53 protein-coding genes, 2 tRNA genes and 1 pseudogene (2 of these 56 running past the window's edge) are annotated in these 57,671 nt (G+C 44.1%); 20 read left to right on the forward strand and 36 right to left on the reverse strand.

Features of this window, described 5'->3' with window-relative positions:
- Positions 1-494 carry the 3' portion of a glycoside hydrolase family 108 protein gene (locus tag HW45_RS06885; RefSeq protein ID WP_051867856.1) on the forward strand. Its footprint begins 64 nt before the window's first position, so the window shows 494 of its 558 coding nt (coding positions 65-558); the start codon falls outside the window, past its left edge; its stop codon occupies positions 492-494.
- A gap of 168 nt (positions 495-662) precedes the next feature.
- Here the strand turns inward: HW45_RS06885 and HW45_RS06890 are convergent.
- The 3 genes from HW45_RS06890 to HW45_RS06900 form a co-directional block, all read right to left on the reverse strand.
- A tRNA-Val gene (locus HW45_RS06890) sits at positions 663-739 on the reverse strand.
- A 37-nt stretch (positions 740-776) separates the two neighbouring features.
- Positions 777-853, reverse strand: a tRNA-Val gene (locus tag HW45_RS06895).
- Between the two features lie 171 nt (positions 854-1,024).
- Positions 1,025-1,684, reverse strand: coding sequence for a DUF2726 domain-containing protein (locus HW45_RS06900; protein WP_038225778.1), 660 nt, complete (start codon positions 1,682-1,684; stop codon positions 1,025-1,027).
- A 147-nt stretch (positions 1,685-1,831) separates the two neighbouring features.
- On the opposite strand from HW45_RS06900, the gene HW45_RS06905 reads away from it, so the two are divergent.
- Positions 1,832-2,371: a lipocalin family protein gene (locus HW45_RS06905; RefSeq protein WP_038225781.1), complete on the forward strand. Its 540-nt coding sequence runs from the start codon at positions 1,832-1,834 to the stop codon at positions 2,369-2,371.
- Here HW45_RS06905 and HW45_RS06910 read toward each other — a convergent pair.
- The gene (locus tag HW45_RS06910; protein ID WP_038225783.1) at positions 2,368-3,129 is read right to left on the reverse strand and encodes an MBL fold metallo-hydrolase; all 762 of its coding nucleotides are present in this window, start codon (positions 3,127-3,129) and stop codon (positions 2,368-2,370) included. The genes HW45_RS06905 and HW45_RS06910 overlap by 4 nt on opposite strands.
- Positions 3,130-3,238: 109 nt before the next feature.
- Here HW45_RS06910 and HW45_RS06915 point away from each other — a divergent pair, with 109 nt between their 5' ends.
- On the forward strand, positions 3,239-3,955 hold the full coding sequence (locus HW45_RS06915; RefSeq protein ID WP_038225784.1) for a glycerophosphodiester phosphodiesterase family protein: 717 nt from the start codon (positions 3,239-3,241) through the stop codon (positions 3,953-3,955).
- On the opposite strand, the gene HW45_RS06920 is transcribed toward HW45_RS06915, so the two are convergent.
- Positions 3,939-4,865, reverse strand: a complete 927-nt coding sequence (locus tag HW45_RS06920; RefSeq protein ID WP_038225787.1) for a LysR family transcriptional regulator — start codon at positions 4,863-4,865, stop codon at positions 3,939-3,941. The genes HW45_RS06915 and HW45_RS06920 overlap by 17 nt on opposite strands.
- 102 nt (positions 4,866-4,967) lie before the next feature.
- Between HW45_RS06920 and HW45_RS06925 the strand changes: the two genes are divergently transcribed.
- Both HW45_RS06925 and HW45_RS06930 read left to right on the forward strand, forming a co-directional pair.
- Complete coding sequence (locus HW45_RS06925; protein ID WP_038225788.1) at positions 4,968-5,900, forward strand: DMT family transporter; 933 nt, start codon at positions 4,968-4,970, stop codon at positions 5,898-5,900.
- 110 nt (positions 5,901-6,010) lie between these two features.
- The gene (locus HW45_RS06930; protein WP_038225790.1) at positions 6,011-7,117 is read left to right on the forward strand and encodes a M20/M25/M40 family metallo-hydrolase; all 1,107 of its coding nucleotides are present in this window, start codon (positions 6,011-6,013) and stop codon (positions 7,115-7,117) included.
- Positions 7,118-7,170: 53 nt separating this feature from the next.
- Here HW45_RS06930 and HW45_RS06935 read toward each other — a convergent pair whose 3' ends face one another.
- The 3 genes from HW45_RS06935 to HW45_RS06945 all read right to left on the reverse strand — a co-directional run bounded on the left by HW45_RS06935 (position 7,171) and on the right by HW45_RS06945 (position 8,385).
- Positions 7,171-7,524, reverse strand: a complete 354-nt coding sequence (locus tag HW45_RS06935) for a ribosome recycling factor family protein (RefSeq protein WP_038225792.1) — start codon at positions 7,522-7,524, stop codon at positions 7,171-7,173.
- The gene (locus HW45_RS06940; RefSeq protein WP_006073772.1) at positions 7,503-7,940 is read right to left on the reverse strand and encodes a DUF3859 domain-containing protein; all 438 of its coding nucleotides are present in this window, start codon (positions 7,938-7,940) and stop codon (positions 7,503-7,505) included. Before HW45_RS06940 ends, HW45_RS06935 begins: the two co-directional genes overlap by 22 nt.
- Before the next feature lie 76 nt (positions 7,941-8,016).
- Positions 8,017-8,385, reverse strand: coding sequence for an ATP-binding protein (locus HW45_RS06945; RefSeq protein ID WP_006073774.1), 369 nt, complete (start codon positions 8,383-8,385; stop codon positions 8,017-8,019).
- A 182-nt stretch (positions 8,386-8,567) separates the two neighbouring features.
- Between HW45_RS06945 and metA the strand changes: the two genes are divergently transcribed.
- Complete coding sequence (metA, locus tag HW45_RS06950; RefSeq protein ID WP_038225793.1) at positions 8,568-9,509, forward strand: homoserine O-acetyltransferase MetA; 942 nt, start codon at positions 8,568-8,570, stop codon at positions 9,507-9,509.
- Between the two features lie 93 nt (positions 9,510-9,602).
- On the opposite strand, the gene HW45_RS06955 is transcribed toward metA, so the two are convergent.
- Both HW45_RS06955 and HW45_RS06960 read right to left on the reverse strand, forming a co-directional pair.
- Positions 9,603-9,854 carry a DUF3081 domain-containing protein gene (locus HW45_RS06955; protein ID WP_006073778.1) on the reverse strand — a complete coding sequence of 84 codons (252 nt, stop codon included), beginning with the start codon at positions 9,852-9,854 and terminating at the stop codon, positions 9,603-9,605.
- A 94-nt stretch (positions 9,855-9,948) separates the two neighbouring features.
- Positions 9,949-11,616, reverse strand: coding sequence for an AMP-binding protein (locus HW45_RS06960; protein WP_038225794.1), 1,668 nt, complete (start codon positions 11,614-11,616; stop codon positions 9,949-9,951).
- A 250-nt stretch (positions 11,617-11,866) separates the two neighbouring features.
- Here HW45_RS06960 and pilW point away from each other — a divergent pair, with 250 nt between their 5' ends.
- Positions 11,867-12,592 carry a type IV pilus biogenesis/stability protein PilW gene (pilW, locus tag HW45_RS06965; RefSeq protein WP_038225795.1) on the forward strand — a complete coding sequence of 242 codons (726 nt, stop codon included), beginning with the start codon at positions 11,867-11,869 and terminating at the stop codon, positions 12,590-12,592.
- On the opposite strand, the gene rlmF is transcribed toward pilW, so the two are convergent.
- Together rlmF and HW45_RS06975 are read right to left on the reverse strand one after the other, a co-directional pair.
- Entirely contained in the window at positions 12,584-13,642 is a 1,059-nt protein-coding gene (gene rlmF, locus HW45_RS06970; protein ID WP_038225796.1) for a 23S rRNA (adenine(1618)-N(6))-methyltransferase RlmF, read from the reverse strand. The two genes, pilW and rlmF, sit on opposite strands and share 9 nt — an antisense overlap.
- On the reverse strand, positions 13,623-14,135 hold the full coding sequence (locus HW45_RS06975; RefSeq protein WP_031495766.1) for a M48 metallopeptidase family protein: 513 nt from the start codon (positions 14,133-14,135) through the stop codon (positions 13,623-13,625). Before HW45_RS06975 ends, rlmF begins: the two co-directional genes overlap by 20 nt.
- 110 nt (positions 14,136-14,245) lie before the next feature.
- On the opposite strand from HW45_RS06975, the pseudogene HW45_RS28765 reads away from it, so the two are divergent.
- Positions 14,246-14,386 (forward strand): annotated as a pseudogene (locus HW45_RS28765) (sugar-binding domain-containing protein); the annotation flags it as partial.
- Between the two features lie 190 nt (positions 14,387-14,576).
- On the opposite strand, the gene HW45_RS06980 reads toward HW45_RS28765, so the two are convergent.
- Positions 14,577-15,761 (reverse strand): D-alanyl-D-alanine carboxypeptidase family protein, encoded by a 1,185-nt coding sequence (locus HW45_RS06980; RefSeq protein ID WP_038225797.1) that lies wholly within the window; start codon positions 15,759-15,761, stop codon positions 14,577-14,579.
- 394 nt (positions 15,762-16,155) lie between these two features.
- A complete protein-coding gene (locus tag HW45_RS06985) occupies positions 16,156-17,433 on the reverse strand; it encodes a sensor domain-containing diguanylate cyclase (protein ID WP_038225798.1) in 1,278 nt (425 codons plus the stop codon).
- A gap of 273 nt (positions 17,434-17,706) precedes the next feature.
- Here HW45_RS06985 and HW45_RS06990 point away from each other — a divergent pair, with 273 nt between their 5' ends.
- From HW45_RS06990 to HW45_RS07015, 6 genes are all read left to right on the forward strand, one after another.
- On the forward strand, positions 17,707-17,991 hold the full coding sequence (locus HW45_RS06990) for a hypothetical protein (protein WP_038225800.1): 285 nt from the start codon (positions 17,707-17,709) through the stop codon (positions 17,989-17,991).
- A gap of 551 nt (positions 17,992-18,542) precedes the next feature.
- Positions 18,543-19,721 (forward strand): ABC transporter substrate-binding protein, encoded by a 1,179-nt coding sequence (locus tag HW45_RS06995; protein WP_038225803.1) that lies wholly within the window; start codon positions 18,543-18,545, stop codon positions 19,719-19,721.
- A 22-nt stretch (positions 19,722-19,743) separates the two neighbouring features.
- Positions 19,744-21,450, forward strand: coding sequence for an ABC transporter permease (locus HW45_RS07000; protein ID WP_038225805.1), 1,707 nt, complete (start codon positions 19,744-19,746; stop codon positions 21,448-21,450).
- Positions 21,416-22,063 carry an ATP-binding cassette domain-containing protein gene (locus HW45_RS07005; protein WP_038225808.1) on the forward strand — a complete coding sequence of 216 codons (648 nt, stop codon included), beginning with the start codon at positions 21,416-21,418 and terminating at the stop codon, positions 22,061-22,063. The genes HW45_RS07000 and HW45_RS07005 overlap by 35 nt, the downstream gene beginning before the upstream one ends.
- A complete protein-coding gene (locus HW45_RS07010) occupies positions 22,057-22,662 on the forward strand; it encodes a CDP-alcohol phosphatidyltransferase family protein (RefSeq protein WP_038225811.1) in 606 nt (201 codons plus the stop codon). The genes HW45_RS07005 and HW45_RS07010 overlap by 7 nt, the downstream gene beginning before the upstream one ends.
- Positions 22,663-22,747: 85 nt before the next feature.
- Complete coding sequence (locus tag HW45_RS07015; protein WP_038225812.1) at positions 22,748-23,095, forward strand: YajD family HNH nuclease; 348 nt, start codon at positions 22,748-22,750, stop codon at positions 23,093-23,095.
- A gap of 59 nt (positions 23,096-23,154) precedes the next feature.
- Here the strand turns inward: HW45_RS07015 and dkgB are convergent, their stop codons facing one another.
- The 7 genes from dkgB to HW45_RS07050 form a co-directional block, all read right to left on the reverse strand.
- Complete coding sequence (gene dkgB, locus HW45_RS07020; RefSeq protein WP_038225814.1) at positions 23,155-23,961, reverse strand: 2,5-didehydrogluconate reductase DkgB; 807 nt, start codon at positions 23,959-23,961, stop codon at positions 23,155-23,157.
- A 179-nt stretch (positions 23,962-24,140) separates the two neighbouring features.
- A complete protein-coding gene (gnd, locus tag HW45_RS07025) occupies positions 24,141-25,589 on the reverse strand; it encodes a decarboxylating NADP(+)-dependent phosphogluconate dehydrogenase (protein WP_038225817.1) in 1,449 nt (482 codons plus the stop codon).
- Positions 25,590-25,684: 95 nt separating this feature from the next.
- Entirely contained in the window at positions 25,685-27,187 is a 1,503-nt protein-coding gene (gene zwf / locus HW45_RS07030) for a glucose-6-phosphate dehydrogenase (protein ID WP_006073838.1), read from the reverse strand.
- 161 nt (positions 27,188-27,348) lie between these two features.
- A complete protein-coding gene (locus tag HW45_RS07035; protein WP_038225819.1) occupies positions 27,349-28,353 on the reverse strand; it encodes a LacI family DNA-binding transcriptional regulator in 1,005 nt (334 codons plus the stop codon).
- A 190-nt stretch (positions 28,354-28,543) separates the two neighbouring features.
- A complete protein-coding gene (locus HW45_RS07040; RefSeq protein WP_038225822.1) occupies positions 28,544-29,647 on the reverse strand; it encodes a porin in 1,104 nt (367 codons plus the stop codon).
- A 145-nt stretch (positions 29,648-29,792) separates the two neighbouring features.
- Positions 29,793-30,809 (reverse strand): nuclear transport factor 2 family protein, encoded by a 1,017-nt coding sequence (locus tag HW45_RS07045; RefSeq protein ID WP_038225825.1) that lies wholly within the window; start codon positions 30,807-30,809, stop codon positions 29,793-29,795.
- A 167-nt stretch (positions 30,810-30,976) separates the two neighbouring features.
- Positions 30,977-32,281, reverse strand: a complete 1,305-nt coding sequence (locus HW45_RS07050; RefSeq protein ID WP_038225827.1) for an MFS transporter — start codon at positions 32,279-32,281, stop codon at positions 30,977-30,979.
- Positions 32,282-32,618: 337 nt separating this feature from the next.
- Here HW45_RS07050 and HW45_RS07055 point away from each other — a divergent pair, with 337 nt between their 5' ends.
- Positions 32,619-34,160 (forward strand): sodium:solute symporter family transporter, encoded by a 1,542-nt coding sequence (locus tag HW45_RS07055; protein WP_038225830.1) that lies wholly within the window; start codon positions 32,619-32,621, stop codon positions 34,158-34,160.
- A 14-nt stretch (positions 34,161-34,174) separates the two neighbouring features.
- Positions 34,175-35,545: an L-serine ammonia-lyase gene (locus tag HW45_RS07060; RefSeq protein ID WP_038225832.1), complete on the forward strand. Its 1,371-nt coding sequence runs from the start codon at positions 34,175-34,177 to the stop codon at positions 35,543-35,545.
- Between the two features lie 63 nt (positions 35,546-35,608).
- On the opposite strand, the gene HW45_RS07065 is transcribed toward HW45_RS07060, so the two are convergent.
- From HW45_RS07065 to HW45_RS07090, 6 genes are all read right to left on the reverse strand, one after another.
- Positions 35,609-37,327, reverse strand: coding sequence for an ABC transporter substrate-binding protein (locus HW45_RS07065; protein ID WP_038225834.1), 1,719 nt, complete (start codon positions 37,325-37,327; stop codon positions 35,609-35,611).
- Positions 37,328-37,455: 128 nt separating this feature from the next.
- Positions 37,456-37,728 carry a DUF2160 domain-containing protein gene (locus HW45_RS07070; protein WP_006073669.1) on the reverse strand — a complete coding sequence of 91 codons (273 nt, stop codon included), beginning with the start codon at positions 37,726-37,728 and terminating at the stop codon, positions 37,456-37,458.
- A gap of 11 nt (positions 37,729-37,739) precedes the next feature.
- Positions 37,740-38,558 carry a carbohydrate ABC transporter permease gene (locus tag HW45_RS07075; protein WP_006073671.1) on the reverse strand — a complete coding sequence of 273 codons (819 nt, stop codon included), beginning with the start codon at positions 38,556-38,558 and terminating at the stop codon, positions 37,740-37,742.
- Positions 38,559-38,570: 12 nt separating this feature from the next.
- Positions 38,571-39,434, reverse strand: coding sequence for a carbohydrate ABC transporter permease (locus HW45_RS07080; protein WP_006073672.1), 864 nt, complete (start codon positions 39,432-39,434; stop codon positions 38,571-38,573).
- Positions 39,434-40,534 (reverse strand): ABC transporter ATP-binding protein, encoded by a 1,101-nt coding sequence (locus HW45_RS07085; protein ID WP_038225835.1) that lies wholly within the window; start codon positions 40,532-40,534, stop codon positions 39,434-39,436. The genes HW45_RS07080 and HW45_RS07085 overlap by 1 nt, the downstream gene beginning before the upstream one ends.
- A 6-nt stretch (positions 40,535-40,540) precedes the next feature.
- The gene (locus tag HW45_RS07090; protein ID WP_038225836.1) at positions 40,541-41,629 is read right to left on the reverse strand and encodes an ABC transporter ATP-binding protein; all 1,089 of its coding nucleotides are present in this window, start codon (positions 41,627-41,629) and stop codon (positions 40,541-40,543) included.
- Between the two features lie 316 nt (positions 41,630-41,945).
- Here HW45_RS07090 and HW45_RS07095 point away from each other — a divergent pair, with 316 nt between their 5' ends.
- A complete protein-coding gene (locus HW45_RS07095; protein WP_038225837.1) occupies positions 41,946-43,841 on the forward strand; it encodes a sigma-54-dependent Fis family transcriptional regulator in 1,896 nt (631 codons plus the stop codon).
- A 31-nt stretch (positions 43,842-43,872) separates the two neighbouring features.
- Here HW45_RS07095 and HW45_RS07100 read toward each other — a convergent pair whose 3' ends face one another.
- On the reverse strand, positions 43,873-44,829 hold the full coding sequence (locus HW45_RS07100; RefSeq protein WP_038225839.1) for an NAD(P)H-dependent oxidoreductase: 957 nt from the start codon (positions 44,827-44,829) through the stop codon (positions 43,873-43,875).
- A gap of 126 nt (positions 44,830-44,955) precedes the next feature.
- Between HW45_RS07100 and HW45_RS07105 the strand changes: the two genes are divergently transcribed.
- A complete protein-coding gene (locus tag HW45_RS07105) occupies positions 44,956-45,858 on the forward strand; it encodes a LysR family transcriptional regulator (RefSeq protein ID WP_038225842.1) in 903 nt (300 codons plus the stop codon).
- Between the two features lie 52 nt (positions 45,859-45,910).
- Positions 45,911-46,531 (forward strand): HAD family hydrolase, encoded by a 621-nt coding sequence (locus HW45_RS07110; RefSeq protein ID WP_038226050.1) that lies wholly within the window; start codon positions 45,911-45,913, stop codon positions 46,529-46,531.
- Positions 46,532-46,600: 69 nt separating this feature from the next.
- Here the strand turns inward: HW45_RS07110 and HW45_RS07115 are convergent, their stop codons facing one another.
- From HW45_RS07115 to HW45_RS07130, 4 genes are all read right to left on the reverse strand, one after another.
- Positions 46,601-47,620, reverse strand: coding sequence for a YcjF family protein (locus tag HW45_RS07115; protein WP_006073684.1), 1,020 nt, complete (start codon positions 47,618-47,620; stop codon positions 46,601-46,603).
- Positions 47,617-48,990: a YcjX family protein gene (locus HW45_RS07120; RefSeq protein ID WP_038225843.1), complete on the reverse strand. Its 1,374-nt coding sequence runs from the start codon at positions 48,988-48,990 to the stop codon at positions 47,617-47,619. Before HW45_RS07120 ends, HW45_RS07115 begins: the two co-directional genes overlap by 4 nt.
- A gap of 114 nt (positions 48,991-49,104) precedes the next feature.
- A complete protein-coding gene (locus HW45_RS07125; RefSeq protein ID WP_006073687.1) occupies positions 49,105-49,290 on the reverse strand; it encodes a hypothetical protein in 186 nt (61 codons plus the stop codon).
- 107 nt (positions 49,291-49,397) lie between these two features.
- Positions 49,398-50,918 carry a fumarate hydratase gene (locus HW45_RS07130; RefSeq protein WP_038225844.1) on the reverse strand — a complete coding sequence of 507 codons (1,521 nt, stop codon included), beginning with the start codon at positions 50,916-50,918 and terminating at the stop codon, positions 49,398-49,400.
- Between the two features lie 178 nt (positions 50,919-51,096).
- On the opposite strand from HW45_RS07130, the gene pabB reads away from it, so the two are divergent.
- On the forward strand, positions 51,097-52,467 hold the full coding sequence (pabB, locus tag HW45_RS07135) for an aminodeoxychorismate synthase component I (protein ID WP_038226052.1): 1,371 nt from the start codon (positions 51,097-51,099) through the stop codon (positions 52,465-52,467).
- On the opposite strand, the gene HW45_RS07140 is transcribed toward pabB, so the two are convergent.
- The 4 genes from HW45_RS07140 to HW45_RS07155 all read right to left on the reverse strand — a co-directional run.
- Positions 52,468-54,174 (reverse strand): ATP-binding protein, encoded by a 1,707-nt coding sequence (locus HW45_RS07140; protein WP_038225845.1) that lies wholly within the window; start codon positions 54,172-54,174, stop codon positions 52,468-52,470. It abuts the gene before it with no gap.
- A gap of 7 nt (positions 54,175-54,181) precedes the next feature.
- Positions 54,182-54,721 carry a heme NO-binding domain-containing protein gene (locus tag HW45_RS07145; RefSeq protein ID WP_038225847.1) on the reverse strand — a complete coding sequence of 180 codons (540 nt, stop codon included), beginning with the start codon at positions 54,719-54,721 and terminating at the stop codon, positions 54,182-54,184.
- Positions 54,722-54,876: 155 nt separating this feature from the next.
- Positions 54,877-56,310, reverse strand: coding sequence for a hypothetical protein (locus HW45_RS07150; RefSeq protein WP_038225848.1), 1,434 nt, complete (start codon positions 56,308-56,310; stop codon positions 54,877-54,879).
- Positions 56,311-56,337: 27 nt separating this feature from the next.
- On the reverse strand, positions 56,338-57,671 hold the 3' portion of the coding sequence (locus tag HW45_RS07155; protein ID WP_038225851.1) for an EAL domain-containing protein. Its footprint extends 640 nt past the window's final position; only the last 1,334 of its 1,974 coding nucleotides appear in the window; its start codon lies beyond the right edge, outside the window; it ends in the stop codon at positions 56,338-56,340.

A 57,671-nucleotide genomic window follows, 5' to 3' on the forward strand; every position in this document is an offset into this window, starting at 1 on the left:
GTCATCGTTCAAACAATGCCGACGACTTAGGCGGCGACACCACTTACGGCATCACAGAGGCCGTTGCTCGTAAATATGGCTATCAAGGCTCTATGGACGATCTGACAAGCAAGCTGGCATTTGAGATCTATATGGAACGTTACGTTTTCGCTCCAAGATTCGACCTTATCCACGATGTAAGCGCTATGGTAGGTGAGGAAGTCATCGATACTGGTATCAACATGGGCAAGCCTGTTGCTGCTAAGTTTTTGCAGCGCTGGCTTAACGCCTACAACAATAAACAAGCATATTACGCTGATTTAGTTGTTGATGGCCAAGTTGGCCCTGCAACTATCACAGCATTAAAAGCGTTCCTGGCTAAACGTGGAAAAGAAGGCGAACTCGTCCTCTGGAAATCGCTAAATTGCAGTCAGGGCGCACGATATTTACATATCTCAGAGAAGCGTGAACAGAACGAAACCTTTACCTATGGATGGATGTTGCATCGAGTCTAATTTTACAGGAGTTTTGGAACCGTTTTGGAACCATTTTGGAACCGCCTAATTTTTAGACTTACCACTCTATTCAGAAATGCGAATACTGATTCATTTTCGCAGTTCAATGATCACATACCTTCCAGATACAAGAAAGCCCGCTATAAAAGCGGGCTAACCTATTGAATTTGGTGGGCGTAGGCAGATTCGAACTGCCGACCTCTTGCATGTCAAGCAAGCGCTCTAACCAACTGAGCTATACTCCCAAATTCGTTCCATTCTGAATAAGCATTCAGAGAAGGATGGTGGGTCCGGGCGAACTCGAATCGCCGACCCCTACCATGTCAAGGTAGTACTCTAACCAACTGAGCTACGGACCCATCGTCTTTGGAACGAGATGGATATTAACGAGAGATACCAAGCTGTGCAAGTAGATTTTTGTGTTTTTGGTATCGTTTGGCTTAGAAGCCATCAATTCGACTCTTTTTTATGCTTTTAACCAGTAAAAATGTGAATTACATCAGTTTGTTGAACCTAATGGTACTACGTATTTATTCCTCATCATCGAAAACGACATTGTAGTTTTCGGTGTATTGACATAATGGTTGGCGACTACAAGTGAAGAAGCGTCGTCCTTTGAAATCGCCCTGCGTTGCCGTCTTTATCGTCATAGGGCTACCACAACGTTTACAGAAACGGACTTCTTTTTCGGGTTCAATAAGATCAATATGTGCAGCAAGCAAACGTCTTATCTTACTGACTTGGTAGCTCAACTTAACAGATGCACCTATTAGTGGGATATTTGCAGATTTACACACTTGCATAATCAGCTTTTGACGTTCAACTTTGCCTTTATCCAACTTTTGACCGTTGTCGTACTCGATCACGACTCTGGGTTGCATCGTTCTCGGATCGCAAATAACAAAATCGAAGTAGCTTTTGGCAATCACGTTGTTAGCAATGAACCATTGCTTCTTATTACTAATGTTCTGAGGAGTCACTACATTAGCCATGCTGACCTTAGTTAAGATGACACCATGCTCCCCTACAGCTTCTTTTAATGCATTATAGAAAGCTGTTTGTGCCGAAGAGAGAATTGGTCCCTTCACTTTGTACTGATACGATCTTGTGTCTTCCTGCTTTACAAAGTATTTCTGAGCAACAAGGAACAACCCCACCAGTAAGGCTAATACAATGAATATCTCAAACATTGACGCAGTAATACCTAGAATTAATGAACATGTTCGTTTCCAGAGTATTCGCAATAGGATATAGATGCAATCATTGTAAGCTGAACTCTGATTTTTGTCGTATATTCTATTTAGAAAGAGTCAGTTAGGTATTAAAAGGAGTCTACCTTGATAAAAACAATTCTTCGCTATTTTGTGGTGAGCTTACCACTGTTGTTACTCGGTTGTACTGGCATTCCCGACAAAGTACAGCCCGTTACAGGTTTCGATCTCGACCGCTATCTTGGTAAATGGTACGAAGTGGCTCGACTGGACCATAGTTTCGAACGAGGTCTAGATAATGTGACAGCTACCTATTCAATAAATGATGATGGCTCTGTAAAAGTACTGAATCGCGGTTGGGACACAAAAGATCAGGAATGGTCGGAAGCGGAAGGCAAAGCAAAATTTGTTTCGTCACCTGATATAGCTCATCTTAAAGTGTCTTTCTTCGGACCTTTTTACGGCAGCTATGTGGTCTATTACTTAGAGTCAGATTACTCTGCGGCACTAATTAGTGGCTACAATTCCGATTACTTTTGGATTTTGTCGAGAACACCGACCATACAGGAAGCAAAGCTAGACCAATATTTGAAAGTCGCTTTTGAAGCTGGATTCGACACATCTGCACTTATCTTCCCTAAACATGATAGGTCTGAGCAACATTAACGCGCAGTCAGTACGGACCTAAATACCCCTTTAAGTTTAATTTTCGTTACCCGCCAATGAGTCACTGGTCTCATTGGCGCGGTGTCAAGAATATGTTCTTTTGCTTGCTCGTCAAAAACCACAGGGCCTCGGTGCGCCAACAGAATCTGCTCGGCGTTTAAGTTGTACACTTTCTCCACTGATCTTCGATACTGATTGGGATGAAATATAGGAAATGGTGCGATGAGATGCTGCTTTACTTGCACCATTAAGTCCGCAACATAGACAATCGACTCATTGGGGTTATAGACCGAGATATCTCGGTCTGTGTGACCCGGCGTGTCAAGTATTTGCCAATCATCAAATAGCGGTACAGTATCACCATCAATCAGTTGGTAATCCGCATTTAATGCCTTCTTGTACCATAGGTTTTTTCTAGGTTGCCCTAGGCGCTTGGCCATATACCACGCCAACACTAAGTCTGTAACATGCATCAGAAAGCCATCGATCCCAGAATACCAATCACGCTCTTTGGCCGCAGAGACAATTTTAGCCCCTGTGATGGCTTTAAGCCGATGGGCAGCTCCAGCATGATCTGGATGCATATGGGTCACGACGATAACTTTTAAATCAGAAACTTGCCTCTGTAAATCATTGGTGATAAAACGCAGAATTGTACCCACGTCAGCACGGCTTGCACCGTCTAACAAGAGCAATTTATCTGGGTACTCAACCAAATAGATTTGTTGTATATATCCTTTGATATGATGAATCTTCATCTTTTACTGACTGGTCTGATGTCTTTTCACCAAGATAGCCTTCAGGTAACATTTTTGCAACATAAACATCATTCATCTATGTTGAATTGATAAGTGTCTAGGAATATATATGAGCACATTAATTGCAGGTCATCGCGGTGTTGCTGGAACCCATCCGGAAAACACCTTAGTGAGTATTCAAGCAGCAAAAAAAGCGGGCCTAACTTGGGTAGAAGTAGATATTCAACCGACTAGAGATGACATTCTAGTAGTTTGTCACGACCATACTATTAACCGATGCAGTAATGGCACTGGCAGAATAGATGAATTAACATTCGAGCAACTTAGTCAGTTCGACTTTGGGTCATGGAAAGCGCCACAGTTTGCTGGTGAGCGACTAATGGCGTTCGATGAATTACTCAATTACTGCCAAACTAACCAACTAAGCATCAATATTGAGGTCAAGGTCGATAAACATGATGCAGAGCACGTCGTTGCTCTACTTGCAGAACGGCTCAATGCCAGTGAGATAGACCGACATCAGTTGCTTATCTCAAGTTTTAGTCGTGAGGTCATGCTTGCACTGTATGAAGCAAAACTTGGCGTGCGCCTAGGCGTGCTGGGTAACAGACTTAATAACCGTCTTTTAAAAACAATTGATGAGGTCGAAGCATTCAGCTGCCATCTCAACTATCGTTGGCTTACTCAAAAGCACATTAGAACGTTGCGAGAACATGGCTTGCAGATCTGGTGCTATACCGTTAATAACCCGAAATCTTTTAAGCATTTACAGCAAGTTGATGCAATCTTCAGTGATTATCCGCAGCGATTTATGAACTTACTTTAGTGGGCTTCATTGACGCAACCATATAATCAATAAATGCTCGTCTTCGAGTGGGCATGAACTTTGACTGGGGAAATTGCATCACGATTTCCCCTTGATACCGAGAGTTAATATGCCATTCTGGTAACACCTGTAAGACCTCGCCTGCTCTCAAAGCTTTTTCCACCACAAACTCTGGGAAGATACCAATACCAACTCCACTTTTGACTGCATTTAACCGCATCTCGGAGTGGTTAACTGAGTAGCGACCGTCAACTTGAACTTTGACGTTTTCTCCATCCTTGTTGAAAAGCCATACGTTATCGTTTGGTTGCTCATTGAGAAATAAGCAATTGTGATTCAATAAGTTATTTGGATGGAACGGAATACCATGCTCTTGAAGGTACGATTTGCTTGCACACAGCACGGCTTTGATTTCACCAAGCGTTTTTGCCACCAAGTTTTCTCTTGGGAAATGCGTCAGCTCGAAAACGATATCTAGGTTGTGACCAAAAGGATCAACGAACTCATCACTAACCAGTAAGCGAAGTTTTACCTTCGGGTACAAATCGAGAAACGGCAGCATTAGTGGTTCTAAAATATGGCGGCTGAAAGCTTTGGGTGCCGATATTCTCAGTTCTCCTAAAGCTTCTCCTCCTTCCTGACTGGCGATATTAGCGATATCAGAAGCAGACTCCATAATTTTCTTACTGAACTCGTACACCACCTTGCCAGTGTCCGTTGTTACCTGTTTTCTCGTTGTTCGTTCAAGCAGATCGGTATTAAGAGCAGCCTCAAGTCGACTGATTTGGCGACTTACTCCTGATGGCGTCATCCCTAACCTCTGAGAGGCGGCGGTGAAGCTCCCAGCTTCAACAACTGTCACAAACGCTGCAATGTCTGGCAGAAGTGCCATGAGTTTATTTGTGTCCATCAGTCATAAGTCCTATGCATTTCGGAAGTATTATCACCTTGTTATTCATAAGTTAGCATATCGATACAATTATTCACAAAAAATATTTAAGAGCAATTACAGATGGATAGGAATTACGCACAAAGTTTCACAGCAAATTGGGCTATCATAGGGCTACTCGCGGTATCAATCGTCTGGGGAACTAGTTATGGAACGTCAAAGCAGGTTCTTCAAACACTTACTGTCCCACAATTATTGTTCGCTCGTTTCGCTTTAAGTTGTGCCGTACTAGTCGTAATCCTCTATAAGAAAAAGCTCTTCATTGAATTTACTAGCAACACAATTGGCTATTTAAAGGTAGGCTTACTTACCGGCGCTATCTTGAGCTGCATATTCATTACCGAAACATGGGCTGTAATGCTCGCTCAAGCAGGACAAGTCGCTGTCCTCATCAGTCTCTGTATCCTGTTCACTCCATTCTTGGAAAAGGTATGGCTTAAGGTTTCATTGCCTAAAGGCTTGGTAGGATACTGTTTTATAGGGGTGGTAGGTGTCGCTTTGCTTTCCAACGTGACTCAACAGGACTTTACCTTCAATTTGGGAGTCGCATTAGTTCTAATCGCGGCCGTACTCAGAGCGATCATGGTTGTTACCTGCCGAAAAGCCTTCACGGGACACGAGTTGAATACCGAACTGATTACTTTTATTCAACTCTCGGTTGTTACTTTCGTAAGCTTGTTATTAATGTTCAAAGAAGGGTCGGCTACCCAGTTTACAACAACTATGATGCAACTTGATTGGGTCACCTCGAGTTGCTTAATATACCTTGCTTTAGGTTGTACCCTTATGGCGTTTTTCCTGCAGAACTACGCCGTCAAGTTTCTTCACGCAAGTCAAGCATCACTTTTGATGGGCACAGAGCCACTATTTGGGTTGATTTTCGCGGCAATTTTCTTGCAAGAGCAACTTACAAACCTTCAATGGTTGGGTAGTTTTCTTATCATTTCCACCACTGTTGCAGCTTGTTACCAATTTTCTAAGCACAAACAGCCTTGATGTCAGTCGATTTACCTAAAATGCGGCACTTTTTTTGATTTACCTCAGGTCTAGCACGTAAACATAGGGTGTAAAGTGAGTGTCCCTGTTTCATAACGTGAAGTAATCCTATGACACTAGTAAATACCGACCGCCTTGTTAACCACTTCTTTGATCTTGTTAAAATCGACAGCGAATCTGGCAATGAAAAAGCCATTGCTGAAGCTATTGCTGAACAGCTGGGTGAGCTAGGTTTCGCCGTAAGCAAACTTCCTGTACCAGAACAGTATACCAATGGGTTTAATGTATATGGTCGCCTTGAAGGTACGCTTGACGGTAGCATTGTATTCAGTGCTCACATGGACACAGTAACTCCAGGTATTGGGATCGAGCCAATCATTGAAGACGGTATTATTCGCTCAAAGGGCGATACGATTCTTGGTGGAGACGACAAGTCTGGTATTGCAGCAGTAATGGAAGCGGTACGTTGCCTTAAAGAGCAAAACCGTGAACATAAAACTATCGAAGTCGCTTTCACCGTTCACGAAGAAGGTGGCCTGTTCGGTTCGGAACACTTCGATATGTCCTACATCCAATCAAACAACGCGATAGTACTTGATACTGGTGGCCCAATCGGAACCATCGTAACGGGTGCTCCGGGCCAACAAAAAATTGTTGCTAAAATCAAAGGTCGCCCAGCTCACGCAGGTCTAGCTCCCGAAGAAGGCATCAGCGCAGCAATGGTTGCCGCAGATGCTATCGCAAACATGAAGCTGCTTCGCATCGATTCAGAAACTACAGCAAACATCGGTTCTGTTAACGGTGGCCAAGCAACTAACATCGTAATGCCAGAGCTAACTGTGGTTGCCGAAGCACGTTCACTAAACAGCGACAAGCTAACCGCTCAAGTTAAGCATATGGTTGATACTTTCCAAGCGTCGGCTGAGAAATTCGGTGCAGAAGTCGAGATCGAATCAACACGTGCCTACGACGCTTTTGTTATCGCAGAAGACGACGCACACGTTCTGAAGGTTAAACAAGTCTTTAAAGCAAACGGCATCGAAGCCAACACAAAACACACTGGTGGTGGTAGTGACGCGAACAACTTCAACGGTAAAGGTCTAACAACTGTAAACCTTTCTACTGGTATGGCAAAAGTTCATACTACTGAAGAGTACATCGCTATTGACGATATGGTGAAAATCACTGACTTCGTTATTGGCTACGTAACGGCTTAAATCTAGCAATAGAACTTAGCGCTGCATTTCACACCTGTGGAATGCAGCGTTTTTTATAGCCCCTCATATTCATCAATGGCGGCACGAGCTTCCACTAAAGTACAACCCGACTCATGCATCAATTCTGCAATGGTTACTTCAGGGTTTCGCTCTAATACTTGTTGAATGGGTGACTTATACTCCGATAACACTTTCTCTATCGCAACCGATATCCAACCTACACTGGCATCTAATGCGAACGACGCCAGTTGTTCTTTGCGACCAGTAACGAGCCAATTGCGTGAGCGGCGGATGCGTTTGAGCGTGCATCCGGATTGGGAAGCGCTTGAGATAACCTGTGCTTTATCCTCAACTCGATGGACGAAGCTATTAAGACGAACTGATATTAAAAGCCGCGATTTTTCCAAAACTGACCTTCATCTCTTGCTGTTACTTTGAACTTCTTCTCCGCAACCACACGTCCTTGCATTTCAAGTACCATGCGCCACTCCCCTAGATTGCTTTCAAAGCCATCGATAGGGTGAAGCAGCTGAATGGTGTCCCCCAGATAGAAGTCCCAATCATTACTGCCGATATGCTCTTCACCATCAAAAGGTTCCAACACCTGCCCTTTCTTACCAAGGATGCCAGGATGGTAAATACAGTATCGAACGCGCTCCCCTTTGGCCTTTTTGATATTAACAATAAAGCCAAATTCAATGTGCTCATCGGCTGGCACTATGGTGGTGAAATCTTGAATTTTAGGCAGCTCTTTAGAGCCGGAATCCCAAGTAGAATAAATACCATAAGACGTCATTTCGATGACGGGTGAACGTTTAGCCATTGTCCCATTGAGCCTTTAATTTGATCAGCATTATTTGATACATCATTATCACGACACTGCGCTACATTTCATGCGTTCAGTCTTGCCAGCGAGCACGCATTTTAGCAATGACAGCATCACTAACTCCATGGATATTTTGGTATTTACCGTTACAAACGATAATTTCCAAATCCGCATTGAATTGCTGCGCTAGCGTTTTATACGCCTTCATTTCCCAACGTCGCACGAAGGTATTTGCCACTACTACATTCTCACCTTTGGCAAGAGCCTGTTCGACCTGCTTCTGGCACCACAAATGTGCTTGTTCAATCAAGTCAGGATCATAGCAGTAGTCTCCGTGAACATTAACAAAATACATGTCGGCTTCGAAATGTTGTGCATCATATGTCTTTGCTAACGTTGTTTTTCCTGAGCCAGGTAAGCCACGGATTAGCGTCAATTTCAATTGCTGGTACCTTCAAACATATAGAACCAAGCATTGTACCCAATTTCAGGCTCAGTACACGGTTTGATTCGTTGGTCATACTCGAATTGAACTAAAATTAACTATCGACAAGCAAAAACGTTTGCGTTAACTTTAGATGTATAGACGTCCAGATGACCAAACATTAGCTTAGGGAGAAAGCTGTGCCAATTAAGATTCCCGATCAACTGCCTGCATCCAACGTATTGAGAAACGAAAATATCTTCGTGATGTCGGAGACGCGTGCTGCCACGCAGGAAATTCGACCACTCAAAGTACTGATCCTCAATTTGATGCCAAAGAAAATTGAAACGGAAACCCAGTTCCTAAGATTGCTTTCTAATAGTCCACTACAAGTTGATGTCGAGCTGCTGCGCATTGATGACAGACCAAGCAAGAACACACCAACGGAACACCTAGATACCTTCTACCGTCAGTTTGAAACGATCAAAGATCGTAACTTCGATGGACTTATTATTACCGGAGCACCACTCGGTCTAGTTCAATTTGAAGACGTGATTTACTGGGAACATCTGCAAACCATTATGAATTGGGCCAACAAGCACGTGACCTCTACCTTGTATGTGTGCTGGGCGGCTCAAGCGGGACTGAAGCTGTTATTCGATCTGCCGAAAAGAACTCGCAAAGAGAAACTGTCGGGCGTTTACCACCATACTATTCAGCATCAATACCACCCGCTACTGCGTGGTTTTGATGATTCTTTCCTTGCCCCCCATTCGCGCTATGCGGATTTCTCGCCCGAGTATCTGGAGTCACATACCGATCTAGATATCCTAGCGACCTCAGATGTAGCAGGTGTCTACCTTGCGGCAACCAAGGACAAACGAAATGTATTTGTGACAGGTCACCCTGAGTACGACTCACACACTCTACACGGCGAGTATGTCCGTGACCTTGGTGAAGGTATGGAGCCCGCAATTCCGGTCAATTATTATCCGAACAACAACCCTGATAATAAACCTATCGCGAGCTGGCGAAGTCATGGGCACTTATTGTTTGCCAACTGGCTCAACTACTGTGTATACCAGCAAACGCCTTACGATTTGGAACACTTCAGTGCAGATGCGTTTACCACAGACGAGTAAGGCAGTCTTGCGACCTACTTTCTAAATCCTATTGCGGCAATATCTACCTATCTCCCCAGCTATTGGGGAGATATCATCTGCTTTCCTACGATTTTACTTCGCCAATAACGCTACTTTTTTCAAAAAGCTATCACGCAAGTGTTCTTGGTCGTATTCCAAATGATAGGTATTGTGAAAGCCCACTTTCAGCTCTACACCATTACCTCTCATATACACGTTATAACCATCATAATCTGAGAACGCTTCAACACCGCCATAGATCTTGCCAAACTCTGTATCAGCGCCATGTTCCATTATGTTGTCGTAGGCTTGAAGTACTTTTCCGGGATCCAGTTCGTTTTTCATCGCTGCCTCCTAATAAACAAAGCCACACTAAAAGTGTGGCTTATGAATATGCAGAGCGCCAATTTTATCCGACTATTGCGTGAGCTGTCCGATCTTATTCATCACGTAGAACTCGACGTAATATTTTACCCACGTTGGTTTTTGGCAGCTCATCTCTAAACTCAATTACTTTAGGGATCTTGTATCCTGTGAGATGTTGACGGCAGTGCTTTTTAATGTCATCAACGGTAACTGGACCACTAGTCACTACGATTAACTTGACGCGTTCCCCAGCTACATCATCAGGCACGCCTACCGCTGCAGCCTCAACAATTTTCGGGTGTAGCGTCGCTACCTCTTCAATTTCCGTTGGGAACACATTGAATCCAGAGACCAAAATCATATCTTTCTTACGGTCTTCGATATAAAAGATACCGTCTTCGTCCATACGACCAATATCGCCCGAATACAACCAGCCATCTTTGGTTAAGATAGCGTTGGTTTCCGCTTCTTGCTTCCAATAGCCTTTCATTACTTGGTCACCACGGATTTGAATCTCTCCGACTTCATTTACACCCAGTGGCTGACCGTTTTCATCTACGATACGCAGTTCGGTACTTGGCAAGGGCACTCCTACCGCAGGCACGTAGGACTGCTGCGTATGAACACCACCTGCGACTACAGGCGAGCATTCCGTCAAACCGTAGCCTTCAATGATTGGCATCCCTGTAATCTTTTGCCATTCGTCTGCGATGTGTTTTTGAGTAGCCATGCCACCAGCAATGGTGAACTCAGCATTGGAGAAATCCAACTCTCTAAATTTGGCGTGATTGTTCAATGCAGCAAATAACGTATTAAGCCCAAATATCATCGTGAACGGATATTTACTTAAGTCATTGACAAAACTATTCAAATCACGAGGATTCGTGATCAAAAGATTGCTACCACCCATGTACATCATCAACATCATACTGACTGAATTGGCAAAGATGTGGTAAAGCGGTAAAGGAGTTACCGCACGCTCTTTGTCTTTCGAGGTTCTAGGACCGAAATGGCCATAGACTTGCAGCACGTTCGCAATGATGTTTCTGTGGGTTAGCATTGCGCCTTTCGCAAGACCTGTGGTGCCGCCAGTGTACTGCAGATAAGCAAGGTCACTGCTTTCAATCACAGGAGGGTTAAAGTCCATACGTTTACCGTCAGTAAGCGCACGTCTCAATGAAATCGCCCCTGGCAAATGGTACTTAGGCACCATTTTTTTCACGTACTTAACCACAAAATTTACTAGCGTTCGTTTATGTGGCGCAAGTTCATCACCAATGCTCGTCAAGATGACATGCTTGATGCTGGTCTTAGCAATCACCTGTTGTAAGCTGTTGCCAAAGTTAGTCACTGCCACAATGATCGTCGCACCTGAGTCACGCAACTGATGCTCAAGTTCTCTTGGCGTATAAAGTGGGTTGACGTTAACCACAACAAGTCCTGCCTTCAATGCACCAAGAATGGTGATCGGATATTGCAGTAAGTTCGGCATCATCAGAGCAATTCTATCGCCCTTTTTCGCCCTAAGTTCGTTCTGAAGATAGGCAGCAAAGGCATCACTTTTCTCGTTTAAGTCGCGATACGTGAGTGAATGTCCCATGTTGACAAACGCTGTGTTGTCCGCGAATTGCTCGAACGGCTTAACGAACATCTCATTGATGTTGGTGTATTGGTCGATATCGACAAACTCAGGAACATCATCGGGGTACGTCTTTAACCAAGGTTTGTTATTTGTGCTCATTGCTATTACACCTATTTATTTTGTCTCGAGTACTCTAACGAAGTTCACACAATAGATATAGATTAGAGTCATTATTCTATCTTAAATGGCTACTTTATAAGCAAAATGATTTGCACGCACTTCACAACCATCATTGAGTTTTGACGATTCGCTCGCACAGTTACCCCGTTTTCCTACGTTAGTTCCGGCATCTACTTATGATGATCGGAACAAAATCACAGTATGACATTTAGGAATTTGGGACAGAACTATGAAAATCCATACTCATATCGTAATGCTCGCATCGATGATATTAAGTGGTTGTGTTACCGTGCATGAGGATAATAGCAATGCTCAACACAGCCCCATAGATATGGCTGATACACGTATTGCTTTGGGTCTTAACTACGTCAAACTTGAACAGTATTCCAAAGCACGTCAAAGCTTAGAAAAAGCCATGAAATATGCACCCCACTACTACAAAAGCAGTTTGTCTTTAGCGTACTATCTCGATGTAGTCGGAGAAGTTGATAGAGCGGCAGAGCTATACAAGAAAACACTTGATGAACATCCAAACAACGGCAATGTTTACAATAACTATGGTACTTTTTTGTGTAAGCAAGGGGAATTTCAAAGGGCTGATGTCTTATTTAATCAAGCGATCGACAAGCCTAATTATTATGCTGTCGCCGAAACCTATGAAAATGCGGGGTTATGCGCTCTAAAAGCGCGAAAGAGTCATCAAGCCAAATACTATTTCAGCAAGTCAGTTGAACACCAACCGCTGCGTCCAACCTCTAGTTTACAATTAGCGGCGTTAGAAATAGAACAGGACCAATTGCATCAAGCTCGATTGAGATTGCTCGACTTTAGCCAACGTTATGGTTATCAGCGAAACAACCTCGTGTTATTAATCGAGCTTGAGCGAAAATCGGAGAACTGGATGTTAGTCAACAAGTACCAAGCGTTGCTTGAGCAAGTTAACGTATTAAAGTAGTGCTTTGACCCTATCTTGTCTTTCTTCTGCCGACATGAACGTCCATGCCAAGAAACGACTTTTCTTCTGCCCTTGTGCCATTTCTTGAATCACGATTTCAGAGACACCTAGTTTTTCTAGACGCTTTCTGAGTGGGCGGATATTGTCTTTTTTGGACAGTAAGGTGCTAAACCAAATCACTTGTGATGCAAAGTCTTTACTTTCCTGAGCCATATTGAGGACAAATGCTTCCTCTCCTCCGGGACACCACAGTTCTGCATTTTGTCCGCCAAAATTGAGCTTCCCATTCAACTTGGTCGCACCGGACTGACCACGCGACTTTTGGTTTTTCGAGAGATTGTTGTTTTTTCGCTCTGTGCCTTTTTGCGCGTCTTCCATCGATTTATGGAAAGGCGGATTGCAAGTGGTCGCGACGAAGAAATCATCAGGAGCAATCACACCAGCAAAGATATGATTGTTGTTTTGCTGATGACGAATCTCAATTTTCCGCGCCAGTTTGTCGTTATTATTGACGATTTCTTTGGCACAACTCACCGAGACAGGGTCGATATCCGATCCTATCCAATTCCAGTGATGACGCGTCGCACCAACAATCGGATAGATGCAGTTTGCGCCAGTGCCAATATCAAGCGCTTTAACCTTAAGACGAGCTTTCTCAGACTGCTCTCGCATTAAGTCATATTGCAGCCACTCATTAAGTCGATGAACATAATCTGCTCTGCCGGGGATAGGAGGACACAAGTAACTCTCAGGAATGTCCCAAAAGTTTATACCATAGTAGGCCTTGAGCAGAGCGCGATTGAGGAGCTTAACCGAAGCAGGATCAGAGAATATAATCGTCGCCTCCCCTTTAGGATTGCTGATAACATAGTCCTTCAGTTCAGGGAGTGCCTGCGTGAGCTTTACAAAATCGTAGCGTCCATCGTGTAAATTGTCTTTGTGAAGACCCTCTGCATGACGCTTAACTAGCGTGGTTTCTGAGCTCACCTTTTTGTTCTTCTTAGTGTGACCCGATTTGCTCTGAGCACGTTTATTGTTGTCGGGCTTCATGCTTAAGTTCCTGATAGATCATAAATAGGCGCGCATCGAACTCTAACTGGTGATAGTCAGGCTCCATATGACAGCATAATTGGTAAAACGATTTGTCGTGCTCTTTTTCTTTGATATGAGCAAGTTCGTGCACCACTAGCATCCGCAACAACGGCTCCGGCGCATGCTTAAACACGCTAGCAATGCGAATTTCGTTCTTAGATTTTAGCTTGCCGCCATGAGAGCGGGACACATAGGTGTGCAAACCAAGCGCGTTATTTATCAAGTGAATTTTGTTGTCCCAAATGACTTTTGAAATCGGCGCTGTTTTTTTCATGTAGCGCTGCTTGATATCCATGGTGTAGTCGAATAAGGCTTTTTCACTTTGGATTTGATGACGTTCGGGATAACGCTTTTCAAACCACGTGACAAAACGTCCGCTTTCTATTAGTGAAGATACTTGTTCAATAAGGTTTTGCGGATACCCCGCAATGTATTTGAGACTACTATTCATCCGCTTTTAGCGCATCCTAGGTTAAGTTTGTCGCCATTCTATAGAAGTCCCTTTTTGAAAGCCATAAGATGGTTCTGCCAATCTAACTGCTCTAAACCAACAAGCAAAAAATCCCACAGGTAATCGCCATTGCTGCAGAAAGCAGTAAACCACTGTCTATTGTTGGGGCTTTGCGCACCGGAGCGGTAGACATACTAGCGACTAGCGTCGCCAACGCTATCACCATTCTTAATTTAGACGCTCAGCAATAAAATAGCCGTGCAATGTAACAACTAGTGCATTGCACGGCTTCATTTTGTGGCTACCTAACGGATTGCTACCACCAATGATAGCAGGAGCGACGGTTATTGGAGGCCAAAAGGTCGGAGGTAAATGGATGGTATGTACCTACCTTTCAAGGAAGTAAGTACCGGAACCTCTTTTCTAGCTAATTTAGAAAAATTAGCTCTCCCACAACCCTTTTGTATCAGAAAACAAAGACTTAAACCAAAGAACAACAGAGTCCCATGCTCGTTTAAAAATAGAGCCTTGCTCTACATTAGACATGGCAATCAGAGGCTCCGAGGCAATTTCATCATTACCAACACTCCAAGTGACATTACCAATGATATCCCCCTGTTTCACGGGAGCAACCAACGGTGCGTAGATTTCGGTTTCCTTCGTCACTCCACGGCTGTTACCGCGCAGGTAAGTCGCATAAACATCATGGTCAAACCCCACGTCAATATTGGCGTTTTTCCCTTTCCAAACTCTAATCGTCGCTTCACTTTCGTCCGCTACGGCAAGTTGGTCTGTTTCATAAAAACGGAAACCGTAATTGAGTAGCTGTCTTGATGCTTCCACGCGAGTTTGCGTACTCGGTGTCCCCATAACTACGGAAATCAGACGCATCTGCCCTTGTGTCGCTGAACTAACTAAGCTATACCCTGCATCTGAGGTATATCCGGTTTTTCCACCGTCGACATTAAGAGAGTTATCCCATAGCAGTCGATTACGGTTGTATTGCTTAATATCCGCCCAAACAAAGCGTTTTTCAGAGTATATTTCATAAACCTCAGGCACATCTTCGATGATCTTTCTCATCAATATAGCCATATCGTTTGGCGTAGTGTGAATCCCCTGCCCATCTAAGCCATGAGCGTTAATGAACTGAGTACTGTTCATACCCAAGTTCACTGCCCATTGATTCATCAAGGCAACGAAACCACTTTCCGTCCCGGCTACATGTTCGGCAAGTGCGACCGCGGCATCATTTCCTGATTGAACAATCAAACCACGTAGTAGGTCCGACACCGTGACGTTGTCACCTGGCTTAATGAACATTTTGGAAGAATCTGGAAATTTAACTGACCATGCGTTCTCACTTACCGCTACTTTGCTATCCCAAGAAGTGCGGCCGTTTTCGATTTCTTTACCAACTACATAAGCAGTCATCAATTTTGTTAAACTGGCAGGCGCTAAAGCGGCATCTTGGTTGCCTCCCACGAGTATAGCTCCGGACTGATAGTCCATGAGAACGTAGCCTTTGGCATTAAGTGTGGGTGGGTTTGGTGTCACCAACGCCGCGACAGACACCGATGAACTCAAGGCTAAAGACGCAAACAGCAGTGACATAGTTTTATTCATCTCACGGACTCCTTATTCTGTGAGCACTCCATTGAACCACCGATTTAGGGAATCTTGACTACAACTCGTCATTTGAAACATCGGTGTCAACACGGAGCAGAAAGGTTTCTTTCCCCCTACCCACAAACTAGAATAATATTCGCAAGTTAGCTCAGAATTTTTGTAAAATTTATTACCTGCCCTCAGTTTTAAATCCAGTATGATTTTTAGCTCACCAAAACGCCTAAAGCGCTAAGAAGCCGCCCACAAGATATATCATTCCAGCAATCACCAGCCTTCATTGACATAGATATGAAGATAGTTTTTACAAAAACTACATACTCATGACATAGACAGCTTCTTCTCTCATCAAAGCAGAAGACACATTAGATTGGAGTAAAATACTTTGTAACAATCAGAACGGGTAATTCTTCGAGCTTATGTAGTGGCTAGATGAACCAGCTTGCTTTTTCGCTTGATACATCGCCTTGTCCGCAGTAGAAATAGCATCTGATAAATCTAAATCAAAACTGAAGCATAGTGTGGCGCCTAAACTCAATGCGGGTTGTATCTCTTCACCGCTAGGCAACAAAATAGTATGAGAAACCACCTGAAGAATGTGATTCGCTATACCCAAAACGTGCTCTTGACTATTCAGACCAGGAAGTACTATCAAAAATTCGTCTCCTCCTAATCGAGCAACCAAATCTGACTGGCGTGTAAAGTCTCTGAGCCTACTGGCCAAACAAACCAAAACTTGATCGCCAGCTGCATGCCCATAATGATCATTCAGCTGTTTGAAATTGTCTATGTCGAGGTACATAAACGCTAATTTCTCAAGCCGTTTACTGGATTCCGATACTACAGATTCGAGTTTGGCATTCAACAACCTACGATTTGGAAGATTAGTGAGCGGGTCCAAGTTTTGAGCTTCAATTACCTGTTGCTCCCTAGCCTTGCGCTCTGATATGTCCCGAACTATGGCCAATAGATAGTACTCGCCATTAAATTCGACCATACTGACATTAGCCTCAATAGGTAGTTCACTACCGTCCTTGCGCCGATGTGTGGCCTCAACAAACTGATGAGGGGACTGTTTCATGTTCCTAACGTGCTCTCCCCACGTCAGATTTTTACTGAACATCGGGTTGATATCAGGAACCGTTAACTTTAGTAACTCTTGCTTAGTGTACCCGAGTCGCTTATATCCCAATTCATTGCAATTTAAAATCTGTCCAGACTCTCTATCAACAACATAAATCGCATCATGGGACTTCTGAACTAGTTGGTCTAACAGCAACTCAGCAGCCTGAGATTGACGGACTCCAGATAAATCTACTATCTGTGATAAAAAGCGGCAGGCATTTCCATATTCATCGACCTCGGCAGCCATATTCAGTAAAGCGGGAATAGAATGTCCGTCTTTGTGGAGGTAACGTTTGTGTACTTGGACCGACTGCGTCGGATTTTCCACCAATTGGGCCCGTACCTTCTTGTTAATGTGCAAGTCTTCAGGATGAGTTATGACGACTTCAGACGACATTAGCTCTTTCTGGCTATAACCAAGAAATGCATGCAAAGCAGGGTTTGTATACTCCAACCCACCATCTACCGATGTCACTACCGTGGGTATTGGGGTGATATCAAAAAGACGATGAATCGATTGATCAAATTTAGCGGAATATCTATCCATACCATTCTCGCTTTAAATCAAGCAGTTATATAAAACAAAGCAAGCCAATGACAAAAAAGCACTGACGGGTGACAAGCTACTCTGTTATTTTTATTAGTCATTTAATACTGAATCAAACTAGTTCAATTCACTGCGCTTACAAACCCATTATTAACCAATTACTCAAAAATGAGACACTAATATACACCCGTATGAATTAACCCCTTAGTAGGATGTTGTCATTCGAATTGCTCAATTATGATGCCTACTTGTCCCGCCTTTTAGTTCTGTGAAATGCTCGTAAAACCATCCTTGACTGAAGCAACTCAACAATTGATTCAAGCCGTAAAAGAAGAACTTCCCCTTTATGCTGAAGACACTTTCGTCTGTGGTCCAGAGAATTCCTGTATTGGCTGCCCGAAAAAGCTTATGGAACTAGTGGAAACTGAAGTTAGTTACTGGGAATCCTCTCTAAATCGTGGCATAGCTCCTAATTTTGAGGAACTTCGTCGATTCGGCAAACTTTGCCAAAGCGTTAAGCGAGGTTTAATTCGAAACGGAGTGATCAATAAAAAGTAACGCCCTACGTAAAATTTGTATGAAAGGAATTCCAACTACTGACGGTCATGTAGATATTCCTTAGTTAAAAACAAGCAGGCGTATGGATATGTCAACTCAATTAAGGTTATTTAACGACCTAGAAGAAACGCCCTTTGCACAAGTTGAAGTAGAGTTTTACCACGTAAATATGATCATGGATGAGATTCGGTGCTTTCATTCCTGTCTACAGTGCCCCCATGTGCGTATCGATGTATTGGAAAGTGGCCAGCTTGTTCATTCGTGTAGAGCTCCATTTACGACGGAGCTACAACAGCTACTCGATCAATTTTGACACTATACTCAAGATAGTTGGTGGACATAGCAACGACATCTCTAATTACTTGGAATTAACTTTATTAATCGCGCTGAAATTTCTTTCCTTTCTGTTCGGTCTTATGCGGCTGATGGTTTTTTCAAGGCTCACCTCTATAGATGGTAATAAGGCTATTGATTATCACAGGCCAACCTTTAGTATCATTTATTAACAACTAGGCAAGGTTCGCCGCAAACAATATTTAACGGATAACAGAATGAATAATAAAAGATTTAAATCCACAGTACTTTCTACTCTCGCGCTTTCCATCTCAGCTTTATCGTTTCCCGTTTTGAGTGCAAACCAAACCAATATGGACTGGATTAGCATACTGGACGATGCTAATGGTCAAACCGTTTATTTTCACGCATGGGGAGGTAGCCAAGAAATTAACCGTTACCTCCAGTGGGCAGGTAAAGAACTTAAAGACCAATATGGCGTTAACTTTAATCACGTAAAAGTCACCGACATCGCCGAAACTGGCTCTCGTTTACTCGCTGAAAAAGCAGCAGGAAAAAATGATGGTGGCAGTGTCGATATGGTGTGGATTAATGGTGAGAACTTCAAATCCATGAAGGACAACGCCCTACTTTATGGACCTTTTGTATCCAATCTTCCGAACTGGCAATACGTCGATAAATCGCTTCCCGTTGACAGCGACTTCTCAGAACCAACAGAGGGGCTTGAAGCGCCTTGGGGAGTGGGTCAACTCGTGTTTATTCACGATACACAAACTCTCAATAACCCACCGACGTCTTATATGGAGATGCTCAACTACGCTAAAGCGTTTCCGAATAAGTTAAGCTACCCTAAACCGCCCGAGTTTCATGGTACTAGCTTCTTGAAATCTCTGTTAATTGACCTTACAGATAACGATCCTGCGTTAGCAAAGCCCGTTTCAAAAGCTGACTTTCAAGGCGTCACCAAGCCGCTTTGGGATTATCTGGATGAGTTTCATAAGGTTGCATGGCGTGGTGGTAAACAATTCCCTGCCGGAACCGCTGAAACAATCCAATTACTAGACGATGGTCAGCTTGATCTCGCTATTACTTTCAATCCAAACGCTGTCTACTCTGCTCAAGCGAATGGTAACCTTAGCGATACCACTACTGTGTATGCAATGGATAGTGGCGCATTGTCCAACATCCATTTTCTTGCAATCCCTTGGAATGCTAATGCTAAAGCGGGGGCTCTAGTCGCTATTAACTTCCTACTAAGTCCAGAAGCGCAATCGCGAAAAGGTGATATCGCAATTTGGGGTGACCCTTCGGTACTCAGCAAACAATATCTCACTGGCAGTGCGGCGAAAACTCAACAATTTAAGTCTGTCGCCGAACCTCACCCAAGCTGGCAGAGCGCTCTTGAGCAAGAATGGCTCAAGCGCTACGGCAGCTAACGGCTTACGAGATAATAAGATTATGCTTAGACTGTTGTACGTCTGTTTAGTCGTTGTCTGCATTTTCCCTACAGTACCTGGTTTACTTGGGGTGGTGGTATCCTCTTTGGGTTATATCCCCCCTTTAGGTCTACATCATTTTGATTTAGCCGGATTCAATCAGGTCTTTGCATGGCAGGGCGTAGAAACTTCTATTTTGCTGACATTTAGCTCCGCAATACTGAGCAGCTATCTCGCCTGCTTCTTATCCTTTGCCATTATTGCCTCTTGTTGGAACAGTAGATGGTGGAAGCGAATCGAACTATCGCTATCTCCTTTACTTGCTCTGCCTCACGTCGCCTTTGCTATTGGTTTTGCTTTTCTGTTTTCTCCTACCGGATTTGGCGCGAGAGCCTTCGTTGACCTTTTTGGAATGGACCTAAACGCAAACTCTGCCAGTTCAGCTTGGCTAGTCAAGGATCCTTATGGCGTTGGCTTGACGTTGATGCTAGCCCTCAAAGAAGTGCCGTTTATACTGCTGATGAGCATCCCAATACTACGACAACTTAGAGTCCGTGAATCACTGCGTATCGCTGCATCACTAGGATACACAGAAAGTGCAGCTTGGTGGAAAATCATACTTCCACAATGGTTTACTAAGATTCGATTCCCGATGCTCGCAGTGATTGCCTACAGTTTATCCGTCGTCGACGTTGCTTTAATTATCGGACCAACTAACCCGCCAACCTTCGCGGTCTTAGTTTGGCAATGGTTCAATGACCCCGACCTGAGCTTGCTTCCCCGCGCCAGTGCTGGTGCTGTTGTGCTGTTTGCTATTGCCTCAATATTGATTGGTATCGCTCGTCTTATCGAGCATCTCGTCGTTACCGTTTGCAATCAATGGCAATATTCAGGTCGTACATCGCTGCATATTCCTGGCAAACCAATATTCACTGTACTTGTATCCATTGTTGCCGCCATGATACCTCTGACGGTCGTTTGGACATTTGCGCAGCGCTGGCGTTTTCCGGACGTCTTACCAAGCCGTTATACAATGCGTTTCTGGGAATACGAATGGGACGGTATTTTTGAAGTGATGGCACAGAGCTTAACCATCGCGCTTATCTCGGCAACGATTGCTCTCATACTTGCTGTTGTAGGACATGAGTATCGCAATAAATATCGCTTACATATCCCAGGTTACGTCATTGCGATTCCCATGCTATTGCCGCAATTAAGTATCCTGTTCGGATTGCAAGTTACCACGCTATTGCTTAGTGATTCGAGTTATTTGCTTTGGGTTTGTTGGTCACATGTATTCTTCGCCTTCCCGTTTGTTTTCCTTGCACTAGATGGGCCATGGCGCGGCTTCAATAGTAAGTTTACCCAGGTATCACTGAGCCTTGGGAAGAGCCCTATTCATACTTGGCTGCATGTCAAATTGCCGCTTCTTTTCCCTGCAATGGTATTTGCATGGGCGGTAGGCATTAGTGTGAGTCTTGCTCAATACTTACCTACGCTGGTATTAGGAGCGGGTCGAGTTGCCACTATTACAACCGAAGCGGTAGCCCTATCGAGTGGATTCGATCGCAGAGTCACCGCCATCTATGCACTCTTCCAAGCCTTATTACCACTACTATTTTTCTCTGTTGCCGTATTGGTTAATCGCATTCACTCTCGTTATCGACGAATTAAGATCAAAGGACTTTTATTTAATGACACTATCGCTGGTAAACCTCACCATCCGTAAGAAGGAAGGCGAGGTGCTGTTTTCTGACTGCAGTTTCAACATAAAACAGGGCGAGATATTGACGCTAATGGGCCCAAGTGGTTGTGGAAAATCCACGCTGCTTGACGTCGTTGCGGGTCATCTGTCGTCGGAGTTTGTATACCAAGGACAAGTTTTACTCGAAGACAAACGTATCGACATGCTAGAACCACACAAGAGACAAGTCGGAATTTTGTTTCAAGATGACCTGCTGTTCCCTCATCTCAATGTATGGGAGAACCTTGCCTTCGCCTTGCCTAATCGAATTAAAGGGGCTGAACGACAAGAACATGCAATGAACGCTCTTGCTAGTATCCAACTCAATGGTGTGGCTAATCATTACCCTGAGCAATTATCCGGAGGACAACGTGCCCGCATCAGCTTAACACGAATGCTGCTCGCTGAACCAAAGGCAGCCCTACTTGATGAGCCATTCAGTAAACTCGACAAAGAGCTGCGGGTTCAATTCAGAGATTGGGTTGTGGAGCAGCTTCGCAGTGCCAATATTCCTGCCTTAATGGTCACACATGATGAGGATGATATTCCTGATGGCAGCCAAGTCCTTAAATGGCCTTGGGAGAGTGCAGCATGTTAGACAGAATTAGTATCAAAGTTATTCGCTGGCCGTTATCTCAATCGGCACGAGTGCTTAACCGATTAGGGATAACAGCGAATCAAACTACACTATTTGGCTTCGCTTTGGGTTGCCTTGCTTTTCCTGCTTTAGCGTTTGAGCATTATTCCATCGCCCTGATATTTATTTTGTTAAACCGAATTTGCGACGGTCTTGATGGCGCTTTAGCACGTATTCAAGGAATTTCAGATGCCGGAGGTTTTTTAGATATAAGCTTAGATTTCTTATTCTACTCATTGATACCGTTTGGTTTTGTTATTGCCAACCCTGAGCAGAATGCCATTGCTGGCGCGTTTTTGATTTTCTCTTTTATCGGCACTGGAACTAGCTTTTTGGCATTCGCTGTGATGGCAGGTAAACGCGGTATTGAGAATCCAGTTTATCGTCATAAATCTTTGTATTATATGAGTGGCCTTACCGAAGGTACCGAGACCATTGGTTGCTTTGTTCTTTTATGCTTATTACCTGAACATTTTGCTACCATTGCTTTCGTCTTCGGTGCAGCGTGCTGGTTTACAACGTTCACTCGCATTTATTCAGGGTTTCACACATTGCGATAAACGCTACCGAAATCAAGTTAGAACCCACTTTTGTTGTGGTACATTCAGCATTAGTTGTTTCGGTTAATACGATGAAAGGATCGATATGTCTTCAGACTACTTTGGAACCAGTGCAGCCTACGCACGAAAAGAGAGCGATTACCGTGAGAAAGCCCTTAAGCTTTATCCGTGGGTATGTGGAAGCTGCGCTAGGGAGTTTGTTTATTCAAACCTAAGAGAGCTAACGGTTCATCACAAAGATCATGACCACACGAATAACCCTGAAGACGGGAGTAATTGGGAACTTCTATGTTTGTACTGCCATGATCATGAGCACTCAAAATATACTGAGCACGATTTATACGGCAGCGAAGTAAAACCAGGAGAAGATAACCATCAGGCCGCTACGCATAATCCGTTTGCAGACTTAGCAAATATGATGAAGAAAAAGTAAGCGCGTTAAACGAGAAACGTCAGGGCTCACCCTGACGTTTGTTTTCACCCAGTCGAAACTTAGTCCCACTCAGGAGCGAAGTCTGGATTGGCTAATCGATGACCTCTATCCAGTTTCGAAATACTCTCCATATCTTCATCGTCTAATTTAACGTGAACATACGCTAAATTACTCTCGATATTCGTTTGCTTAGTCGATGATGGAATCGTCACAAATCCGCATTTAGCCATCCAAGCCAATACGATTTGAGCAGGCGTCGCTCGATGTTTTTCAGCAATATGTTTAATTGAACCATCTTTAAGTACATCCCCATACGCAAAAGGCATGTAACCAGTCACAATCATCTTGTGTTGACGGCAGTAATCCACTACGCGTTGGTTCTGCAGGTATGGGTGCACTTCGACCTGATTGGTATAAAGCACATTGTCACCTAAGATCTCAATTGCTTTCTCCATTTGCGCAACAGTGAAATTAGACACGCCAATATGACGAGCGAGTCCATCGTCTTGAGCTTGCTTAAGTTGTTGCAAATACTCAGCCATTGACACTGCTTCATCTTTAAGTGGCCAATGAATAAGAAGCAGATCCACATAGTTTACCTGAAGATCTTTCAAGCTCTCATGCAAACTAGGTAGAAAAGACGCTTTCCCTAGCTTATCCATCCAGATTTTGGTCGTTACAAAAAGCTCCTGACGGGGAATTCCAGAATCCGCTATCGCTTGCCCCACTTCTTTTTCGTTGCCGTAAATTTGAGCGGTATCGATGTGGCGATAGCCAGCATTCAAAGCCATTTCAACGGACTTATAAGCATCGTCGCCCTTTAAGCGAAAAGTACCGGCGCCAAGAATTGGAATAGAAAGAGACATAGCTTCTCCTTTGAGTTGGTTATGCATTTAATTACAGTACTAATTACAAGGTACTACAAATAAAAAAAGCAGAGTGTGCGCCAACTCTAAAACTATATAGTTATGGTATTATCGAAAATCTATTGGAACAAAAAAAGCCTCGCAAACTGTGCGAGGCTTTTTATTAGTTTAATAACGAATTACACGTCGTAAGTCGTTGAAGCCGTATTACCGCCTGTACCAGTCCAGTTTGTGTGGAAGAACTCACCACGTGGACGGTCAGTACGCTCATAAGTGTGAGCACCAAAGTAGTCACGTTGAGCTTGAAGCAGGTTAGCTGGTAGACGTGCTGTTGTGTAACCGTCTAGGAAAGATAGCGCTGAAATCGTACATGGCATTGGGATGCCCGCTTCTAGAGATTTCGCTGCTACTTTACGCCATGCTGCTAGGCTGCTTTGTAGGATGTTTTTGAAGTACTCATCTGAACCTAGGAATGCGATATCTGGGTTCGCTTCGTAAGCATCACGAATATTACCTAGGAATGCAGAACGGATGATACAACCACCACGCCACATTAATGCTACGTTACCGTAGTTTAGATCCCAACCGTTCTCGTTTGACGCTTCACGCATTAGCATGAAACCTTGAGCGTAAGAAATGATCTTAGATGCAAGTAGTGCTTGGCGCAGTGCATCAACCCACTCTTGCTTATCGCCTTCTACTGGAGTAATAGTCTTACCGAATAGAGATTCAGCTTCAACACGTTGGTCTTTAAGAGCTGATAGACAACGAGAGAATACAGACTCAGAGATAAGCGTTAGAGGAATACCAAGATCTAGTGCGTTGATACCTGTCCATTTACCCGTACCTTTTTGGCCCGCAGTATCAAGGATCTTCTCTACTAGTGGCTCACCGTCTTCATCTTTGTAACCAAGAATGTCAGCGGTGATTTCTACTAGGTAGCTGTCTAGTTCTGTCTTGTTCCAATCTGCAAATACAGCCTGCATTTCATCTGCAGACATACCTAGACCGTCTTTCATGAACTGGTACGCTTCAGTAATCAACTGCATGTCGCCGTATTCGATGCCGTTGTGAACCATCTTAACGAAGTGACCTGCACCATCGTTACCAACCCAATCACAGCAAGGCTCGCCAGCATCAGTTTTCGCGGAGATACCTTGGAAGATAGGCTTAACTGCTTCCCAAGCTTCAACTGCGCCGCCTGGCATGATTGAAGGTCCAAAACGAGCGCCTTCTTCACCACCAGAAACGCCAGTACCGATAAAGTGGATACCTTTTTCACGTAGCTCAGCAACGCGACGGTTTGTGTCTGGGTAGTTTGTGTTACCGCCATCAATGATGATGTCGCCTTTGTCTAGTAGTGGTACTAACGCTTCGATGAACTTATCTACAACATCACCAGCACGTACCATTAGCATCACTTTGCGTGGCGTTTCTAGCTTCTCAACGAGTTCTTCTAGCGAGTATGCACCAACAATGTTCGTGCCTTTTGCTGGACCTTCCAGAAACTCGTCAACTTTTGCAGCAGTACGGTTGTGAGCCACTACTTTAAAGCCGTGGTCATTCATGTTTAGGATAAGGTTCTGACCCATTACCGCCAGACCAATTACACCAATATCACCTTTCATTGTTCTCTCCATCAATTCGGCAACTTAACTTGCTGCTTTGAAATCTTTTCGTCGAGCCAAGTTGTGCAGCTCTCCTAGCTCGACATTATTTGTGATTACAGTTCGCAGTAATCGGTATCAGTCAGGTTTTTACATGGGAAGCGCCACGCGCGACCATCATTATGTAGTAGCTGATCTGACTCTTGTGGACCCCAAGTACCACACGCATAACCAAACAGGGATTGCGGATCTTGCTTGTAGTCCAGAATTGGTTGAACAAACTCCCAACATGCCTCAACTGCATCGCTACGTGCGAACAGCGTAGCATCGCCATTGAGTGCATCAAGTAATAGACGCTCATAAGCTGTAAGCATCTGTGTCTCTTGCAGTGATGCGTAATGGAAATTCATTTTTACTTCTTTTGCATTGAAACCAGCACCTGGTTCTTTCAAACCAAAGCTCATTTGAATGCCCTCATCCGGTTGAATACGGATGATCAGCTTATTCTCTGGCGCATCTTTACCAAACACTGGGTGCGGTGTTTGTTTAAAGTGAATCACTACCTCTGTCACACGTGTCGGCAATCGTTTACCTGTACGAACATAAAAAGGAACACCGTTCCAACGCCAGTTGTCGATAAACATTTTCAAGCCAACGTAAGTCTCTGTGCGAGAGTCGTCAGCAACACCATGCTCGTTGCGATAGCCTGGTAGGAATTGACCACGTACGTTAGATTCCGTGTACTGCCCGAGTACAAGGTTGTTACGCAGGTCTTCATCAGAAAGAGGACGCAAACACTGCAGCACTTTAACTACTTCGTTACGAATAGCGTCAGCGTTAATTTGAGCTGGAGATTCCATACCGACCATTGCTAACACTTGCAATAAGTGGTTTTGGAACATATCACGTACCGCGCCAGAACCATCATAGTAGCCACCGCGCTCTTCCACACCAAGGAACTCGGCACCTGTGATCTCAACATAGTCGACATACTGGTGATTCCAAAGCGGCTCGAACATGGCATTTGAGAAACGTAAAACCAATAGGTTCTGAACCGTTTCTTTACCCAGATAATGGTCGATACGATAGATTTGATGCTCTTGGAAATGCTCGTGAATTTCTTTGTCCAATTGACGCGCAGACGCTAGGTCATAACCAAATGGTTTTTCGATGATCAAACGCTTCCAGCCATCAGCTTCATCATTGAGACCGTGAGCAGCAAGACTTGCAGGAATAATGCTATAAAGGCTTGGCGGTGTCGCCAAATAGAAAAGCGTATTGCGTTGCTCGAAACCATATTGGTTAGCAACATCATCAAGGCGGGTTGCCAGTTTCGCGTAGTCTTGAGTATCAGAAGTATCAATGGCTTGATAGTGAAGATGATTACAGAAGGCTTCTAGTGTTTCAGGTTCTGTTTTTTCCATCTCCTGAAGGGAGTGTTTTAGCTTTTCTCGGTATGATTCGTCGCTATATTGAGTGCGGCTTACACCAAGAATTGCGAAAGATTTAGGTAGCTGGTCGCTAGCATACAAATGGTAAAGTGCAGGGATCAACTTACGATAAGTAAGGTCGCCTGAAGCACCAAAAATCACGATGCTGCTGTTTTCAGGTATTACCATCTTTTTTCCTTAGACAATGGGGGCAATTGTTTAGCGGACGCAATGTTAACAGCGTGCTAGAGAAAAAGAAAATAAGTTTTGCCTATCCAAAGGATAGGCAAATTCACTCAAATGATAAGGTCTGACCACGACTATTATAGTCAGTTTAGAGATATTAGAGGTTAGTTAGTGCTATTTCGCTCAATAAAGCGTACGGGAACCATCAAGCGAACCAAACTTGAGTCCTTTTCTTTGATTTGATTTGAAATGATTTTTACTGACTCTCTCGCAAGACGTGTAAAATCTTGGCGGAAGGTCGACAGCTCATAGCTTAGCCAAGTAGCCTGTGGAATATCATCAAAACCAATCACCTGAACATCTTCCGGGATCTTCAAATCAAACTCAAAACGGGCGATGTCCATAAAAGCCATGGCAAGATTGTCTGTCGCGCAGAACACACCTTGTGGTTTTGCCCCACTCTTCAGCAATGCACGGATCTCTTCTAGCGCGCCACCATAATCGTAGTTGGCTTCAACGACTTTTGGATTCTTACCTGTCAGCGATTTAAACTCATCGCAAAAACCATTGACACGCTCTTGGTTCGTAAAAGTAGGAACTTCACCCGTTAGATAAACGACGTCAGACAACTTGCTATCCGCAAAGCGCTGTGCGGCGATTTGCCCTGCAGAGTAGTTATCACTGATCACATAACTACTCTTAGTTCCCTCGACGACACGGGCGTATTGCACGATAGGAATATTAAACTCTTCACACTCTTCATAAAGCGCTGTGTTGAACGTAGCGGATGCGGCAATGACGCCGTCTACTCGATATTGGAAAATATTAGGAATCGAGTGTTGATTCTCACCATCAACTTGCCACGGTATTAGCACTGCTGAGTAACCAATTTTTTGCAGCTCGCTACTGATGAGCTGCAGCGTTTTCATGTGGATGGGATAATCCGCATCTGGGAAGACTAGACCGATAAGTTTAGATTGATTAGTCGTCAGACTTCGCGCGAACGCATTGGGGCGGTAGTTGAGCGCTTTTGCTGCCTCAAACACCTTTTGTTTGGTCTTCTCTGAAACAGAGCTTCCCTCAACAAAGACGCGAGATACCGTCGATTGTGAGACCCCTGCAAGTTTAGCGACATCTTTTGACGTGACCGTCTGTTTTGGAATATTCATTTATTTTGTTTAATTCATCTAGCCAATTGCGCTAAATGTAGCATAAATTGGTACGTATGCATAAATAGAAAAGCCTTACATCGTTTAAATGTAAGGCTTTAGTGCTTAAATACCATCTAAAATGGGTTGTACCCATCAACCTGCAGCAATTACCTGTTCCCAAATTACTGAAGGTTGCGGGAACAAATCACTAGAAGTAGTAACGAATACCCGCAGAGAACTGGTTATCGCGGTTATCGTAGTGGTCTTGAACGTATTGGTCATTACCTTGGTCAAACTGGTATTCAGCCCAAAGAAGGAAGGTGTTCTTTGTAAAATGATACTCTAGACCTGGAATAATGGTTTGACGCTCGTAGCCATTCGCATTGTCATCTGTGCTAGTTAGGTAGTTAAAGTTAAGCGTTGGACGTAGACCATTTTCGAAGTGGTAGTACGTGTAAAGCTCTGCGCCACGCGAATCATAAAATTCAGCGTTGTCGTTTACTTCCCATTTAGAGCCCTGGCTGTATGTCGCACCAACATAGAAACCGCCTAGCGAGTAGTTAGCACCCAACAACGCGATACGTTGGATGTCACCATCATTGATGTTCGACGCGTTTTCGATATCCGTGAGTTCATTCTGGTGGTAAGCCAGACCAAGCGTCAGGCCATTTTCAAACGAGTAAGAGGTAGAAGCGCCCATACCGTTGTTCAATGTTGCGGTTGCATTGCCAGCTAGAGCAACATCGTTACGTGTTGTTTGGTAAGTAAAGCCGTATTTCCAGTCTCCACCCAAGTTGTTGCGATAAGTGATGGAGTTTTCTGCACGACCTGTGCCTGATGCAATACCCCAATCAGCTAGGTTGTAATAACCAGTACCACGTGAACCATAGGTACGACCTAAGTCGGTGTACCAAGCCACATCATAGAAAGTACTCCACTGCTTAGTTCCTGCAGCGATTTTACCCCATTTTTCGTGCTCTACACCTGCGTATAGAAGACGACTGTAGATGTCGTTAGCAGTCGAAGAAGAGTTATACCCCCACTCTGCGTGACCAAAGCCTTGCCAACCATTTTCAAGTTGCTTAACGCCTTTAAAACCGAAACGAGAACTACCGCTGTTGAACTCATCAGTACGAGCTTCATACTCACCAGCGTTGTCATCAAAATTGCGTGCCTTGTTTTGGTAGCGAACTTCAAAACGACCGTCAATAGTTAAAGAGTCACCATTTTCATTGGTAAAAGTGTGTGCGGCCATTGCAGAGGCAGAAGTAAGTGCAGTTACCACTAGTACACTTAATACAGACTTTTTCATTTGCTTCCTACTTTACAGGCAATAGAAAGCCTCCGTGCCTAACAGCCCGTTTAAAAAATAATCAGGAAAAACGATGCCACATCCTGTGGCATCGGTTGGGAGTAGGCTTGGGGTTGAGAGGACGCTCAAGCCGTAGGTATTGTTCTTATAGAGAAGGGTTAAGGATGCTTGAAGTACGCTCGAACACGTCTAGACCTTGCTGTTTTAGCCAGTATGGTAGGTCGATCAGTACCCAGTTCTCAGATAGCTTGTCGCCGTCACGGTAGTAAACGTCAACGACTTGCATGTCCGCACGAACTTCGCCGCCAGTCATACCTAGGAAACCACCGATTGGCGTGTTTGATAGGTTTGGCCAACCGAAGAAGCAAGAGAAGCTACCTTCTGCGAAACGACATACGTGGCCGTTAAACTTCTTGTCTTTTAGGTTGTTACGGAACGGCAGTTGGTGCTGCTGTTGGTAACGAGGAATTGTGTAAGACGCGCCGATACCACATGGACCGTACCAGATCATATCTTCAGACCAGCTCTTCGCTAGTACTTCTGGTGGGCAACCCATAGCGCCGCTGTCGTTAAGTGCCGATAAATCGTCAACCATCTTGTTCACTAGTGCTAGTGTTGCAACGCCCTCTTCTGGCGCAGCGTCTTCGAATAGAAGGCCGTCATGGTTGCGTGGACCTGGGTAAGTAAAGTGCTTGCCAGTTGATGGTGGAAGTGGGTAGCAACCCGCTTGATCCATTACACCTAATAGGTCTAGAAAAAGACCTGTTTTAGTAATTTTACCGTTCTCTACGCAGTTGAATTCAGCGTAACGGATGTTCATGATTTTGCCTGTTGGACGCATACCTAGGTATTCAGCATCGAATAGACCCATGAAGTGACCCATGCTCATAACCCAGATTTCACCTGACGTTACTTCGTTCTCACCGCCGATAAAAATATCTTGGCGACGTTGCATGCGAGTCATAGATTTCATCAAAGGAGCCCAGAAAACTTCTGCAGCCGCTTCCGCACCTTCTTGCTCACGGAATGGGTAAACACCACGCCATAGGTAATCTTCTGAAGTGTGAGCTTTTAGTACTTCAGCAACGTTTTCGTGCGTTGCGTTTTCCATTGCGTCGAAGTATTCACGTACAACGCGTTTTGCTTCTTGATATTTAGACATAATCATCTCTCTTATTAATGATGAGTCGGTGTTGGAACAGGACTCGTAATTAAGTTGGGTTGTCGACAGGTATCTTCAGATACCGGAGAGAATCTACCTGTCGACTAAATTCGTTGAAGACCAAAGTTCGTTAAAAACTAAGCTTCGTTAAAGACTAATCTCTTTGATTAAGCGCTCGCTTTTTCTGCTTTCTTCTCTTTGTGGAACACGCCGCCTTTTAGTGTCTCTGGCAGTGTTAGCCATAGAAGACCTGCGATGATCCATACTATTGGTGAACCCCACATTGCGGTTTGTAGGTCGGTACGCTCTTGGATAAAGATAAGTACCATTGGTGCCCACATACCTAGGATACGACCACCGTGGAACAGTGCTGCACCGTAGCTGCGAAGGTGTGCTGGGAATAGCTCTGAGAAGTAACCACCCCATACCGCTGATGAAGACAGACCGAAGTTATAAATCAGGCCAAGGATAGCGAGCATGTTCAGGCCGCCAATAACCTTGTCACCCGGTGCGATGAAGAAGATTGACACCATGATACCGGCGAGGATGAAACCAAATGCGTTCACCTTACGACCAAACTTGTCTGCCGCCCAACCCCAGAACCAAGCACCAAATAGTGAGCCAAATGCTGAGATGGAGAAGATAAGACCGATTGTTGCACCGTCAAACATACGAACTTCACGTAGGTAAGTCGTTACGAAACCACCGAAGAATTGGAAGCCGTAGAAGTTCAGACCTGCAAGTAGCAAACACGTAATAGTGATAGTGCGGTAAGGCTTGCTTAGCATCTCGCCCCAAGAACCTTTCTTCGCTGTCACGTTAGCGTCTGTTGAAGCTTCAGCCTTCGCTTGCTCTTCTTCGCCGTAAGCAATCACTTTCTTGTCGCTTGGTAAAACGAAGATCATTAGCGCTGCTGCCGCTAGTGGTGGCACTCCGCCAACCCACATGAGGCTTTGCCATGGAGCATCGATGCTTGTAATAAATGCTGCATACGCACCCATAACCATCAAAGCGACAGAGAACATAGAAGATGCAAAGGCCGTCAACTTACCGCGCACTGTTGGTGTGAATAGACCAATCATCAATGAAACAGCAACCGTGAAGTAGCCACCCAACGATAGGCCGATGATGAAACGCATTGCAGCCCATGTCGCGTAGTCGGTAAACATCATATTGATGATGGTTGCGCCACCGTTTAGTGCAGTAATAGCAATCAAGGTGTTCTTTTTACCAAACTTGGTTGCGAACCAAGCACAGCTTAATGCACCAATCAGGGCACCAACGGACTGCCATGTATAGAACTGAGCCGTATCCGACAAGCTAATTCCGTCGTACGCTTCAACGATGTAGGGGCGTACGTAGTCAATAATTACAAAGTTATAACAGTAAAAGAAGTAACCAACCAAGATAGCTAAATAGGCAGCTACCCTTTGGATCATTGGAACTTCGCTCATGTGTTTTTTAGCGGTCATAGCCGTTAAACCCTTATTTTAATTAGGTATAGTATTTTTAATGGCGAGCACAGTGTTTCTAAACTTTGTTTGACTGCCCCCGTCCTGCGAGATGAATCTTACTTTTTTTGTGGTTTAAAGATCCGTGATCCATATCAAAAACCAATGAATACGCACCCAAAGTGCAAGTTTTAGTGATAACGATCACACTAACACTCAAAACTCGCCATTTTGATGTATTTATAGTCAGTTTAGTCGATAAATCTCACATTTCTTGACTCAGAACTGTATCATTCGCCTACAATGACGATAGAATCCACCCGAATTTGAAGCAAAAGATATTTTGGAATAATCAAGAATGGTTACGTACCCAAGTCTCGTTGTGATCGCCCTATACATTACAACAACCATATTTATCAGCTACTTAGTAAACAAGAAGCTGAAAACGGGTGGAGACTTTTCGACAGGTGGACGTCAATTCGGTTGGTTTACAGCGGGAGTATCCATTCTCGCGACCTATATAAGTGCGATGACCTTCATCGGAATGCCAGGTTGGGTCTATGGAACAGGGATGGAAGCGATGGCAATCCACCTCAACTACCCTTTAGTGATCTTTTTCACCGTGGTGTTTTTCGTTCCTATCTTCTACAAGCTCAAGCTGACTTCTATCTATGAGTATCTAGAGATGCGTTTTGGTATCTATGCCAGAACCATCAACTCTATCGTTTTTCTTGTGGTGCAATGTATCTCCGCAGGTGTCATCTTGTATGCGGTGTCGCTAATTCTGGTTCAGGTGTTACCCATCACCATTACCCAAGCGATTTTGTGTATTAGCGTATTCACCGCTATTTACACCTATGCCGGCGGTATTTCGACGGTCATTTGGACAGATATGCTTCAGTCGCTGATCCTAGTCATTGGTACTATCGCTATCTTCTTTATTTTAATTTTCGACATAGATAGCGGTGTGAAATCGACACCTGAGATGCTCAACGTCATTAACCTGAGTATGGATCCAAGTGTCGATACCACAGTCTGGGCAGGGTTAGTTGCCGTTGCGTTTTTGCATCTGAGTGTTTACGGCACTAACCAGCTTATTATCCAGAGAACTCTGGCCACGAAAGACGTCAATACAGCCCAAAAGTCGATGCTGCTTTGCGGCTACGGCGCGTTTTTTATCTATCTACTGTTCGCAGTCTTAGGTGTACTACTCAACCTGTTTTACGATGGTCAAGTCTTTGATAACCAAAATGAAGTCATCTTGGATTTTGTGTTTAACCACACCAATCCGATTATTATTGGTTTGATCATTTCAGCATTAGCAGCTGCAGCGATGTCGACACTGGATTCAACCTACAACTCAATGGCAACCGTAGCGACATTTGATATCTATAAGCGCTTCATTAAAACCGATGCTGAAGGTATGCATTATGAAAGTACCGCGAGAAAAATGAGTTTGGTTGCGGCGGCTTCGGTAGTCGTACCGGCAATTTTGGCGGTATCCAACGAATCCGTATTAAAGACGATCGCTAGTCTGACCTCAATTTTTGTAGGTATTCGTCTAGGCTCTTTTGTGTTAGGAATAGCGTCTAAGAAAGCCAACGAAAAAGGCATTATTCTCGGAAGTATTGTTAGCATGGTTGCAGTGTTTGCCGTTAAAGGAATGAACATCGCGTGGCCGTGGTTTGCACCAATAGGGACATTGGTATTTATGGTCGTAGGATTGACCGCTAGCTATAAATGGGGCGAAGTAACGCCCGAGCAGCTAGACTTTATTCATAAACAGAAGCACTTGATCGCTAAACCGAAAGCCAGTCATTACGGGCTATTTGCCTTCGCTGCGTTCACAGTGGTCATTTGTATATATATCCCCGACTGGCTTGGCTCAGTACTGCTGTAATAAGGTAATAGGTTATGTTGTCCATCTTCGACATTTATAAGGTTGGCGTCGGCCCATCTAGTTCTCACACTAATGGTCCAATGATTGCTGGCTATCAGTTCACTAAGTTGATCGCAGACTCTCTAGAAAATGTGGTTCGAGTTCAAGTTGATTTATACGGCTCACTCTCACTGACAGGCATCGGTCACCACACCGATCGTGCCACTATTTTAGGCTTGTTGGGCAACAAACCTGACACTATTAAGATTTCGAGCGCAAACCAAGCGATGAGAAATGCTATCGAAGATGGCGTATTACCTCTCTCAGGCACTCACCATATTCCGTTTAACTACAAAACGGACATGCTGTTTCATGAAGACAATCTGCCTCTACATGAAAATGGCATGACCATCTCTGCGTTTGATAAACAAGGTGAGCGCATTGGCTTTGAGACTTACTATTCCATCGGCGGCGGCTTTATTGCCACAGAATATGAGTTGCAAAACGGTAAAGACGAAGAAGACGTCAGTGTCGAATTCCCGTTTAGCAGCGCTGACGAAATGTTAGAGCTAGCAGAAGAACACGGCATGAGCCTCGGTGGTATGGTACTTCGCAATGAATTAGCGTTCAAAGATCTTGAAGACATTAATGATAAAGCCGAGCAGATTTGGCGAGTCATGTTGCGTTGTATGGAGCGTGGTTTTGAAACTGAAGGTATCTTGGATGGCGGGCTAAACGTCACCCGTCGTGCTCCTAATCTACTGAAAAAGCTGGAAGCAAACGCCGCCATCGAAAATGATCCGATGGAAATTATGGATTGGATCAACTTGTTTGCCTTTGCCGTAAGTGAAGAGAATGCGGCGGGCGGTCAAGTGGTCACCTCTCCGACAAACGGGGCTGCGGGGGTTATTCCTGCCGTATTAATGTACTACCATCGTTTTATTAAAGAGCTTGATACCAAACAGCTCAAAGACTTTTTAGCGGTTTCCGGAGCCATCGGTATCCTCTACAAAACCAACGCCTCCATTTCCGGTGCTGAAGTAGGCTGTCAAGGTGAGGTAGGCGTATCATCATCCATGGCAGCGGCTGGCCTAACCGCACTACGAGGTGGTAGTAACGAGCAAATGTGTATCGCAGCAGAGATTGCCATGGAGCACTCACTCGGTATGACCTGCGACCCTATCGGCGGTTTAGTTCAAGTCCCTTGTATCGAACGCAATGCCATGGGTGCAATGAAGGCAATCAATGCTTCGCGCATGGCGCTTAAGCGAACCAGTAAGTGTCTCATCTCTTTAGATAAAGTCATCGATACTATGTATCAGACAGGCAAAGATATGAATAAGAAGTACCGTGAAACCTCGCAAGGTGGATTGGCGCTAATTCATTTGGCTCCGCCTTGTGAATAAATGTGCAAGTAAACAAATAAAGGCGACCAGAGGTCGCCTTTTTTGATGAACAACTTAACGATATTACTTCGCGATTAAGTCTTTGTAAGCGATAGTCTTGCCTTGAGGTTTCTCATTTGCAAGCTTAGCTTTAGGTGCACCTGGTTGTGATAACCAATATTCTGGATCCTTCTTAGGATTCAGTTTTGGACCACAGTCACCCTGAGCACCACTTCTTTCTAGACGCTTAAGCACTTTGTCTTGAGCTGCTGCTAGGCCGTCCAGAGCTTCTTGTGGTGTTTTTTCTCCACTCGCCGCTTCAGAAACATATTGCCACCATAGCTGTGCAAGTTTTGGATAGTCTGGCACATTGGTACCTGTTGGAGTCCACTGTTTACGCGCATCACTGCGGTAGAACTCAACCAAACCACCCAGCTTAGGAGCAGCATCTGTCATCGCTTGAGAGTTAATGTCTGACTCACGAATTGGCGTCAAACCAACCAGTGTTTTCTTCAGGCTCACAGACTTAGACACGACAAACTGAGCATACAACCAAGCGGCTTGACGACGATCCACTGGCGTACTGTTTAGGAATGTCCACGAGCCCGCATCTTGATAACCAAGCTTCATGCCATCTTCCCAGTATGGGCCACGAGGTGATGGTGCCATACGCCATTTCGGTGTGCCATCTTCATTAACCACAGGTAGCCCTGGCTTGGTCATGTCAGCAGTAAACGCGGTATACCAAAAGATCTGCTGCGCGATAGAACCTTGTGCGGGAACCGGACCTGCTTCGCCAAACGTCATCCCTTGGGCTTCAGGTGGCGCATATTGTTTTAGCCAATCCACATACTTGGTGGTCGCATACACCGCCGCTGGACCATTTGTCGCACCGCCGCGAGCCACATCGGAACCGACAGGGCTACAGCCTTCTACACGAATCCCCCACTCATCAACTGGTAAACCATTAGGAATCCCTTTATCACCCGCACCAGCCATGGAGAACCACGAGTCAGTGAAACGCCAACCTAGTGATGGGTCTTTTTTGCCGTAGTCCATATGACCGTAGACACGTTCGCCATCGATCATTTTCACCTTCTCACTAAAGAATTCTGCAATGTCTTCGTATGCAGACCAGTTAAGTGGCACTCCTAGCTCGTAACCGTATTCCTTCTTAAACTTGGCTTTAAGATCGTCACGCTCAAACCAGTCTGCACGGAACCAATATAGGTTCGCAAACTGCTGATCTGGCAGCTGGTAAATCTTACCGTCAGGACCTGTGGTGAAATCCAAGCCAATGAAGTCGGGAAGATCCAAATATGGGTTAGTCACACTCTTACCGTCACCTTCAATAAAGTCAGAGATTGGTACCACTTTTCCGTATCGAATGTGGGTACCGATCAAGTCTGAGTCATTGATATAGCCATCATAGATATTGCGACCTGTCTGCATTTGCGTTTGCAGCTTTTCTACCACGTCACCTTCTTGAATCAAATCGTGATTCACTTTGATGCCGGTTATCTCATAGAACGCTTTAGCAAGAACTTTTGCTTCATATTCGTGGGTAGTGATGGTTTCCGAAGCAACGTTGATTTCCATGCCTTTGAAAGGTTTGGCAGCATCAATAAACCACTGCATCTCTTTCGTTTGCTCATCGGCGGTCAACGTCGTCGGAGTGAACTCTTCACTCATCCACTTTTTAGCCGCGTCCATATCGGCAAACGCGTTTGGCGAGAGTGCTGCGAATGCAATAGACAAAGCAACGCAGCGGGTAAGATAAGACTTCTTCATATCCTTTTTCATTATTGTTTTACTCCAATTATGAGTGTTTTGTTTCGTACGTTATTAGTCACACCTAAGCGAGCCCTATGGCATTACAGCCAAATACAGCATGTTGAGCATGGTTAGGCACTTATCGGTGAAAGTTGTTATTACCCCCATTTCAAAACGGTCAAAATCCAAACCGTGGAAATCGCAAACGGCACCCAAATAGAGAGCTCCGTTAGTCCCACAAATCCAAGGTGTATATAGGCTGAACTCAGCAAGCCAATAAACAGTCGGTCTCCCCGTGTCGTACTGATTGGGAGAAACCCTTTGCGCTCAATACATGGCGCTTTAATTTCAGCAATGGTCATCGTTAACAAAATCAGTGCGATGCCAATAAAAAACAGTGCAGACGGAGTCGTCCATGCCATCCAAGCCATAATGTGTCTCCTTAAACTCGACCCAGTGCAAAACCTTTCGCAACGTGGTTGCGAACAAACCAAATGACAAGAATGCCCGGTACGATAGTCAGTACCCCGGCCGCAGCTAACACGCCCCAATCTATCCCCGAGGCACTGACGGTTCGCGTCATCACCGCAGAAATAGGCTTGGCATCAACTGATGTAAGTGTTCGAGCAAGCAGCAACTCAACCCAGCTGAACATGAAGCAGAAGAACGCCGTCACACCAATACCGGAACGGATCATTGGCAGAAATATCTTCATAAAGAACTTTGGAAAGCTGTAACCATCTATATAGGCGGTTTCATCGATTTCCCTTGGTACACCTGACATAAAGCCTTCAAGTATCCAAACCGCCAACGGCACGTTAAATAAGCAGTGAGCGAGCGCGACCGCAATATGGGTGTCGAACAGGCCTACCGATGAATACAATTGGAAGAACGGCAACAGAAATACTGCTGGCGGTGACATTCGGTTGGTCAACAGCCAGAAAAACAAGTGTTTATCGCCGACAAATTTGTAGCGTGAAAAGGCGTACGCCGCAGGCAGTGCCACTGCTAACGTAATACACATATTCATTACCACATAGATGATGGAATTGACGTATCCCATATACCAACTTGGGTCGGAGAAAATGGTTTGATAGTTCTTAAATGTCCAGTTTTCTGGCCAGAAGCTCAGGCTTCCCAATATCTCTTGGTTTTCTTTAAACGACATATTGAGCAGCCAATAAATCGGCAACATCAAGCAGATGATATAAAGTGCTAAGCCGACAATTTGGGTATAGCGTGTGTATTTTGACTTCGTCATGGTTAAATCCCTTTATTTATTCTCACCGTGCGTCATCGCGGTATAGAACACCCAACTGACGAGTAATATGATCAAGAAGTAAATGATGGAGAAAGCCGCAGCAGGACCAATATCAAATTGTCCGATGGCCATCTTGGTTAAGGTTTGGCTTAAGAACGTGGTTGAGTTACCTGGCCCCCCTCCAGTAAGTACAAAGGGTTCGGTGTAAATCATAAAGCTGTCCATGAAGCGCACTAACACGCCAATCAATAACACACTCTTCAACTTTGGAAGCTGAATGTAACGGATGATTGACCATGTAGAGGCGCGATCAATATTGGCCGCTTGATAATAGGCATCCGGAATAGCGCGCAGACCTGAATAACACAGCAAAGCGATGAGTGACGTCCAGTGCCATACGTCCATCAGAATCACAGTCAACCAAGCATCGACCGGATTACCTGCATAGTTATAATCAACGCCAAGCCCGTTTAGAGCCCAACCAAATAAGCCAATGTCCGCACGACCAAAGATCTGCCAGATAGTACCCACGACGTTAAGTGGGATAAGCAATGGAATAGCCAATACGATTAGGCAAAACACCGACCACTTGCCTTTGGTTGGCATGGTGAGCGCCACAATAATCCCAAGGGGAACTTCAATCATCAGCACCGTAAATGTAAATCCAAACTGACGCAGCAACGCACCGTGTAGTCGTTCATCATTTAACGTTTCTCGATACCACTCCGTTCCAACGAAGTAGGCGGTATTAGCGTCAAAGATATCTTGTAGCGAGTAGTTCACTACCGTCATCAATGGCACGATGGCACTGAAGGCCACCAAGGCGAAAACCGGAAGAACTAGAAACCATGCCTTGTTGTTGACTGCCTTGTCCATTAGTGGCCTCCTACATTAACTAAGAATTCATCGACATAGAGCATTGTCCATTGCTCTGGAAAGCTGATGTACGCGACACTTTTCGGTACATGTTGGTCTTCTTGAAGGCGTGCTTTGATGTGCTGTTCACCCAGCTTTAAAGTGAGAATTTTGTAAGTACCCAAATCTTCAACATGCAATACCTGTGCTTTTAAAGCAGAAGGGTTCTCTTTCTCCCATACATGAACAAATTCCGGTCTTATTCCAATCTTGATATTGTTACTCGATGCCTTTGCAATAGCGTCTCGATAACTTGACGACAACGGCACATCGACATCATCAAATCGCACTCCAACCTCAGTTGGTGTCACTTCCATTAGATTCATTCCAGGACTGCCAATGAAGTAGCCGACAAAGGTGTGGTTAGGGGTTTCGAATAGCTCTCTTGGTGTACCGAATTGCACAATTTGCCCGTTGTACATAACGGCAATTTCATCTGCGAACGTCGACGCTTCCAGTTGGTCGTGGGTCACGTAAATCATGGTGATGTTGAACTGTTGGTGGATCTGCTTAAGCTTGCGTCTTAGTTTCCACTTCAGCTGCGGGTCGATAACCGTTAGTGGTTCGTCAAATAGAATCGCCGAGACATCATCACGAACCAGCCCTCTTCCCATCGACACCTTTTGCTTTTCATCCGCAGTAAGATGTTTTGCTTTTTTGTTCAGCACGGCGGTCAGCTCGAGGATTTCGGCAATTTCCGTCACTTTGGAATGAATTTTAGCTTTGTGTACCTTCATATTTCGCAGCGGAAACGCTAAGTTGTCGTACACCGTCATAGTGTCGTATATCACCGGAAACTGGAAAACCTGAGCAATATTTCTATCCTGAGGGCGCAGTTCATTCACTTTCATGTCATCGAAAAGCACTTGACCTTGCGAAGGACTCATGAGCCCAGAAATAATGTTGAGTAGTGTCGATTTTCCGCAGCCCGATGGACCTAATAACGCGTATGCTCCACCTTGTTTCCAAACGTGGTTCATTTCTTTAATGGCATACAGCGACGACTCGCTTGGCTGTTTGTCATAAGTATGAGCCAGTGAATTGAGTGTAATTTGGACCATGACTGACTAACCTCTCACATCATTAATCGGAGCATGAATCAGTTTTTCGTCCATACCGAATACATAGAATTTGTGGATTGGAATGTAGATTTTGATGGTTTCGTCCACTTCATAGCTGTGAACGCCAGCCAAGTGAAGCACCAACTCAAAATGCGCATTACGAACGTGAAGAAATGTCTCTGAGCCACTAATTTCGGCGACTTCCACTTGAACCGTCAGCTCAACATCGTCGTCGTTTTTCGGTAACAAACTAAGATGACTGGGTCGAATACCAAACTTGTAGCTACCCTTTTCAAGCTTGCTTAACGACTGGTTAAGCGGGAAGTGAGCACTTTGATCAAAGGTGACTTCACTTTCAGTAACGTCACCTTTTAGTAAGTTAATAGGAGGCTCACTAAACAGAGTGGCTGAGGTCACGCAATCTGGGGTGTGATACACCTCTGCGGTCGGGCCTGACTGAATGACCTTTCCTTCGTGGAGAATGGTTGTCGTTCCGCCAAGTGCTAGAGCTTCGTTAGGCTCTGTAGTAGCGTAGATAGCGATCGTGTGACGGGTTTTGAACAACTCACGCATTTCCTGACGCAGTTCCTCGCGAAGCTTGTAGTCTAAGTTCACCAGAGGCTCATCGAACAAGATAATTTCAGCATCTTTGACCAATGCTCTAGCCATTGCGGTTCTTTGCTGCTGACCACCAGAAAGTTCTAATGGGTGCTTTTTTAGATGTTCAGTAATGCGAAGCATGTCTGCTGTTGCGTGCACACGCTCGATGATTTCTTTTTCAGGTGTGCCACCAAGTCGCAGTGGAGAAGCGACGTTTTCAAATACCGTTAGATTCGGATAATTGATAAATTGCTGGTATACCATCGAGATGTTTCGCTCTCTTACCGAAACCCCTGTTACATCAACGCCGTTAACCAGAATTCGTCCTGACGTAGGTTTATCCAAACCTGCTATCAATCTCATCAATGAGGTTTTACCTGCGAGTGTTCGCCCAAGCAAAACGTTAAACGATCCTGCTTCAAAGGTGAGGTTCACGTCGGATATGTGATGCTCGCCGTCGACTACTTTGCTTACCTGCTCAAGTGTTAATGACACTAAAAACTCCTTTCATCTCGAACAATGTCGTTTTCGATATTGCTCATGATTGCTAGAGTCATGCCAACTTGCGAAAATTGTAACAATTTAATTACAAGGCATGCGATAAACTATTGAATGAGCGTAGTTTTAAACGCTAAACCCATATAAAGAAAGCACTTATCCTACAAAAACGTTTTATGATCCAAGTAACATTTGTTAACTAAATGTGTTCAAACTGTTCAGAGCAGTGATATGTTTATTGAGCAATTGGTGAACAATCTTTGTTCGCAAACGCGCTTTTAGTATTTTGACTCTAATTTGGCTGGTCGTAGAAATGAACAGTAAACACAGCACGATCATTAAAAACTCTTGGCAACGATGTAGAGAAGCTGGGTTGTCACACAGCAGTGCTCCCATTATAGAGATGGAGACAGGCTCCTCACTGGCGAGAACAACAGAAGAGCACTCCGGTTTAATAGAAACTACACAACAAAAAGTGTTGCCGTTTTACGACAGTTTATTGGCAAACAGTAACTGCCTCATTACCTTGGCAAATACTAAAGGCCAGGTCTTGAATAGCTGGGGAGAACAACGTTTTTTTACCCAACATCAACCACAAGTCTTTCAAAATGGCGTGCAATGGAAGGAACAGTTAATTGGCACTAACGCCATAGGCACGGCTTTAGAAACGGGCTCCATTGTGCAAGTTTTTCACGATGAACACTTTCTTAGTTCAAACCGATTTATGGCAGGTTCCGCAGCACCTTTGTTTGATGCAGACCGAAGAATGACGGGCGTTTTGTCGATATCAAGTGACGCTTATATGCCCTCTTCTCATACACTTGGTATGGTAAAACTGATGTCACAAGCCATTGAGAACCAATTAATAGCTAGTCGATTTCAAGCGACCCATCACCTATTTTGGTTCAATACTTCTCCTGAAAACATTGATAGTCAGTGGTCTTCATTGTTGGTGTTTAACGATGAAGGCATTATTGTTTCAGCCAATCGTCGCGCTGAAGTGGTACTTGGTCAGAATCTTGCGTTGCAGCGTTTGGAACAATTGTTCGATGTAAAGATGGAGCAAGTGCTATCGCACCCTCCTTTTACGCCATTTGCTCTAACTTCTCGTAGCCAGTCTAATTATTTTGGCTTGACCATACCTCCAACGATTCCAAAAGGTCGTCAACTCGATTTTAGGTTGGTACCACAAACCACAGATATAGCTGCTCCAACGGACAGACCACTTGATTTAGAACAGTTGAATACCGGTGACCCAAGATTGGCGAAAGCGATTAATCAAGCAAGTCGAATCCTTGATACCGATATACCCATTTTGATCCATGGCGAAACCGGGGTGGGTAAAGAAGTTTTTGTTAACGCACTGCACCAATCAAGTAGACGCAGTCACGCCCCACTCATTGCAGTAAACTGTGCCGCTATTCCGTCTGAACTGGTTGAATCCGAGCTGTTTGGATACGAGAAAGGGGCATTTACCGGTGCTCACACTAAAGGCTATGTGGGATTAATTAGAAAAGCCGATAAGGGAACACTGTTTCTTGATGAACTTGGCGACATGCCGATAAATGTTCAAGCTCGACTGCTTCGAGTACTGCAAGAGCGCAAGGTGACGCCACTTGGCTCCACAACCTCTTACCCAGTTGATTTTAAGTTAGTTTCCGCAACCAACCGGAACCTAAAAGCTGACGTAGAGCGCGGCACGTTTCGCCAAGATCTCTATTATCGAGTAACAGGCCTGAACATCACGCTCCCTGCTTTGAGGGAACGAACGGATAAAGAAGCTCTGATCCGGTTCATTCTAAGAAAATACGCATACGGCAACGATGTACCAAATCTAAGCGTGGAAGTATTGGCGATGTTCAAACAACACCCTTGGCCTGGCAATATCAGACAAATGGTTAGCGTGATTCAAATTGCAGCCGCCATGGCGGGCGATGAAACCATCACCTCAGAACATTTACCTGATGACTTCATAAATGACCTCAAACCTTATGAAAGTGCGCCGATTCAACCTATATTGGGCGCTACCGCATCAGACTTAGCAGTCGTCCCAAATTTGGTTGAACAGGCCACAGAGCCAGTATCAAACAATCAAGAGTGGCTTGATATTTATGAGGAACATGGAAGGAATATTTCGGCAACTGCAAAGGCACTAAATGTCAGTCGCAATACATTGTACAAGCGCCTAAGGGAGCAAGGATTAAGATAAGCCTCCCTGCTCCACTTGGATTGTTTTTATACTAAATTACTGGATCGACGTGATAGTCATGAATAGTGGTTCTGGTGCCGTCCAAGCTTACTTTCCAAACTTCGTTAACCAGCAAGTTAATGCTTTCACCACGCAGCGTTGACTCGGAATAGGTGTCTGCAAGTAAGCGCATTCTGAGTTCGACTGCGTAATGATTGCCTTCTCTACGGACTTCTATTTGCTCGATTTGATGATGGCAATCCGGTTTAAAGGTGCGCTTAACGATGGAATACCAATCTCTAAATCCATCATGACCATAGAATGTTCCTTCTGGCGCTGACCATTTGATATCCGCGCTTAAATAACGCGTAAAATCATCAGTCGAGTCAGGAAGTTCATCAAACTGGGCGAACCATTGAGTCACAAACTTACTAATACGGTTTTCTGGTGATTGGATAAGGTCTTCAATCCTCGTTTGCAAGCGGTCAGCATGACTCCTAGCACGAGTTTCTACCTCCTCCAGAGTGTTGTACACGCCTGCAATGTAAACCATGCTATGAGTGTAAACTGGCTTAACGTAATTCATTCCTGCAAGATAAGCGGTTTGCTCTAAAGGTTTTAACAACTCTTCAATTGAGAAATGGTTATAGCCAAGCGGGGTATAAGACTCCTCAGGACCACCGATCGTGAACGATAGCACCAAATCTTTGCCTTTTAACTTGTCGCCTTTAGCGCCATAAGCAAAGTTATAGCTGAATACATCATCAATCCATTTTTTCAGCAATGCAGGAATGGAGTACCAGTAGAACGGAAACTGCAGTACAACAACGTCAGCTTTCACTAAAGCCGCTTGCTCTGCCTCTACATCGATCTGATAGTTAGGGTATAAACGGTCTAGTTGACGCACTTCAATGTCATCAAAATGATCACTTAATTGGTTCAAAATAACTTTATTGGTATTTGACGCGTCCAAATTTGGATGACCTGAAATAACTAAAACCTGGCTCATAATGACTTTCTCATCGGTTACTGACTTAACATGTGAGTAGTGTAATTAGTATCATTGATAATTTTTAGATGACTTTTAGCTAAATAATTATTAGTTTAAAGCTAATAATAGTATTAGGTCCTAATCATGAACGGAACAATATTCAACCAACTGATTGTATTTAATACGATCGTTCAGGAAGGTAGCATTACCAGAGCGGCTAAGAAGCTCGAAATGGCACCTCCTTCAGTCAGCAATGCGTTGAAAGCTTTAGAGCAAGAATTAGGTCTACCGTTGTTTACACGTACAACACGACGCATTGAAGTCACTGAAGCAGGTCGATTACTGCATGAACGCACCTTGCATTCTATTTCCGAATTGAGTTTGGCTTTCGAAAGTGTCAGCGATTTAAGCAGAGAACCCACTGGCACGGTTCGCGTCACCATGCCACGGTTTGTCTATCAGTATTTAATCGAGCCCATTTACGCTGAATTCTGTCAGCAATACCCTCATATACAACTAGAAATTTCAGTTTCTGACGCCACAATCGACATACTTAACGAGAACTTTGATCTTGGCATCCGCTTTGGTGATAAAGTGGAAGAAGGCATGGTCGCTCGACCACTTACGACTTCTATGAAAGAAGCCTTTTTTGCGTCCCCTGCCTATATAGAACACTATGGACAACCATCATGCCCAGATGATTTGAAACATCACAAGCTGATACAGTATCGATTCATCTCATCAAACAAAATTGCACCTCTATTGCTAAACAAACAGGGAGAGATGCTTTCGGTGGAGATGCCTACCTCCATGGTTGTTAATGACACGAACTTAATGGTAGATGCAGCCATAAAAGGTTTGGGAATAGGCAGACTTGTCGAACCTATGATTCAATCGCATATCGCCCAAAAGCAACTGGTACCAATTTTAGAAGACTATTGGTACCCATATTCTGGACTTTATGTCTACTTTCATAAAAACACACAAAAGGCTAAACGTGTCCGTGTATTGATTGATTTTTTGATAGAAAAAACCAAGCAGCTATAACTAGATGGCGGCTCTTTTCATGGATACATTGTCCCTACTACGAGGTATCAAATTGAACACAAGTAAAATTCGCAACGTGGTCTTCGACGTTGGCAACGTGATTGTTCGCTGGTCTCCCGTTGAGATCGTCCGACTAACATTTGGGTATAGTGCTCATGAAGCAGAGCAAAAGGCTAAAGCTATTTTTCAACATGATATTTGGATGGCTCTTAACAAGGGTCTATTGACCGAACATCAAGCACAAGAAGAATATCAAACTGCATTGGGGCTATCTGAGGCTGAGTGTGAGAGACTCTTCTACTACATCAAAGAAACCCAAATTCAGATTTTTGGTACGGTCGATCTCATTAAGCGCCTGAAACAAGCCAGCTACAACATTTATGCATTAACGGACAACGTCCATGAAATTGTCGAGCACTTAAAGCATCGTTATGACTTCTGGCCACTATTCGAAGCTGCTACCGTATCGGCTGAGTTGGGTGTACTCAAACCCTCTGCTGACATTTATCAGTCGCTACTCAACAGCAACAATCTTATCGCGGAAGAAACCGTATTTTTGGATGACATGCCATACAACGTCGACGGCGCAGTGCAATGTGGACTGCATGCCGTTCAGTTCAGCGATACACAACAAGCGGAGAATGCACTTCGAGAATTGGGTTTAGAGTTTTAAGACGAATAACGGCAGTTCTCGTGACAAGAACTGCCGTTACTATTTCAGTTGATTCAAATGAACAAACGCCTAACTAAGCTTGCTCTTCAAACTTTCCAATACAGACTTACGAATTGAACCCAGTTTTGGACGCTCTTCATTTGGAAACGGGATTGGTCGCATTAGACTGATCGTTTTCAAACCCAAACGAGCTGTTAGTAGCCCCACACCAAGGCCTTGTCCAGCTCGGGCTGAAAGTTTTTCTGCCAAGTTCATCGACAATATATCCGCACTTGATTCAATGGCAAGTTCACTGGCACCCGCTAATGCAATGTTCATTAATACGAGTTTGAACAACTTAAGTCTTGACCAGTAACCTAACTCTACGCCGTAAACCTCTGATAATTTGTCGATCATTCGGAAATTACGCCAAGCGATGAGAAGCATGTCAGCAATAGCCAATGGACTCAGAGCCACCAAAATTGCCGCTTCCCCCGATAACTTCGACACTGCAGCCAGTGCTTGTTTATCTTGCTCTTTCAGTACCATGGACTGGTACATATTGAGCACTTCAGCATCACTATGCGCACTGTGAATACTGTTCTTCCAGCGGTCAAACGAAGGGTTTTCAGGTTGTATCCCCGCCTCATCAGCTAGCTTTTGACAGAATTTCTCACCCTGCCCCACTCCATCGTTGGCAATCAGTGCTTCGGCCTGTTCCTGAACCGAAAAGTGGTCTTTCAGCTTGCGAAGCTTATACAGCTCCTTACCAAACGCCCCAATACCCATTGCCGCTACTGCGGTAATCAAGCCTGACCAACCTAAAGACAACCAGTCTCCGGTATTGGCAGCAGTCACGACGTTATCTATCGCTTGCCAACCAACTAAGCCTGCAAATGCCGTTAATAAAGTAGTGGCAATCCAGCCTTTTTTGCTGCTTCCTTTGACTACTCTTTCAAGCTCTAGCTCGTCCTGTTGATCATTTGCTTCATGTTCAACAGGTATGAACGCCTGTTCTGGTTCAAACAGCTTTTGGCTGTTTATATCCACTGAAGATTCTATTTCGGAAGTATCCTCAGTGAAGACTTTTCTACCTTTGATATCACTCATCGAAGTTTATCTCCAATCAAATACTGCAGTGCTTTATCAAGTCGAATATGCCCACAAGGTTCGTCAACCGCCGTTTCAAGCGGTCTAAATGAGGTAAACTCAAACTGATTGTTTTTCCAATACTCAGCCTTTGGGAGGCGGGCTGGCACATCACCGGGATACAAGGTCATGGTTTCATTATCCAAGGTCGTTCCTCTTAGCGCAGCACTGCTCTCATTTCCTTTACCTACAAATCCTGCTTCGGTCGCTCTGATGGAAGCGACGCTCATGCAGCTCATTTCTATATTTTCGAACGCAGTATCTTGCCACGCTGGATGTACCATTTGCTGTAACAAGCTCACTAAGTTGTTGTGCTGATCTGGTGTGACATGATCAGCCTTTGTGGCGGCAAACAGAATTTTATCTATTCGTGAAGAGAACAAGCGACGTAGTAAGCTAGATTGTCCATAACGGAAACTCTTCATAATTTGTTGCAGCGCATCTTTCATATCATGAAACGCTTCTGAGCCTGCCATTAGTGGCTGTAAACAATCCACTAGCACAATCTGACGATCAAATGTCGCAAAGTGATTCTTGTAGAATTGCTTCACTACTTTGGTTTGATACTCTTCATAGCGGCGCTTGAGCATCGCATAGCCGCTCGTTTTCGTGACTTTGTCTGACGGAGCCTGACAAGGGAAAAACTGCAGTACTGGTGCGCCTTTTAATTCACCCGGAAGAACAAAGCGCCCTGGTTGCACCCAATGTAATCCACGCTCCTTGCAGGCATACAGATATTGAGTAAAGCTCTCGGAAATGTCGGCTATTTGCTTTTCGTTTTCTTCTCCAGTGGCATCAAACTGCTCAAGTTTAGTCAGCCAGTCTTGGGCACATTCGCGGCGAATGCCCGTTAGATTCTCAAACTGCAACTCACTCCACTGCTCAAAGGTCAAATCGAGTAGTGGTAAATCGAGTAACCACTCTCCCGGATAATCAATGACATCAATATACAGAGTCGACGTTTTGCTGATTAAACGTTTCGCCCCTTTTGCTGGCTTATACTTAACCGCTAATCGTATTTCACTTACATCGCGCGTAGGCTCAGGCCAACTTGGTGGCATTGCATGCAGTTGACTCATCGCGTCATCATAAGCAAAACGTGGAACCATTAAGTTAGACTGCGGGACACGCTTGGCGCCGATCAATCGTCCATCTCTAGCACAGTCCAACAGAGGTAAATTCTCGTGCGTAGAGGTATGCAACAGTTGATTAACCAGTGAAGTGATGAACGCCGTTTTACCTGCTCGCGACAAACCCGTCACGGCAATTCGAACATGAGAGTCCATACTACGATGCAGAAGATCAGATACTTCTTGACCAATTCGGCTCATTTAACGTACTCCAATAAAACTAATGGGATAAGTTTGCACTATACGAGATTAACGAAACATGAACAAAAAACCCCTGAAAATATTCAGGGGTTTACGTGAAACTTTGAGAGCGTCCTAATCGTCTTCAATTAACTTATAAATGACGAACAGTGCGATTTCCAACAGAACCGTCAGCACACAAGCCATGGTGACGTATTTTTCATTAAAGATGCTGATACCGTGCAGTATTAAATCGTAGCCAACGAAAAATCCCACTACTAGCAATAACGCAATTTGTAATATTTGTATGAATCGAGGCATTGTTGCTCTCTCCTTGGTTCTTTTTCTAGTATGTTTTTTAGTATACGCCTGAATTATAGATAAAAAAAAGTGAGTATGCGTTCACACACCCACTTTTTCTAAGCGGATTAAGAAACTTTTTCTGCTTCCGCTATCTTAACTTTCCACGTATCTGGACCAATTTGGTGAGCATTCGCTCCGCTTGAATCTACCGCGACCGTCACAGGCATATCTTCTACTTCAAACTCGTAAATAGCTTCCATACCTAAGTCTTCAAAAGCAACCACTTTGGCTTTCTTAATCGCCTTAGCTACCAAATATGCCGCACCGCCAACAGCCATTAAGTACACAGCCTTGTGCTCTTTGATAGACTCAATCGCCGCAGGACCACGCTCCGCTTTACCAATCATGCCAGTTAGTCCAGTTTCAGACAGCATCATGTCAGTAAATTTATCCATACGAGTTGATGTTGTTGGGCCAGCCGGTCCTACTGCTTCATCGCCAACGGCGTCTACTGGACCGACGTAGTAGATAAATTTGCCTTTAAAGTCGACACCTTTTGGCAAACCTTCACCACTCTCCAACATCCCTTGAATACGTTTGTGCGCTGCATCACGACCTGTCAGAATTTTCCCAGAGAGCAATAGAGTCTCACCTGTTTTCCACTCTTGAACGTCTTCTTTGGTGATAGTGTCAAGATTCACTCGACGAGTATTTTCGCCAGCTTCCCATGTAATATCTGGCCACTCTTCCAATTTTGGTGGCGTAAGCTCTGCTGGGCCGGTTCCATCGAGAGTGAAGTGAACGTGACGGGTTGCTGCACAGTTTGGAATCATACACACAGGCTTAGAAGCTGCGTGAGTTGGTGCGGTTTTGATTTTAACATCGACAACGGTCGTTAAGCCGCCCAAACCCTGAGCACCAATGCCCAGTTTGTTGACACGGTTAAAGATATCAAGGCGAAGCTCTTCTTCTGCATTAGAAGGACCACGTTCGATAAGCTCTTGAATATCGATATGCTCCATCAAAGATTCTTTTGCAAGTACTGCCGCTTTCTCAGCCGTACCGCCAATACCTATACCCAACATACCTGGTGGACACCAACCTGCCCCCATAGTAGGTAAGGTTTTCTCTACCCATTCTGCGATGTCGTCAGATGGATTAAGCATGACCATTTTGGTTTTGTTTTCAGAACCGCCGCCTTTCGCTGCGATTTGAATTTCAACTTTATCCCCTGGCACCATATTGATATGAACCACAGCTGGCGTATTGTCTTTGGTGTTAATACGCTTACCTGCTGGATCTTTTAGCACAGATGCACGCAACGGGTTATCAGGGTTGGTATAACCTTGACGAACGCCTTCATCGATCATCTCTTGAACAGTTAGATCAGAGTCCCATTGGACATTCATACCAATGTTCACAAAGCAGGTAACGATACCTGTATCTTGGCAAATTGGTCGATGACCTTCTGCGGACATGCGCGAGTTAATGAGAATTTGCGCGATGGCATCTTTTGCCGCTTGGCTTTCTTCCTTTTGATAAGCTTTATCTAGGGCTTGAACAAAGTCGAGGGGATGGTAATACGAGATGTATTGCAATGCATCAGCAACACTACTGATCACATCTTCTTTACGAATAACCGCCATTGAATACCTCTTTATAATTTTAGCTTCCAGAATTACGAACTTTCTTTGAACCTGTACCACGCCTTAACCCGCAGTAATTTCAGGGATAATTGTCCGACTTTTTATTGTGAAAATATGATACTCTTGCTTTCCACTATGCGCCATGAGTGCGACAACGTTTCTGTCACAATTTAAGCAAATGAACACAAAAGAAAGACTATCTATTCAATTCGTTGACCTTCCTTATTACCAAGACCTAGCCCGAGACAAGTTTGCTGAGATTGAGCAACTTCCTTGGTCAATGCTACTGAAATCGTCAGACGCCAGTCATGAGAACAGCCGATTTGATATTTTGGTTTCTCAACCGGTCGCAACCGTCGAAACGTTTGGGGCTATCACCAAGATTATGGTTGGAGACGAAGTGTCAGAAAGTGACCAAGATCCATTTGCCATCGTTAACGATTTGATAGAGACCTTGGTTGGCTTCAGAAAAGATTCTACCAACTGGCCATTCATTGGAGGTGCGGTTGGATACTTTGCGTATGATCTAGGACGCAGAGTGGAACGTCTGCCAATAAAAGCAGAAAACGACATCCAAGCCGCCGATATGTCTATTGGTATTTACGATTGGGCATTAGTCGTTGACCATCAAGAACAACGAGCTGCCATCGTAGGTAGCAACCCTGAATTTCATAAGCAATGGTTAGAGCGCCAAGTCTCCCTTCAAGAGAATCCGTTTACGTTGGTGTCGAATTGGCAGTCCAACATGACCAAGCAACAGTACCAAGACAAATTTCTTTCAGTACAAAACTACCTCTCTGCTGGAGACTGCTATCAGATTAACTTAGCGCAACGACACCAAGCTCAATATACTGGTAGTGAGTGGCAGGCATTTAATCTGTTGGACAACCAGAATCAAGCACCGTTTAGTGCCTTTATCCGAACCAACGATAGCGCGATAATCAGTGTTTCCCCTGAGCGTTTCTTACAGCTTCATCAAAACTGTATTGAAACCAAACCAATTAAAGGTACTCGACCAAGATCAGTCGATGTGGAACAAGATAAAGCGTACGCAAAAGAGCTAAAAGCAGCGACCAAAGATCAGGCAGAAAATTTGATGATTGTGGATTTGCTCCGCAATGATATCGGACGAGTAGCAACTCCAGGCAGTGTTAAAGTGCCTAAGCTTTTTGATATCGAAAGCTTCCCTGCAGTTCATCACTTGGTAAGTACGGTAACTGGCGAGTTAGCTCCAGAATACTGCGCTACAGACCTTCTTAGAGCTTGTTTCCCCGGAGGTTCAATAACTGGCGCACCTAAAATACGAGCCATGGAAATCATTGAGGAACTAGAACCTCACACTCGCAGTGTATATTGCGGTAGCATTGGCTACATCAGTGCTCATGGCGTTATGGACACCAGCATTACCATTCGAACACTCATCGCAAAACAAGGTAAAATCTATGCTTGGGCCGGTGGCGGTATCGTCGCCGATAGCGAATGTGATGCAGAGTATCAAGAAACCTTCGATAAATTAGGTAGAATTTTGCCAACCCTTGGCAACCTCTAGTCAGAGCGCATCTAAACCAGAGCTTGGCCCCCATTTAGAGAGTGTGAGGGTCAAGTCTTTTGCGGTATAAGGTTTGGATAGGATATCGTCCATACCCACATCATAACAAGTTTGTCGTTCTTCTCGTGTTGTGCCTGCGGTTAGCGCCACGATGGGTTTAGCGTAACTTGCATCTCGTAGTCGTTTCGTTGCTTCAAATCCATCCATCACTGGCATTCTACAATCCATAAATATGATGTCGTATTGCTGATTGGTCGCATGTTCAACCGCTTCAAGGCCATTAACAGCAAGATCAGGTGTGATACCGACTTTGCTCAGCATTTTGGTAATCACGACCTGATTCATTTTGATGTCATCAACGACAAGCACTTTGAGTGCTGAGAAGTCTTGCGCGATGATATCGAGATTTTGTTGCACGCGTTCCTTCTCATCTACTTCTTCAATACCTACTGGCAAAAAGCCAAAGAAAGTCGTTCCTTCCCCTACTTCACTTTTGAGTGAGATAGAGCCACCCATTAGCTCAACAAGCCTTTTACAAATGGCTAAACCCAAACCAGTACCTTCGTAATTTCGTGAACTCGAACGATCTGCTTGAGTAAAAGGTTGAAACAGTTTCTTTTGAGCTGATCGGCTAATACCAATTCCGGTATCGACCACTGAAAAGTCAAACCCTTTGTCTTTTAAGCTTACGGTGACCTTAACACTACCTTCATCGGTAAACTTGATCGCATTACCAATAAGGTTTACAAATATCTGAGTCAGACGTTCTAGGTCACCTTTTAGTCTCTTATTTTCGAACCCCTCCGAGCAAACAGTGAATCCAATTTGCTTCTCTGCTGCTTTATGTTCAAAGATGCTGCACAACGTTGACTGAAGATTGGTCCACTTGAACGTAGAATCTATTAACTCCAACATACCAGCATCAATTTTACTAAAGTCCAGCAAATCATTGATGATCGACCTGAGTAATTGACCTGATTGACTCAAGTTAGTGTGCAACTCCTGTTGAGCTCCTTTTAAATCAGTATCAGCAAGCAGTTCAACACTACCGAGTAACCCATTTAGTGGCGTTCTTAACTCATGATTGATCATTGTAAGAAATTCACGGGTAGAACGCTCAGACGCTTCGGCACGCTCTTTCGACTTAACTAATCTAAGGTTAATCAGTTGCCGTGTAATCGAACTCGATAACAGCTCACAAACCAACGACATTTGGCTCTCAATAAACGCGAGGTCAAAATCTTCCCCGACGAGCCTTACTTCCAGTTTTCCAACGTTTTTCTGTTCCACTTGAATCGGAATAGAAGCTTTCAACATCGGAATATCACTGTCTTCATCGTTCTGAATTGACGATTTGAAGCGATTATTGGTGAGCGTAGGAATCAAATCATCAGTCAGCTCAATGTGATAACAGATGCCCTCAGCGGCTTCACTTAGTTGCTTGATCAAATCTGAGAGCAACACATCATCAAGGTTACTGCGCAGAAAGGTCCTTCCAAAATGAATAAGAATACGTTCAATGTGCTGTTGAAATTCAAGTCGCTTAAAGCTTGCTTCAGAACGCTGCTCAACCTGCTTCAACGCTACCTCTAATTGTTGGTTAGCGTTAAACAATTCTAAACTCTTTGCCTCAAGCAAACTCTCAGCCGCTTTCCTCGCAGCTATCTCACGTTTAAGCTTTCTTTCAATCGCTGAACTACTTGTCATTATTTCTTTACACTAAAGATAGACTAAACCGAACGACGCTTCCGTCTTCTGTTTGAGGGCTCATTTTGACATCCAATGTTTCTCCAAAATGGGTGGCGCAGCCTTCAATTAAACCCAAGCATACGTTAGACATACAACGAGCGCTTTGATAGTCCATAACCATTTCAGTTTCTGTCTCACTAATGAAATGAAATTTTGGAGGTTCTGCATCAGCATAGAGTTTTTTCACCTCAACATGAATGTAATCCTCTACATGGCGAATAAATTGAAATGTTGAAGCACTTTGGCCAATACTGGCGCTTTCAGGTATAGAGTCGAGTAACGCCTTGAACACTGTTTGTCCAAACACCTGCTGTAGTGTGTCAGGTGCAATATCTGTCTTTTTACTTAGGTTAACAATAAGCTTTACTAGGTCTCGATGATCGTAGCTACCTACTGCGGTATAAACACCTTCATCTCCCGACATTTCAAGTACTTCGTCCAACACGTCTAAACCGAACTTTTCTTCAACGAGCTCCATAAATTCGGTAAAAATGATTCCTTTCATAGCCAATCTCCCCAAGATTGAGAGGTAAAATTCTCTCTTGCCGATATTGAGTCTTATCTTTGCTAGACTCGATGAGTATTTCATTCCCTTTATTAAGTTCTAGGACATTATTCAAACTAAATCCAAGTTAATCGTGTTCACAATCAATAACCTAGTTAAATAGTGATTGATGAAAAACCTAATGTTCCATCATCAAAACTCAATGTTAAATTCAGCTGTGTTTGCGCTTTGCGGTTCACAGCCCATAACGTAAAGGTGTGCATATTGTTTGCTGTGACTAACCCATCACTACAATTAACATCGATATGTGCGATACGTTTATGAACTCGCCTACTCAAAAGGGCTTTAATCTCTCGAGTCGACACTTCCCAATAGTTACCAGTTTTAGTTTGAATACAATTATCGAAAATTAGGTTGGGCATAAAGATCAGATCAAAAGTTAAATAGCCGTCACTACTATCTCCATCCTCGCCAGAGAGGGAAAGTTTGCCGAGGCCTTTACTACGATTGACAGAAGACAACGTCAAGTCCCCTTCGCTTTCTGACTTTACTTGAACCAAATCAGAGTGCTCGAATACTAACTGGTGAAGGGATTTTGCACATTGATTGCTCACAGAGGTGGAGATCAAATCCCTTTTATTGACTTCAATGTCACACCATTTGTTCGACGCTTTCAGGCTCGTTTGCATCGGCACTGCTTGCATGTGTGTTATGAAAATTCCAGTCGCAATATATTCCACCGCGTCAGACAACAAATAAATATATCCCTTGGGCTCACTCTTTGGTTGACTGAAAGACCCATCTGGCAAGCGACGTAAGTAGCTCTCGTTGGAAAACGAATATACAGAGTCGGCGTAGACTATCGGACTTGCAAATTGCGAAGGAGAGCCAACTAGATCTATCTGCTCTAACGCATTTCTTGAATGCATAGTATTTTCTGTTTTGACTATTAAGTTCTTTAACAGAGTAAAATCAAGAGTTAGGACTAGCTCAAAACGCTGTTCATTAGATAGATTGAACGCTTCGACGATGAGAACACAAGACAAGGGCTGAGCACTGTTTATCGAATGCGGATGCGGTGATGAAACGAAACAAAACTCCTTGGTCAGTTTGCATTGATAGTTTACCGTGTCGGTTGAGACTGTTCTAACTTCGATTGCATTTCTAGGACTCCCCCCCTCTGTCTGGCCAAGTTTCTCATTCACAAGATGGACAAGCGCATCTCGACTGATAGCGATGGTTCCATCCGAAAGGATTGAGTAACCAATGGGGCTATTCTCAGGTCGCATTAGTTGAAATTGTTCAGGGACAACAATATGGGGCTCTGATAGTAGATTACATTGCACTTGCAGTGGCACTCCTTCTATCAGGCATCGAAGTGACAACACTCCACCGAATTCCTTCTTCGGTAAGTAAGCATAAACTCCATTACCATAATCCCTAAAGATCCCTTCACTACTTTCACACAGTACTTGCTCAGGCGATAAGCCATTGAGCTTTTCAACATGCTCAACGAGGTAATCTCGCGAAAAAACGAGTAAACCAGATTGGAACTCAACAACTTGATGTCGATAGCTATCTACACTCATCACATACTCTAGTAAGTCTGGGAAAATTTAGTGTCGCTTAGTGTCAGAAGCATACTTAAGAACGTCTCGTACCTGACTTGATGACAAGGGACGATAAAAGAAGTAGCCCTGGATATAGTCCACATCAATGGACTTTAACGTCTCCAACTCCGACACTTTTTCTACACCTTCAGCAACAACTTTAATATTTAAGTCGTGTGAGAGCTGACGTAGCATATTCACGGCAAAGTATTTCTGCTTAACCTCATTGATATTGGTAATGAACTTGCGATCGATTTTAAGTTCATCAAAATGAAAGTCGTTAAAGTAAGAGAATGACGAGCTACCCGTACCAAAGTCATCAACCGCTATCTTGATTCCAGCTGAACGAATTGTCTCTAGCAAGTTGGCGTTATAGGCATTATTTTCGAAATAGGCAGTTTCTGTAATTTCAATAGTCACGTCATCATTGGCTACTGGCGAACGCTGAATAAGTTCAAATAACTCCGCTAAATGAATCGAAGGCTGGCCTGATTCGGCAATTGAACAATTTAGTGACAACGAGAGCTTTTTAGAGATACCAGAAGTAATACCCACAAATTCTTCAATCGCCCGCTCTGCCACCATCAAATCAAGAGCCGATATCAGATTAAGCTCTTCTGCTAGGTGTATCATCTCTTGAACCGTGTAAGACATATCCTGAAAGCGAAATCGACACAGCGCCTCCAGTTTTACGATCTCTCCAGTATGGGTATCAACTATTGGTTGAAAGTTGACGTCAATGGACTTATTGCGGATCGCGTCAATCAGTAGCTGCTCCAAGCGCTTTCTGCGTATATTGCCTTGAACCAGTTTTTCATCATAGAAATTGACGCTACTTACTTTAGAATCATGGACAAACATCGCTTGTACCGACTGGGATATCACTTCGTCAATACCGCAACCATTAAAGCCATGAAGGGCAACGCCAACTTGACCATCAGCAATATCATTCACTAAATGGTCATCCAAGTACTTACGCATACCCTTAAAAAACTGCTTGATACACATGTTAATAGTGGCCAAGTCTTCAACATCACTTTCACGTATTTTTACCAGTGCTACGAAAGTATTGCGCCCTAAATAGCCGGAACTTGCTTTATCGTGTGACGACTTCAATGCTGCGAGGACCTTGCCACGTGATTCTTTTTCCAACTCACTGTAGAAATGAGGCTTAAAGCTGATCACTATATGCTTGCCATTCTTCTTTGACAGCTCTGCTGCACTTTTTCTAAAAGACGCTTCATCCTGTGCTGTCTCTTCCCGAAAGTTCGTATTTACCGAGCTGTTGGCCGTATTTTCAGAGAAGTTTTCACCGAAGAAAATGTAGACAAAAATATGTT

Source organism: Vibrio sp. ER1A, assembly GCF_000733315.1.
Classification (GTDB): Bacteria; Pseudomonadota; Gammaproteobacteria; order Enterobacterales; family Vibrionaceae; genus Vibrio; species Vibrio mediterranei.

Excerpts from the sequence above, each read along its gene's own strand:
- HW45_RS06900 (WP_038225778.1), bottom strand. The coding sequence starts at position 1,684 with ATGTTTGAGATATTCATTGTATTAGCCTTACTGGTGGGGTTGTTCCTT.
- HW45_RS06910 (WP_038225783.1), bottom strand. The coding sequence starts at position 3,129 with ATGAAGATTCATCATATCAAAGGATATATACAACAAATCTATTTGGTT.
- HW45_RS06915 (WP_038225784.1), top strand. The coding sequence starts at position 3,239 with ATGAGCACATTAATTGCAGGTCATCGCGGTGTTGCTGGAACCCATCCG.
- HW45_RS06920 (WP_038225787.1), bottom strand. The coding sequence starts at position 4,865 with ATGGACACAAATAAACTCATGGCACTTCTGCCAGACATTGCAGCGTTT.
- HW45_RS06925 (WP_038225788.1), top strand. The coding sequence starts at position 4,968 with ATGGATAGGAATTACGCACAAAGTTTCACAGCAAATTGGGCTATCATA.
- HW45_RS06930 (WP_038225790.1), top strand. The coding sequence starts at position 6,011 with ATGACACTAGTAAATACCGACCGCCTTGTTAACCACTTCTTTGATCTT.
- HW45_RS06940 (WP_006073772.1), bottom strand. The coding sequence starts at position 7,940 with ATGGCTAAACGTTCACCCGTCATCGAAATGACGTCTTATGGTATTTAT.
- HW45_RS06955 (WP_006073778.1), bottom strand. The coding sequence starts at position 9,854 with ATGAAAAACGAACTGGATCCCGGAAAAGTACTTCAAGCCTACGACAAC.
- HW45_RS06960 (WP_038225794.1), bottom strand. The coding sequence starts at position 11,616 with ATGAGCACAAATAACAAACCTTGGTTAAAGACGTACCCCGATGATGTT.
- pilW (WP_038225795.1), top strand. The coding sequence starts at position 11,867 with ATGAAAATCCATACTCATATCGTAATGCTCGCATCGATGATATTAAGT.
- rlmF (WP_038225796.1), bottom strand. The coding sequence starts at position 13,642 with ATGAAGCCCGACAACAATAAACGTGCTCAGAGCAAATCGGGTCACACT.
- HW45_RS06975 (WP_031495766.1), bottom strand. The coding sequence starts at position 14,135 with ATGAATAGTAGTCTCAAATACATTGCGGGGTATCCGCAAAACCTTATT.
- HW45_RS06980 (WP_038225797.1), bottom strand. The coding sequence starts at position 15,761 with ATGAATAAAACTATGTCACTGCTGTTTGCGTCTTTAGCCTTGAGTTCA.
- HW45_RS06985 (WP_038225798.1), bottom strand. The coding sequence starts at position 17,433 with ATGGATAGATATTCCGCTAAATTTGATCAATCGATTCATCGTCTTTTT.
- HW45_RS06990 (WP_038225800.1), top strand. The coding sequence starts at position 17,707 with ATGCTCGTAAAACCATCCTTGACTGAAGCAACTCAACAATTGATTCAA.
- HW45_RS06995 (WP_038225803.1), top strand. The coding sequence starts at position 18,543 with ATGAATAATAAAAGATTTAAATCCACAGTACTTTCTACTCTCGCGCTT.
- HW45_RS07000 (WP_038225805.1), top strand. The coding sequence starts at position 19,744 with ATGCTTAGACTGTTGTACGTCTGTTTAGTCGTTGTCTGCATTTTCCCT.
- HW45_RS07005 (WP_038225808.1), top strand. The coding sequence starts at position 21,416 with ATGACACTATCGCTGGTAAACCTCACCATCCGTAAGAAGGAAGGCGAG.
- HW45_RS07010 (WP_038225811.1), top strand. The coding sequence starts at position 22,057 with ATGTTAGACAGAATTAGTATCAAAGTTATTCGCTGGCCGTTATCTCAA.
- HW45_RS07015 (WP_038225812.1), top strand. The coding sequence starts at position 22,748 with ATGTCTTCAGACTACTTTGGAACCAGTGCAGCCTACGCACGAAAAGAG.
- dkgB (WP_038225814.1), bottom strand. The coding sequence starts at position 23,961 with ATGTCTCTTTCTATTCCAATTCTTGGCGCCGGTACTTTTCGCTTAAAG.
- gnd (WP_038225817.1), bottom strand. The coding sequence starts at position 25,589 with ATGAAAGGTGATATTGGTGTAATTGGTCTGGCGGTAATGGGTCAGAAC.
- zwf (WP_006073838.1), bottom strand. The coding sequence starts at position 27,187 with ATGGTAATACCTGAAAACAGCAGCATCGTGATTTTTGGTGCTTCAGGC.
- HW45_RS07035 (WP_038225819.1), bottom strand. The coding sequence starts at position 28,353 with ATGAATATTCCAAAACAGACGGTCACGTCAAAAGATGTCGCTAAACTT.
- HW45_RS07040 (WP_038225822.1), bottom strand. The coding sequence starts at position 29,647 with ATGAAAAAGTCTGTATTAAGTGTACTAGTGGTAACTGCACTTACTTCT.
- HW45_RS07045 (WP_038225825.1), bottom strand. The coding sequence starts at position 30,809 with ATGTCTAAATATCAAGAAGCAAAACGCGTTGTACGTGAATACTTCGAC.
- HW45_RS07050 (WP_038225827.1), bottom strand. The coding sequence starts at position 32,281 with ATGACCGCTAAAAAACACATGAGCGAAGTTCCAATGATCCAAAGGGTA.
- HW45_RS07055 (WP_038225830.1), top strand. The coding sequence starts at position 32,619 with ATGGTTACGTACCCAAGTCTCGTTGTGATCGCCCTATACATTACAACA.
- HW45_RS07060 (WP_038225832.1), top strand. The coding sequence starts at position 34,175 with ATGTTGTCCATCTTCGACATTTATAAGGTTGGCGTCGGCCCATCTAGT.
- HW45_RS07065 (WP_038225834.1), bottom strand. The coding sequence starts at position 37,327 with ATGAAAAAGGATATGAAGAAGTCTTATCTTACCCGCTGCGTTGCTTTG.
- HW45_RS07070 (WP_006073669.1), bottom strand. The coding sequence starts at position 37,728 with ATGGCTTGGATGGCATGGACGACTCCGTCTGCACTGTTTTTTATTGGC.
- HW45_RS07075 (WP_006073671.1), bottom strand. The coding sequence starts at position 38,558 with ATGACGAAGTCAAAATACACACGCTATACCCAAATTGTCGGCTTAGCA.
- HW45_RS07080 (WP_006073672.1), bottom strand. The coding sequence starts at position 39,434 with ATGGACAAGGCAGTCAACAACAAGGCATGGTTTCTAGTTCTTCCGGTT.
- HW45_RS07085 (WP_038225835.1), bottom strand. The coding sequence starts at position 40,534 with ATGGTCCAAATTACACTCAATTCACTGGCTCATACTTATGACAAACAG.
- HW45_RS07095 (WP_038225837.1), top strand. The coding sequence starts at position 41,946 with ATGAACAGTAAACACAGCACGATCATTAAAAACTCTTGGCAACGATGT.
- HW45_RS07100 (WP_038225839.1), bottom strand. The coding sequence starts at position 44,829 with ATGAGCCAGGTTTTAGTTATTTCAGGTCATCCAAATTTGGACGCGTCA.
- HW45_RS07105 (WP_038225842.1), top strand. The coding sequence starts at position 44,956 with ATGAACGGAACAATATTCAACCAACTGATTGTATTTAATACGATCGTT.
- HW45_RS07115 (WP_006073684.1), bottom strand. The coding sequence starts at position 47,620 with ATGAGTGATATCAAAGGTAGAAAAGTCTTCACTGAGGATACTTCCGAA.
- HW45_RS07120 (WP_038225843.1), bottom strand. The coding sequence starts at position 48,990 with ATGAGCCGAATTGGTCAAGAAGTATCTGATCTTCTGCATCGTAGTATG.
- HW45_RS07125 (WP_006073687.1), bottom strand. The coding sequence starts at position 49,290 with ATGCCTCGATTCATACAAATATTACAAATTGCGTTATTGCTAGTAGTG.
- HW45_RS07130 (WP_038225844.1), bottom strand. The coding sequence starts at position 50,918 with ATGGCGGTTATTCGTAAAGAAGATGTGATCAGTAGTGTTGCTGATGCA.
- pabB (WP_038226052.1), top strand. The coding sequence starts at position 51,097 with ATGAACACAAAAGAAAGACTATCTATTCAATTCGTTGACCTTCCTTAT.
- HW45_RS07140 (WP_038225845.1), bottom strand. The coding sequence starts at position 54,174 with ATGACAAGTAGTTCAGCGATTGAAAGAAAGCTTAAACGTGAGATAGCT.
- HW45_RS07145 (WP_038225847.1), bottom strand. The coding sequence starts at position 54,721 with ATGAAAGGAATCATTTTTACCGAATTTATGGAGCTCGTTGAAGAAAAG.
- HW45_RS07150 (WP_038225848.1), bottom strand. The coding sequence starts at position 56,310 with ATGAGTGTAGATAGCTATCGACATCAAGTTGTTGAGTTCCAATCTGGT.